This window comes from Herbaspirillum sp. 3R11, from assembly GCF_004563925.1.
GTDB lineage: Bacteria > Pseudomonadota > Gammaproteobacteria > Burkholderiales > Burkholderiaceae_D > Herbaspirillum.
The window spans coordinates 228,140-285,369 of record NZ_SPNJ01000006.1 but is presented as its reverse complement, the minus strand read 5'-3'; the positions used below and the strand labels follow the sequence as shown (position 1 = coordinate 285,369).

The window sequence follows — 57,230 nt, the reverse complement described above, 5'->3', positions numbered from 1 at the left end:
TTTATGCGATCAACTGTAGCATGCCTTCTGAGTGTCTTTAGTCACTAAAGACAATGAAGTCACGTAGATCACTATAAGTGCAAACCTTTAGTGACTAAAGGCTTTAGCAACTAAAGCTTTAGTCACTAAAGCTTTTCGATAATGCACAGAGCTTTTTTATAAATTTTACTGATTGCACAGTTTTTCTAGGCTACCCATGAGCACTCTATTTTCTACGGCTAGTTTTTTTCTCTGCTATTTCCAACTTCAGAAAATTAACGGTGCGGCGTTCATTCTCGAGAGCTATTTTTAACTCTGCGCAAGCATAAGTTAAAAACTGTATTTCCTTCTTTAGCCCGGAAATTTCATCACTCGCACTATTTTTGTTTTCGACATAGGTATGTTTTTTAATAAACGTATTTCCTCGCTCTGCGGTAAGTAGTGAAATCAGCTCCGGATAGTTTGCGTATAAATTTGCCCGATTTACTTCAGCCAGGCGGCATACTTTTGATACGGAGACCACTTCGTTTTGATCGCGTAGATAAGCCAATGCTGTCAATATTTTTTCTTTGGTAATCGACATGGTTTTCTATTTTTTTACTACGTTACTCTTTGATCTATTTAATTTTTCGAGCACATCTTGAGTATTACTTGCGCGATTTTTCACTACTGTAATCGTTTGAATACTTAACCCATCTTGTTTAATAAATTTTTCCTCTCGCACTGCACGCTCTTCCCACCAAGAACGATGTTTTTCGGTTACCGCAAAATTACCGCATGAAGCGCAGATATTCGGCTCTCTGTCGATCAAGCTCGGCCCGCGCTCATCTCCTCCGCATGCAGACAAATCCTGCGCATATACGCAATAGCCCCAATCGCATGGGGCAAGCGTAATTCCGTCACGAATCAATTTTTTAACGATTGAGTTAAGGGCTCTCTTTCCTCTGAATTTTTGCGAAACTTCGTTTCTTACTATCGATAGCATTTCTCCTGCTTTTCCTCCAAGACTTTTTGCAGTCAGTAGATCTGTCAGACCTCTAGTTAATTCTAGCTCTGACTCTTCATTAAGCAAATGATGCAAACTGATATCTGAACCTACATATGCGCCGTCGAGAATCGCTGTATATATATGGCCATAGTGAGGCGCTAATGCTTCCAATCCCCTCCTATCGCGAAGCACAACGAATTTCGCAAACGTCTTTCTTGCTTGGTGCGGATGGAGTCGCATATTTTTTTTAACTGGATGCAACCGAAAACCGGCACCTGCAAATAATTTAATAAGATCCGAGATTCCAGAAGACCAAAGTCGACGGACGGTTACATAAGGTGGCGGTAGAATTCCGTTGCCATTTGGAATAGCGAAGAGAAAAGAATTTTCTATTTCTGGTATTGCCGCAGCATGTAGTTTCTCTAGAAAACGTATTGCCTTCACGACAGGTAACGGAACAACCCACTCTTTTCTGATTCCGCCTTTTTTTGCGGCAATGCCCTCCATGTACCAATAGAGTTCTCCGTCCGAATGGCGACGCTCAGTACAACAATCTAGCTCGAGTGAAAGTAGTTCGCTGCAGCGCACTCCACTAAAGAAAAGAATTAGTATTGCCGCAGCACCAAGCGATATACGAACGGCTCTGCGTAGTAGTTCTTGAGAGTCAATTATTTCTGACTTGTTACTCAGTCGACGGTGAAGCGAAGAAAATTCCGGATTTTTCTGTATGGCGTTGTACGCAGCATTCGAGCGCGTCCTCATCTCCGCTTTAGTCAATCCTCGGAGATTGCCTCTTAAACAGTCATGATCCTTTATCAAGTTAATCGTATGCGGGGCGTCGTTCTCTATCCAATCGATAGCATCACGAAGCAATGAGACAGCTATTTCCTGAGGAACCGGAATCCACCGTTTGGCTTTGACCGAAAATCTCTGCAACGACCTGAGCTCGGAGATTGTGAACGGATTAATCTGCAAAGAAGCCGGGTAGAGAGACCTCAGCTCCCAGAGTTTTTCAAAAATCCGAATATGCGCCCGCAAGTATCCTTCTGTCAGAACATTTTTTTTACTATCAGGCCTATTTTTAACAAAGAGAATTAAATGGTGTGCCTCTAGCTCGCTAAAGCGATAGATATCGTTTTCAATCATCCACCGAACTAGCCGCCGTAGAAAGCGAGCTACATTTGCCATGGATAAGGGACTTGAAACTCCCGCCAAGGCTTCGGTTCTTTGATCTACCGCTCGAAGAAATTCCTGTGCGCTTTTTTTAAATGTCTGCCGATAGTATCGACTCTCTATTTTTTCAAATAGAAACGTTTCCCAGTCTATTGAGATAGAACGGCCTACGTACAAGGCATGATTCGAGAATTTCCATATTTGCCCGATTTCTTCAATCATTTCTCCTACTCCAAATAGGGAATCTGATTTTGGCTAACAATTTTCTGCGCAGATCTCAGCACCTGATGACTTACATGGGGCAAAAGTTCCTGCTCCAAGATTCGTTGAGTAGGCTCATAGAAAATCTTAAATCTTTCTAACCACCCCTCATTGATCGCCCGTGCATACGTATCCTTTAATTGCTCGAGTGTTTTCAAGAGCTTGGCAACTACTGCGATATCGTCAAGGGGGATGATTGCACCAGGGCACGTCGCACACGCAGTGAATTTCGTACAAAGAGAGCCTTTGGCAGAGCCTTTTGCGATGCCTTCCCAAGGATTTTTGCATATGAAACCAAAGACCGTCTCAATCGGCTTTTGCTTAGACGCCTCTATATTTTCAGCGTTGACACCACCGATAACTGATGAAGCCAATGAAGCTTGTGCTTCAGCAATAACCTTGTCGCTTGCTTCTCGATAATCGAGTTGGGATACATACAAAGAAGTAGTTTTTACCGACCTGTGGTTCAGTCGATTCTTTGCTGCCAATAGACTTCCAGCTGCATCTCGATGGAGTTCCGCACCGGCACGTCGGAGATCTCGAAGTTCGAATCTTGGCAAATTATGCCGTTCTATAAATCGATTAAGTTGATCGTGCATACCTTGCCAACTCGGCACATCGGCCTTACTCCCGCTATACGCCAGGAAAAGATATTTCTTTTCTTGAATAGAAGAAAGTGTGACTAACGGCTCGGTCATTCGCAGAACAATATCGACAAGATTGGGAGCACTCCTCTTGCGTCCCTCACTGAAATCCGCTTTTTGCTCATAGCCTGATCTTTTCTTTTCCCAAACGATACGACGACGATCACTTCTTATGGGATGCGCTTTTACACAATCTCTTTCTAAAAGGCGCATCGACATTGGATTTCCACTGCATTGACAAAGAATTGCCAAATAGAATGGAAAGATATCTCGTGCCCGAGGGTATAAGTAACTAGACAGAAGGATTGTTCCCCCTGCAGATACAGTTCTCTTGGCCAGAGAACTATTAGTTCTTAGTATTTTCTGTGACGGAAAAAAACCGTCTCCAAACTCCACGAGATCACTAATAAGTATCGCTAATGAACTATTTGACGAACCGCTGGCAATGTTTTTTATCTCCGCTCGCATCGAGTCAATTCGAGACACTATTTCATCGATCTCCGCGTATGCTGCTGCAAGCACAGCCTTGATTTTGTTCTCATCAAGCTTCGCTCTCTTTTCTATGTTTCTGTTTTCGTCTCGTACGTAAAAAGTATGGAGAGGATCTATATTTAACTTTTCATCAACGGCGTCAGGAAGATTCCGTGTACACCACACAATAAGGCGAGTGATATGCGTAAAAATCACATATTTGTGTCGATTAGAACGGTTGGATGACGAAAGATAATCTCGAAAAGTATTTAGAACTGTGGGTGGAAATGGGGTACTTCCGCTGATCTCTCTATCGCATAGATGTTGCGCGAAAATCTTTATGTCCCGCCACATTTGACTTTTTGTTTCGACTGTACAACCCGACAGAGATAGTTCAAAAGCCGTCTTAAGGGCGCGTGCACTTGCGATATTTAGTCCAAGAGTGTTGAAGTCAAAACTTCGAATCGACTTTCCGTCGTTTCCTACTGAAACCACTACCAGTGGGTCTTGGCTCATCGCATGCCTCCATCTACAGCGCTTCCATATAGGTAGTTCAGTACCTCTTCAACCGACTCCGAATGGATATCTAACGCGCGTAAATATATTTCGGTGCTCTCTATTGAAGAATGCCCCATCAAGACTTGTAGCGTCTTTAGTGGATTGATCGAGTCACCTTGTTCAGCACGACGTTGAAGCAGAGTCAACGTTAATACAGCGAATGTATGTCTCAGATGATGAAACGTCATGTCTTGGGAGAAGGTAGAGACATTTCTCTTAAACATCGAGGAAATATACTGACGATTAAATTGTTTGCCGTTTTTACCTAAGAAAACGTATTTCTCGTTGCCGTCTATAGGCTTGGGTCTATCTGCGATGAGATACCACCATGTTTCATCGACTAGGCTATCCGGCGCGTACACGGTTGCATCTTTTCCCCCTTTTCGCTGAATACGTATCTCTCGTAAATTGCGGGTCACTTCGCTGGAGCGAATAGGGAGATCGGCTACCGTTAAATTACAGATCTCAAATCGTCGAAGTCCAGTGACGACTGCCCATTTATAGATTAACGAAAAGGGCTTCGGACTCGTCCGAAACAACAGTTGTATTTCAGCGACAGTTAAAACTCGTGGGATACGCCTTTCCGCAAACGGTAAGAAACTGGTGATACCAGTATTTCTTCTTTGATTTCTGCCGTTAAAGAAATGTTGGCTTGGTTTGCTTTCCGTAACGATTCTTTTACCAAGGGGACTTGAGAATTGACCGCGTTCCTCACCCCATTGATGGAATCTAGACGCGGTAGACACTCTCAAATTTACTGTTCGAACTGATGGCGCTTTTTTATTGTTTGATAGTAAATAATTTCGATATTGATAAATTACGAGCTCTGTTACATCTTCAAGTGAAATATTTTTCTCACCGAGAAAATTCAAATATGAAATTAACGATTCTCCATATGTCCTTACTGTGTCTCCCGTTTGGCTATGTCCAAATAGGCAGTTCTCCAAGAGGTAGAAGGACGCGTTCCAGTGAACTACTTCATCTACAACTAAAGCGACTCCTGGGCTGTTGAATAACGCAAGCGGAGTATCCCGAAGGAAACCTTCAGCATCTAGAGTTCTAAATTCCGCCTCAGATTTGAACGTCTTCGAGGGGCTAAGTAAGCGCAGTCTGAAAGCCATATGTTAGTAATCACGTTCATTCCAAGCTAGCGTCCCCACTACTAAGAGCCAGCAAAACTCCAGCATACCCACGGTTGTGAGGGAAATCATATAGACAGACAATGTTGTACACCTAATTCCGGAATTCGATCGCAAGGTGTTGGAAGTATTGCGCGAGCCGCTCGAATCGGGTCAGATCACGATTTCACGGGCGGCGCGCCAGGCCGATTTCCCGGCGCGTTTTCAACTGATTGCCGCCATGAATCCCTGCCCCTGCGGCTACCTCGGCGCGCTGCATCGCGAATGCCGCTGCACGCCGGATCAGGTGGCGCGTTATCAGGGGAAAATTTCAGGTCCGCTGCTGGACCGCATTGACATGCAGATCCAGGTCGGCGCCGTCGCTCATGACGATTTGCGGCAACAAGCCGCCGGAGAAGCATCGGCGCACATCGCCGCGCGCGTGGCGCAAAGCTTCGAGGTGCAACAACAGCGCCAGCGCAAGAGCAATCATCTGCTGTCGACCGGCGAAATCGACCTGCACTGCAAACCAGACGCCGCCGGCGAAGACTTGCTGCGTACCGCGATGACGCGTCTGAACTGGTCGGCGCGCGCCTATCACCGTGTGCTCAAGGTGGCGCGCACGGTAGCCGACCTGGAGGCCGAACCGGTGATCGGCAAAGCCCATATCGCCGAGGCGATTCAATATCGGCGCGCACTGCGCGAACAATAACGCGCTTCGCTCTCCTCAGGCGGCCTTCAACAGCCTGCGTACGAACCACGCAATCACCAGCACGAACACCGCCAATCCCAGCCATTGCGCCGCCGGTGCAAAACCGGCGCCGACCAGCGCCAGCGGATTGTCGCGCCCGGTGGCGCCGATCACGGCCGCCAGGATCACGCCCATGAGGCTCTCGCCGACGATCAGCCCGGACGTCACGAGTACGCCGCGCCGCTCGATGCGCTCGGCCCCGGCCTTATCCATCTGGCCGGACGCCTTGCGTCTGGCCAGATGCAGCTGCAAACCCCAGGCGATCAGCGCGCCCGCCACCAGCGCCATGCCGACCGAGGGCGGCAAGTAGATGCCCAGGCCGACCGCCAGCGCCGGCACGCGCGTCTTGCTGCCGCGTTTTTCCAGGACGACGTCGATGATGATCAGCAGCGCGCCGATGGCTACGCCGATCAGGATCATGGTCCAGTTCAACTGATGCGTGAAGATGCCGTTGGCGATCGCCGTCATCAATGTCGCCTGCGGCGCTGCCAATGCGTGCGCAGCATCCATGCCGGGTCGCGGCAATGCGCCGACGAAACCATAGGCGTTGTAAAGCAGTTCGAGGATCGGTGAAATCACCGCAGCGCCGACCACGCTGCCGATCAGCAGCGCGATCTGCTGGCGGTAAGGCGTGGCGCCCACCAGCCAGCCGGTCTTGAGGTCTTGCAGATTGTCGTTGGCGATGGCCGCGATGGCGATGATGGCCGCAGTCACAAAGATCGCCAGCGCGATCGGCAGCTTGCTGGAACCGGGCGCATCGAGCAGATGATCCACGCTGCCCGAGGCCAGCAGCAACAGCGACACCAGGATCATCGCAATGATGCCGACGCCGGAAATCGGACTGCTGGACGAGCCCACCAGCCCGGCCATGTAACCGCAGGCCGCCGCCACCAGAAAACCGAATACGCACGAAAACACCAGGCTCATGGCCACCAGTCCGCACAACAGAGGCAACGACAGGGGCGCATCGATCAGGAACATCGCAAAGATCAGCGTCAACAAAGCCATCACGGCGATGCCGATCAGGGCAATCGCGCGCACCGGCAAATCACGGTCGGTCAGCGGCCGCTCGCTGCCGTCGTCGAGGGTACTGCGGCTGCGCAGCGATTCGCGCACACCGGCCACCATCGGCCGGAACAAGGTGATCAAGGTCCACACCGCCGCCACGCCGATGGTGCCGGCGCCCATGAAGCGCACCTGGCTGCTCCACAAACCGGTGGCATAGGTAGCGATGGCGGTGCCCTGAGGTGCGGGCGTCAGCAGGCTCAGAATCGGTACTGCGAACACCCAGCTGATGATCACGCCGATCAACACCGCCACGCCGGCGACGATGCCAATCAGATAACCGGCGCCGAGCAGGGCCAGAGAAAAACCCAACGGCAAGCGGAATATTGCGTTGCCGACGCCGGCCCAGACATTCAAGCTCTCCGACAGCAGGCGAAAGCCGCCGGTGACCAGCGCCACCGCCGCCGACACGATGCTGCCGGCCCAGATGTCGTTGAGCCCCTTGCGCACGTCATCGCCGCCGCCTGCCGTATCGGCGTTGCCGACGCGCAGAATTTCGGCAGCCGCCAGTCCTTCCGGATACGGCAGCTCGCTCTGCACCACCATCACCCGCCGCAACGGAATCGTGAACAGCACGCCGAGCATGCCGCCCGCGGCGCAGATGCCGAACGTCTGCCAGTACGGGAAACCTTGCCAGTGGCCGATCATCACCAGTCCGGGCAGGATGAAAATCACCGCCGACAGCGTGCCGGCCGCCGAGGCCTGGGTCTGCACCATATTGTTTTCGAGGATGCTGGCGGAGCCGAACAGGCGCAGCACCGCCATTGAAATCACCGCGGCCGGAATGGCCGAGGAAAAGGTCAGGCCGACCTTCAGGCCCAGGTAAACATTGGATGCGGTAAAGACGACGGTGATGAGTGCGCCGAGGATGATGCCGCGCAGCGTCAGTTCGGCCATGTTGTGGCTCGCGGGATTGGCAGGATGGAGAGGATCGGGATGGGGCATGGGAAAATATCTCCTTCTTGATGGACGTGGATGGTCTGGAATGATCTGTCGTCATTTTTTCCCCGTCTGCCGCTGCAGCGTCGTTTGCTATCATGAGGCTCTTCGTAAAGATCCCGCCGCCATGAATCAGCTCGTCCGCCTTGCCGTCGTTTCCCTGTTGCTGGCTTTGACCGGCGCCGCCGCATTCGGTGCCACGAATTCAACGAATGCGGACAGCAGTGCGATCGACAAGGCCATGAACCCCTTGCCGCCCGGCGCACAAAAAGGCCTCAACCTCGACCTCGGCAGCGCCGCCAAAGGCCTTGGCGACAAAGAGCCGCCGGTGACCTTGAGCCCACGCTGCCGCCAGTTGCGCGCGGATATCGACCGCGCCCGCCACGCGCCGCCCGAGGCACCGCGCGACACCTATCCGGAAGGACCGCGCCGCGACGGCAGGCGTGCGGCGCCGATGCCGCCGCCGTCACCGATGCCAGGCCTGCAGGTGCAGTCGTCCAACAGTTTGCCGGGCCGTCCGTCCGGCGATATCGAATACAGCCGGCGCGCCAAAGCGGAAGAACAGTTCCAGCGCGAATGCCAATAAAAGACCACACTTGCAGGTTTCGCCTGCGGGCTTATACCTGATCCTCCCATGCTTATCGGAATACTCTGCGCGCTGTGCGCCGGCCTGATGTGGGGCCTGGTTTTCGTCACGCCGTTGCTGCTCGGTGATTACCCCGGGGTAGTGCTGTCGCTGGGACGCTATGTCGCCTTCGGCCTGATCGCGCTGGTGCCGGCCTGGTTTGACCGTCGCCGCATCGGACTCCTGAGCCGGCAGGACTGGACCGTCGCCTTCAAACTTGCCCTGGTCGGCAACCTGCTTTACTACGCCATGCTGGCCACCGCGATCCAGCTAGCCGACGCGCCGTTGCCGACGATGTTGATCGGCACCCTGCCGATTGTGATTTCGGTGTGCGCCAACTGGCGTCCCGGTCACGTCTCGGAATCGGTCGCGTGGAGCCGGCTGGCGCCGTCGCTGGTGATCCTGTGCCTTGGCCTGACGCTGGTCAACGGCAGTGAGCTGGAACACCTGCGCAACACCATCGGCAACACGCGCTCCACCACCGACTATGCGCTGGGCTGCATCATCGCGGTCTGCGCCGTCGCTGCCTGGACCTGGTATCCGATCGTCAATTCGCGCTATCTGCGCGCGCATACGCATATCAACTCGGTCACGTGGGCTACCGCGCAGGGACTGGCCACCCTGCCGATGGCGCTGATCGGCTTTGCGCTGTTCGGGATTTTCGGCTACGCCGGCGGCAGCGAATACGCATTCCCGCTGGGACCGCGTCCCGGCGTCTTCGTCGCCATGATGCTGGTGATCGGACTGTCGGCGTCGTGGCTGGGCACGCTGCTGTGGAACAAGGCCAGCCAGCTGCTGCCGACCGCTTTGGTGGCGCAGCTGATCGTGTTCGAAACGCTGGCGGCCTTGCTGTATGCTTTCCTGCTGCGCGGCGTCGCCCCCGATCTGCGCGTGCTGGCCGGTGCGGTGCTGCTGTGCATCGGCGTGGTCTACGGCGTGCGGACGTTCTCGCGCCGGCCTGCGGTTTCGCATTCACCTTGATTTCATCTTGACTCTTCCATGACCATGCGCCAGGTATCCCCCGCCTTTTCCTTCGCTCGTTCCCTCACTCTGCTTGCACTCTTTACCTGCGTATTGACGGCTTGCTCGCCCAAATACAACTGGCGCGAAGCCCACGGCGAAAAGATCCAGTTCACCGTGCTGCTGCCGGCCAAACCGGCGTCCTTCACGCGCCAGATCGACCTGGACGGCCTGCCGGTGTCGATGACCATGACCGCCGCCGAGATCGACGGCGTCACCTTCGCCGTCGGCGCCGCCGAGCTGGCCGACGCCGCACAGACCCCGAAGGCGCTGGAGGCGATGCGCACCGCGCTGATCAACAACATCGGCGGCGCGCCGGTGGCGGCGACGCTTCCGGGCAAACCCGCCGCCGGCGACCGCACCGTCGACGTGGTTGCCGCCGGCGTGGCGCGCGGCCAGCCGATGCGGCTCATGGCGCGGCTGCTGGCGCGCGACAAGCGCATCTACCAGGTGCTGATCGTCGGCCCGGAGAAGTCCATCGAAGCCGAACACGCCGAAACCTTTTTCACCTCGTTTGCTCCAAACTGACACGCCTGAGGCGGCGGCGCAGATGACAAGGGCGGCGCGTCCGGGGTATTCTGTCGGTCTGCCGTAAACCATTAGGCAATAATCAAGACCAAAGTTAAGCAACAATGCGTTATCCGGAAGGAAACAGGCGGATACGCTTTCATTAACATCAATACCCTGAGGAAATATGCTGGTAACGTTCAAATCAAAAGCGGCTGCAGATGTTGTCATGTATGAATCCCATGCCAAGCCCATCCTCGACCTGCTGCACAAGGACATCAAGCGCGGCGTGATCACCGCAGCCGAAAGCGCCGACGCGGTCGCGCTGATCGAGAAGCAGATCGACAGCAGCAAGTCGCATGAAGCCGCCGAAGCCCTGGAACGCGATGTGCATGCGCATCACAACGCCAACGGCGACGACAACGGCCATGAAAAAATCGAGCCGGTGACATTTTCGGCGCGCGCCTATCCGCTGCTGGACATGCTGCGTGAAGCGAAAAAGGGAAATTACGACGTGCTGTGGGGCGTCTGAGTCAGGCGGACCCATTGCCGTAGGACCACACTGCAGGAGCCGATGGCTCCTGCAGTCGTTTCAGCGGGCTGAAAAAGAATTACTGAAAAGGATTAACGAAGAGAATTACTTCGCGCGCGTGCGCAGTTCCGTAAAGTAATACAGCAAAGCCAGCGCCGGGAATGCAAATCCCAGCCAGGTGGTGGCGCTCCAGCCGCCCTGCGCGTAAATCCATCCGCCCAGCGCCGAACCGAGCGCGCCGCCGCCGAAGAAGGTCGCCATGAACAGGCCGTTGAGGCGGCTGCGGATTTCACCGCCGAGCGCGTAGATGGCGCGCTGGCTCAGCACCAGATTGGCCGAGACGCCGAAGTCGAGCAGGATCGCCGAGGCCAGCAACACCGCCAGCGAGGACTCTCTCCCGCCGCTCCAGAAATGCGTCATCAGGAACGAGGCCGCCACCGACAACATGGCCACGCAAGTGGCCGGACGGCTCCAGCCGCGATCGGCCACGCGACCCGCGATCGGCGCCGCAATCACCCCGATCACACCGGCGAACGCGAACAGCGCAATACCCCTTTGCGACATGTTGAAGGTCGGACCGGCCAGGAACAGCGGCGACGTGGTCCAGTACAGGCTGAACGCCGCGAACATCATCGCGTGGTAAGCCGAGCGGCGACGCAGGATCGGCGTGGTCCGCACCAGATGCCACATCGACGCCAGCAGGGCGAAATAATGCATGCCGGCCGGGGGACGGCGCGCCGGCAGGTAGCGCGCCAGCACCAGGGCCAGCAAGGCAGTCACCACGGCCGAGATGCCGAAGATCGCGTGCCAGCCGAACAGGTCCGCCACCAGGCTCGACAGCGGTCGCGCCAGCAGTATCCCCATCAGCAAGCCGCTCATGACGTTGCCGACGGCGCGCCCGCGCGTTTCCGGCAGCGACATGTGGGCGGCGTACGGCACCAGCACCTGAGCGCCGACCGAACTGACGCCGATCACGAAGGCGGCCAGGAAGAATTGCGCGGCGCCCTGCGCATAGGCGGCGCCGACCAGTGCGACGCAGGTGATGGCCATCAGCACCAGCACCATCTTGCGGTTTTCGATCAGGTCGCCGGCCGGCACGATGAACAACAGTCCGAGGCCGTAGCCGATCTGCGCCAGGGTCACGATCAGTCCGGCGGCGCCCGGCGAGATGCCGGTGGCGACGGCGATCGGGCCGATCAGCGGCTGCGCGTAATAAAGATTGGCGACGATGATGCCGCAGGCCGCCGCCAGCAGCGTAATCATCCAGCCGGCGATATCCTGTTGCTTGCCTTGCAAAGCTGCTGCGGTGTCCATGAGGCGGGGCTTTCAGTCGAAAATGAGGAGCACACTGTAGCCGAATTGACAGGATCCTGCCGGAGGCGGCTTTTCGCGGGAGCCCGCATGAGCGCTGCGCATTTTTTTTGCCTCCCGGCCTGACTTTCTTGTCATGTCGACGTTCTGGAATAGCGCCACCGCCGTCGTGGCTGGTACACTGACGCTCCGCATGGGCGCCCGGGCATCGTCAAGTTCGCGTCTCAAAACATGGCTGGAACGCGTGATCGGCGTCGCTTTCATCGGCCTCCGCGTCAAACTGGCCCTTAGCAAGCAATAATGTGACCCATTTTTCCCTGAAAATCGATTCCCTGGCCCATGGCCTGCACGGCGCTGCGCGCGCCGTCGCCGACGTGCGCGCCGGCACCGCCCTGCCGCAAGCACTGGCGCGCCAGTTCGCCAGGTCCGACATGACGCCGCAGGCGCGCGGCGCGATCCAGGACCTGTCTTACCTGTCGATGCGTCGGCTCGGCGTGGCCGACGGTGTGCTGGCCCTGCTCGCCGACAAACCGCCGCAACCGGAAATCCTGCACGGCCTGCTGACCTGTGCGCTGAGCCTGCTGCTGGACGAAGAGAATCCCGCCTACGACGCCTTCACCGTGGTCAACCAGGCCGTCGAGGCGGCTGCCGCCGACGCCGAGATGAGCCATGCCAAGGGCGTGGTCAACGCCATCCTGCGGCGCTTCCTGCGCGAGCGCGCGGCGCTGCTGCCGCAAGTGGAAAAAACCCCGCCAGGCGCCTGGAATTACCCGACCTGGTGGATCGACCGCCTCAAGAGCGCTTATCCGGCCCAATGGCAGGACATCCTGCGCGCCGGCAACGCCGCTCCGCCGCTGACGCTGCGCGTCAACCGTCGCAAGTCCAACGTGCCAGATTACCTGCACCTGCTGGCCCTCAACGGCATTGGCGCACGCCAGGTCGGCGCCGACGCGGTGCGACTGGACAAGCCGCTGCCGGTAAGCCAGATCCCTGGCTTCGCCGACGGCCTGGCGTCTGTGCAGGACGCTGCCGCGCAAATGGCGGCGCCGCTGCTGGACGTGCAGGACGGCATGCGCGTACTGGATGCTTGTGCAGCGCCGGGTGGCAAGACCGGTCATCTGCTGGAATGCGCCGAACTTGATCTGGTGGCGCTCGACAATGACCCAAAGCGGCTGCGTCGCATCGAAGAGAACCTGCAACGCTTGCAACTCAAGGCGCAACTGGTGGCCGGCGACGCCCGTCATGGCAACCCGGATGGCCAGGGTTGGTGGGATGGCAAACAATTTGATCGCATCCTCGCCGATGTACCGTGCACGGCCTCGGGAATCGTCCGCCGCCATCCCGATATTCGCTGGCTGCGCCGCAAAAGCGACACGGCGCAACTCACAACACTTTCCGCCCAAATACTCGACAATCTTTGGCAGATGCTAAAGCCGGGTGGTAAATTGCTGCTGGTGACGTGCTCATTATGGCCGCAGGAATCGGAAGAACAGGCGGCTGCATTTGCTCACCGCCACCAACGTGGCGAAGGCAATCAGGGCGATCCGGGTTATCACGCCGTCCGACTGCCCGCTCCAGGTCAATTGCTGCCGACCGCCAGTGCAGAAACCGACCATGACGGCCTGTTTTATGCGCTGTTTCAAAAAACTGGACCATGAATTGACGCAATCGGCTCTTATTTCCACGCATCTGCCGTCATTCCGCCAACTTCCACCGGCGGCCCCGGCCGCATCCTTACATCCGTCCCGGTGGCTTCAGCGCATGTTGCTGGCCTTGGTATTGCTGTTCTGCCACGCCGGTCTCCAAGCTGCGGAAATCGACATCACCCAAGCTAGGCTGGAAGCCACCGACGACGGCTACCGGCTATCCGCATCATATGCCTTCGAGCTCAACCGCAGCCTGGAAGATGCCCTGGTGCGCGGCGTGCCGCTGTATTTCACCACTGACGTCCAGCTCACGCGGCGGCGCTGGTACTGGTTCGACGAGGTCTCCATCTCGGTGTCGCGCACGGTGCGCGTTTCGTATAACGTGCTGACGCGGCAATACCATGCGTCCACCAGCGGCCAGCTGCAGCAGAGTTTTTCCTCGCTGGAAGACGCCATGTCGCTGATCCGCCGGCCGCCGCGCTGGAACATCGCCGACAAGAACACGCTCAAGTCCGGCGATATCTACAACGTCGGCCTGCGCATGCGACTGGATGTCGCGCAATTGCCCAAACCGTTCCAGATCAACGCGCTCAACAATAGCGACTGGCGGCTCTCCTCCGACTGGAGAGAATTCACCTTCAAAGTCGAATGACCCGTACCTTGCGCTATTTGCTGGTGGTGGGCGGCGGCGTCATCAGCATCCTGCTGTTCCTGCTGGCCTCCGCCTCTGAAAACTCCGCCCTGTTCGACCAGCACTACCCGTGGCTGCTGGGCCTGAACGCACTGGCTGCCGTGGCTCTGTTGCTGCTGGTGATCCTGCTGCTGACACGGCTCTACAAACGCTACCGGCGCGGCAAATTCGGTTCCAAATTGCTGGCGCGGCTGGTGATGCTGTTCGCGCTGATCGGCATCCTGCCCGGCGCGGTGATTTATCTGGTATCGGTGCAGTTCGTGTCGCGCTCGATCGAATCATGGTTCGACGTGCGCATGGAGGCGGCGCTGGAGTCCGGCCTCAACCTCGGCCGCAACGCGCTCGACTCCTCCCTGACCGAGCTCGCCGCGCGCGGGCGCTCGATGGCGCAGGAGCTGTCCGACATGTCGGAATCCGAACAGGTCACCTATCTGTCGCGCCAACGCGACCAGAGCATGGAAATCACCGTGGTCAACGCCAACGGCCAGGTGCTCGCCGCCGTGGGCGGCCGCATCGGCGTGCTCACGCCCATCCTGCCAACCACGGCGATGATGCGCCAGGCCCGCCTCTCGCGCGGCTTCTCGGTGGTGGAAAGCGACGACTCGCGTCCGCTCAACGGCGAGTCGGACGCCGACGGCAACCTGCGCCTGCATGTGGTCATCGCGCTGCCGGCCTCGTCCAAAGCCATGGGGCTGCAGAACGACAATCGCTTCCTGCAGATCCTGCAGCCGGTGCCGGACTATCTCGCGACCAATGCCGAAACCTTGCGATTGGCTTACAGCGAATACCAGCAGCGCTCGGTGGCGCGCTCCGGCCTGCGCAAGATTTACATCGTCACGCTCACGCTGACGCTGCTGCTGGCCATCTTCGGCGCCATCGCCAGCGCCTTCCTGATCGCCAGCGACCTGGCCAAGCCGCTGCTGCTGCTGGCCGAAGGCACCAAGGCGGTGGCCGAAGGCAACCTCTCGCCGCGCCCCATCGTCAGCACTTCGGACGAACTCGGTACGCTGACGCAGTCGTTCAACACCATGACGCGGCAGTTGCTGGAAGCGCGTACCTCCGTCGAGAAGAACCGCGCCGAGCTGGAAAACGCCAAGGCCTACCTGGAATCCGTGCTGGCCAACATGTCGGCCGGCGTGATGGTGCTCGACAGCGAATTCAGCATCGTCAGCGTCAACGACTCGGTGCGTCGCATCCTCGGGTACGATTTCAGCGGCAGCACCGGCACGCCGTTGCACACCATCGACGGCCAGGCGCTGTTTGCCGAAGCCATCATCAAGGCCTTCTCGGAACAGCGCGCCCATCTCTCCGACAGCGCCGAAGACGGCCTGCACTGGCAACAACAGATCGAGCTGCCTCACCGTGGCAGCAGCAACGGCGCCGCCAATACCAGCGACGGCGCCGAAAGCAGCAAGGACGGCAGCAAGACCATCCTGCTGGCGCGCGGTTCGCATCTGCCGGTGCAAAGCGGGGTCGGCTACGTCGTCGTGTTCGATGACATCAGCAAGGTCATTTCGGCGCAGCGCTCGATCGCCTGGGGCGAAGTGGCGCGACGCCTGGCGCATGAAATCAAGAACCCCCTGACGCCAATCCAGCTGTCGGCCGAACGCCTGCAGATGCGCCTGGCCGACAAGCTGCTGCCGGCGGACGCCGCCATCCTGGACAAAAGCACCACCACCATCGTCAATCAGGTCAGCGCCATGAAGCGCATGGTCGACGACTTCCGCGAATATGCCAAGACGCCGCCGGCCAAGCCGTCGGCGCTCGACCTCAACGCGCTGACCGAAGAAATCCTGCACCTCTACCTGGCCGGCGACGGCCGCGACACCATCCACGCGCGGCTGGCGCCGGATCTGCCGAAGGTCATGGGCGACGCCACCCAGCTGCGCCAGGTCATCCACAATCTGCTGCAGAATGCTCAGGATGCGGTCACAGAGAACGGCGACATCACGCCGCATATCGACGTCGTCACCGAACTGGTCAAGTACCAGGGCTCCAACGGCGTCGCGCGCAGCGCGGTGCGGCTGTCCATCACCGATAACGGACCGGGCTTCAGCCAGAAAATTTTAGCCAGCGCGTTCGAACCTTATGTAACATCCAAACCTAAAGGGACGGGTTTGGGCTTGGCGATGGTCAAGAAAATCGTCGACGAACATGGGGGCCGCATCGATATCCAAAATCGTAGCGATACAAGAGGCGCAAAAATACTGATTTTGCTGTTAAAGTTAGCGTCCGATGCATAAGGATTAAGATTTTTCTCATTGCTGCCGTTGATACATGGGTCTTTACCAAGTAAGGTTGCGGAATTAGCCCGGCGTTGTTGTGTGTCTGCGTGCCGTACTCACGTACCGTTCCAGTCATACGCCCAGCCAGATTGATTTTTGCAGCAGAGCTGTAAAGAGTTCAGCGGTTGCACGGAAAATCTCAAAAATATCTAGTGAGGAAAGCAGGCACATGGCTAACATCCTGGTCGTCGATGACGAAATGGGTATCCGCGAGTTGCTCTCGGAAATTTTGGGCGATGAGGGACATGTCGTAGCAACCGCCGAGAACGCGCAACAAGCGCGCGAGTTGCGGTTGGGCAGCGTTCCGGATCTGGTGCTGCTGGATATCTGGATGCCCGACACCGACGGCGTCACCCTGTTGAAGGAGTGGCAGCGCGACGGCTTGCTGACCATGCCGGTGATCATGATGTCCGGCCACGCCACCATCGACACCGCGGTCGAAGCCACGCGCATCGGTGCACTCAATTTCCTCGAAAAACCGATCGCACTGCAAAAACTGCTCAAGGCAGTCCAGCAAGGCCTGTCGCACAGCCGCGAACCGGCACGTCCGGTGTCGTACATCCGACCGACCGTCGCCGCGAGCGCCGACAGCATCGATCATCACGCCAGCCCGCTGTCCTCCTATGCGCCGCCGAACGCGACCGACACGCTGCATCACGGCCACGGCCTGGCTGCTGCGCCGGCCTATGCGCCGATCGCCGACAACGCCTCCAATATCTCCTTCGATCTGCCATTGCGTGAAGCGCGCGACGCCTTCGAGCGCGCCTATTTCGAATACCACCTGGTGCGCGAAAACGGCAGCATGACGCGCGTAGCCGAGCGCACCGGTCTGGAACGCACCCACTTGTACCGCAAGCTCAAGCAACTCGGCGTCGAGCCGGGCAAACTGTCCAAGAAACACGTTTAAGCAGCCTGCGACCGACGGCGCAATGCCGTCGGACGTCCACCTACAGTTTCGCCGATACTTTCCTGCCGGCTCTGTTTCCCCCGCTTGCCTTCCCTTACCGTAGTTTTACTGCCGCCTCCGCGCCCGGCCTGATTGCCGGCAAGCTTGCTCTTGCCTCTGAGGAACCTTCTCGCGTCCATTCCATCCATTCCTGTAGGGCCTGTCGCTTTGGCCCTGAAGCTCGCCCGTTCTTCATGTCATTTTGTCATTCGGGCAAAAGTTATCGCCGATTGCGCCGTAACCATATTCAGGGGGACGCAACAGCGACGCCGTCCAGGGCGGCCGCCCGCCACCCTTGAAATACCCCGATATGACGCCACTTCCTTTCCAAAGCTTAAGCATTTGCACAAGGAGCCACTATGAACCTGATCTACAACAGTGAGCAATACAGCGTCGTTGAATTCGGTGCCGACCGCGACCACGAAGCCCTGCGTTTCGGCGGCTATGAAATCATGGACAAATCCGGCCAGCGCGAAATCTACATCGATGGCCCCGCCGCCGAACTGTTCCGCAAGGACGTACAGGACCTGATCGCGACGGAACCCTCGATGGAAGACATCGACACCTTCCTCAGCAAGTACGACCTGATGATGCGTCACCCGATGACGCTGCACTGAACCAAGCACGCTGCGACCTGCCGGAGACGGCAGCGTTGCGGCTTGCCCGGGTCCGCACGCGGCGCGGCCGGGGCCTTGCTTTCTCCCCACATTCTCCCTATATAATTTCAGGCTTGCGGCGCGTGCCGCGGCATCCTTCCGCCTGACATCCGCCTCAATGAATTCCTTGCCCATCACCAGCAGCCAGACCGGCATCCACGAGCACTTGCCGGCGCTGCTTACGCGCCATGCTGCTGCGCCGTTCCGCAAGCCGGTGACCGACTACAACCGGCGCGCATTCGAGGAGAGCATCGTCGCCTGGCATGCTGCCGGCGGCGCCCCCCTGATCCTCGACACCGGCTGCGGTGTCGGCCTGTCGACGCTGAACCTGGCGGTGCAATACCCCGATCACTTCGTCATCGGCATCGACCAGTCGGAAGATCGCCTCGGGCGCAATACGCAATGGGACGGGCCACAGCCGGACAACCTGTGCTTCATCCGCGCCGACCTGGTCGACTACTGGCGGCTGCTGCTGGAAGCAAAGATCTTCCCGGCGCGCCAGTACCTGCTGTATCCCAATCCCTGGCCCAAGATCGGCCACCTGGCGCGACGCTGGCATGGCCATGCAGTATTCCCGAGCATCGTCGCACTGGGCGGCGTCATCGAGTGCCGCAGCAACTGGCGGATCTACGTGGAAGAATTCGCCGCCGCGCTGACCCAACTGAGCGGGCAAGCGACGGCCTGCGAAGCCTACGCCACCGACGCACCCATCACGCCGTTCGAGCGCAAATACCTCGCTTCGGGGCATGCATTGTGGCGCTGCCGCACTGAGTTGCGGCCGCAGCACAGCGACGACGGCTGAGGGCAGGTTTGCGCCGGGCGCAGTATCATAGGGCCTTTTTTGCCGCCCTGATTTTCGCGTTCTTCATGCCTGCGCGCTTCTTCATGACCCACCCCACCGGATTGTCCGCATGAGCCTCGCCGTCGTCGCCCTGGTGCTCTGCGCCGCCCTGCTGCACGCTTCCTGGAATGCCTTGCTGAAAAGTAGCGGCGACCGCCTTGCCTCGCTGACCATCATGACCATCGGCGCCGGCATCGGCGCGATTCCGCTGGTGCTGTTCACGCCGCTGCCGCACGCGGGCGCGTGGCCCTACATCATCCTGTCGGCAATCCTGCACACCGGCTACAACCTGTTCCTGATCCGGGCCTACCGCATCGGCGATTTCAGCCAGTCCTATCCGATTGCGCGCGGCTCGTCGCCGATGCTGGTGTCGATCGGCGCGGCCATTTTCGTCGGCGAACAGATGAGCGTCTACACCTGGCTGGGCGTGGTGCTGGTGTCGATCGGCATCATCAGCCTGGCCAATATCAAGGATCGCAGCAACCTGTCCGGCCCGATCGCGGCCTTCACCACCGGCGCCTTCATCGCCGCCTACACCGTCACCGACGGCATCGGCGCACGCGCAGCCGGCAACGCCCTGGCGTATTCAGGCTGGCTGTTCGTGCTCGACAGCTTCCCGCTGGCGCTGATCTTCCTGTGGATGCACAGGCGCCTGCCGATGGCAGCCGAGCGCAAACAGAACTGGCTCAGCCTGGCGGGCGGCGTGATGTCTTTGGTGGCTTACGGGATTGTGATCTGGGCCGTGACGCTGGCGCCCATGGGAACGGTATCCGCCTTGCGCGAAACCTCGGTGCTGTTTGCGGCCCTGATCGGCACGCTGTTCCTGGGAGAGAAACTGACGATGCGGCGCATCTTCGCCTGCATCGTCATCACGCTCGGCGCTATCGTGCTGGGTTGGCACCGATAGCGCGAGCGTTTTTTAACATCCGTTAAATCTCGACCTTGGTCCCCAGCTCCACCACACGGTTGGCCGGGATGTGGAAGAAGTCCGACGGCTTGGCGCCGTTCTGGTACATCCACGCAAACAACTGTTCACGCCACAACGACATGCCCAGCAACTTGCTCGGCACCACCGTATCGCGCGCCAGGAAGAAGGACGTGTCCATCAGCTCGAACTCGATGCCGAATTGCGATGACGTCAGGTCCAGCACCTTGCTCACTTCCGGCGCTTCCTTGAAGCCGAAGGCCGCGCGCAGCAGGTAGACGTTGCCGCCCAGATCCTTGAGCGTCAGGCGTTCTTCGTCGGAGACGTAAGGCACGTCCCAGATGCTGATCTTGAGGAAGAACACGCGCTCGTGCAGGATGCGGTTGTGCTTGAGGTTATGCAGCAGCGCCACCGGCACGGTGTTGATGTTGCCGGTCATGAAGACTGCGGTGCCGCCGACGCGGTGCGGCGGATGCGCCAGCAAGCCTTCGACGAAGGGCTCCAGCGGAATGCCGTCATCCTTGATGCGCATGCGCAGCAACATGCGTCCCGAGTACCAGGTCATCAGCAGGAAGAACGCCGCGCCGCCCAGCAGCAGCGGGAACCAGCCACCATCCGCGATCTTCAGCAGATTGGCGGTGAAGAACGCCAGGTCGACCGTGATGAAAGCGCCGATCACCAGCGTCACCAACACCGGATGCCATTTCCATTCGGCGCGCATGACCACTCCCGCCAGCATCGTGGTGATCACCATCGTGGTCGTCACCGCAACGCCGTATGCCGCCGCCAGATTGTCCGATTTCTTGAACGCCAGCACCACCGCCACCACCAGCACCAGCAGCATCCAGTTGATCAGCGGAATATAGATCTGACCGCGCTCGTCTTCCGAGGTATGCAGGATGCGCATGCGCGGCACGAAGCCCAGCAGGATGGCCTGGCTTGTCAGCGAGAACGCGCCCGAGATCACCGCCTGCGACGCGATCACGGTGGCGAACGTGGCCAGCACCACCATCGGCACCAGGAACATGTCCGGCACCATCAGGTAAAACGGATTCTTGATCGCTTCAGGATTAGCCAGCAGGTTGGCGCCCTGGCCGAAGTAGTTGATCACCAGGCAAGGCATCACGGTATACAGCCACGCGAAGCGGATCGGCCGGATGCCGAAGTGACCCATGTCGGCGTACAGCGCTTCGGCGCCGGTCAGCACCAGCACCACCGATCCGAGCACGATGAAAGCCTGCAGCGAATGCTCGATCATGAAATGCACGGCGTAATACGGATTGATCGCCACCAGGATGTCCGGCGCCTTGAGGATGTGATACAGGCCCAGTGCGCCCAGCGAAATGAACCACACGAACATGATCGGTCCGAACAGCTTGCCCACCAGGTTGGTGCCGTGGCGCTGGATCAGGAACAGGCCGGTCAGGATCACCAGCGTCAGCGGGATCACGTAATGCGAAGTCCCCGGTGCCGCGATGTCCATGCCCTCCACCGCCGACAGCACCGAAATGGCCGGCGTGATCACCACGTCGCCATAGAACATGCAGGCGCCGAACACGCCCAGCATCATCAGCAGCTTGGCGCGCGGCGAACCGCTCACGGCCGTGCGCAGCGACAGCGCCATCAGCGCCAGCACGCCGCCTTCGCCGTTGTTGTCGGCGCGCATGACGAACAGCACGTACTTGAGCGAGACCACGATCGTGATCGACCAGAACAGCATGGAAATGATGCCCAACACGGCGTCGGGTGAAAACGCGATGCCGTGTTCCGGGCTGAAGCATTCCTTCAGCGCGTACAGCGGACTGGTGCCGATGTCGCCGAACACGACGCCGAGGGCTGCCAGGGTAATGATGTGGAGTTTTTGCGACCGGAAGGAATAATTTGGTCTGACCTGAGTTGAACTCATTGTTTTCCCGTATTTGATTTGATGCTCATGTCTGCAGCGAGCTTGTCGTCGTTTTTTCGTCGTGCTGACCTACAGCTTTGAATGCGCGTTACGCCGGTGAAACCGGATAGCGCGTACTTTATCGCACTATCCACCCGCCGGGATGCTGCGTTGCGCAAAGGCATCTACCTGACGCCGCGGCCTTGACATCGGCGCGCCGGCGAGCATCGCGGCCCGGCGGCGGCGCGCAAAATTCAGCGCAAAACACAAGTAGCGGCTATGGCTCCCAAAATGCAGCGAAAACCGCATAAAGATATGCGATAAACGCGTTTTTCATTCTGCGAGCGCCTTTATATACTCCTAGCTCATAAAGAACATCCTTTTCCACCCATGTTTGTTCTTAAGCCCTCGCCCACAAGAACGAGGTCCCCGCTTTTACCGGAGTATCCATGTTTGCCAAACGACTTCTCTCCGCCGCGCTGAGCCTCGGCCTGCTGACCGCCGGCCTCGCCGCCACCGCGCCCGCACGCGCCGAAGGCCAATTGCGTATCGCCGAACAATTCGGCGTCGTCTATTTACTCTTGAACGTCGCCCAGGACCAGAAACTGATCGAAAAGCACGGCAAGGCCCAGGGCGTCGACATCAAGGTCGACTGGGTCAAGCTGTCGGGCGGCTCGGCCGTGAACGACGCGCTGCTGTCGGGTGCGATCGACATCGCCGGCGCCGGCGTCGGCCCGCTGCTGACCATCTGGGATCGCACCCACGGTCGTCAGAACGTGCGCGGCGTGGCCTCGCTGGGCAACCTGCCCTACTACCTCGTGAGCAACAACCCCAACGTCAAGACCATCGCCGACTTTACCGACAAGGACCGCATCGCGCTGCCGGCCGTCGGCGTTTCGGTCCAATCGCGCGTGCTGCAGTTGGCCTCGGCCAAGCAATGGGGCGACGCCCAGTACAACAAGCTCGACAAGATCAGCGTGGCCGTACCGCATCCTGACGCCGCCGCCGCCATCATCAACGGCGGCACCGAGATCAGCGCCCACTTCGGCAACCCGCCGTTCCAAGATCAGGAACTGGCCGGCAACCCCAAGGCGCACATCGTGCTGAACTCCTACCAGGTGCTGGGCGGCCCGTCGTCGGCCACGGTGCTGTACGCCACCGAGAAATTCCGCAAGGAAAATCCCAAGACCTACAAGGCCTTCCTGGACGCGCTCGATGAAGCCGCCAAGTTCATCGCCGCCAATCCCGACAAGGCCGCCGATACCTACATCCGCGTCAGCAACGCCAAGATCGACCGCAACCTGCTGCTGAAGATCATCAAGAACCCCGAAGTGCAGTTCAAGATCGCGCCGCAGAATACCTACCCGCTGGCCGAATTCATGCACCGCGTCGGCGCCATCAAGAACAAGCCGGCATCGGTGAAGGATTACTTCTTCGACGACGCTCACATCAACGGAGGCAGCTGAAATGCGCGCCACGTCCTTCATCGCGGCGGCGGTCGTCGCATTCAGTGTTAACGTCGGCGCCCACGCCGAAGGCCAGATCCGCATCGCCCAGCAATTCGGCATCGGCTACCTGATCCTCGACGTCGTGCAAGACCAGAAACTCATCGAGAAATACGGCAAGCAGCAAGGCGTCGACATCAAGGTGGAATGGAACAGCATCTCGGGCGCCACCGCCATGAACGAAGCGCTGCTGGCCGGCGCGCTGGATGTGGTCTCGGCCGGCGTGCCGCCGATGCTGACGCTGTGGGACCGCACGCGCGGCCGCCAGAACGTCAAGGCGATCGCCTCGCTCGGCTCCATGCCCAACTATCTGCTGTCCAATAATCCCAAGGTGAAAACGCTGCAGGACCTCAGCGACAAGGACCGCATCGCGGTGCCGGCCGCCGGCGTCGGCTACCAGTCGCGCACCTTGCAGATCGAAACCGCGCGCGTGTTCGGCAAGGCCGACTACAAGCGCTTCGACAACATCTCGGTGAGCCTGTCGCATCCCGACGCCACGGTGGCGCTGATCTCCGGCGGCTCGGAGATCAACACGCATTTCTCCAGCCCGCCGTTCCAGTACCAGGCATTGGAAAACAAGAACGTCCACAAGATCATCAGCTCCTACGACATCCTCGGCGGACCGGCGACCTTCAACGTGCTCTACACCACGCAGAAATTCCACGACGACAATCCGAAGACCTATAAAGCCTTCTACAACGCCCTGGTCGAAGCGGCGCAATTCATCCGCGCCAACAAGGCCAAGGCGGCCGACACCTTCATCCGCGTGCAGAAGTCCAAGCTGGCGCCCGAGTTCGTGCGCAAGATCGTCGAAGATCCGGAAATCGATTTCACCATCTCACCGCAACGCAGCTACGTCTACGCCGACAAGCTGCACGATATCGGCGTACTGAAGAACCGCGCGGCGTCGTGGAAAGATTACTTTTTTGAAGAAGCCTATGCCCAGCCCGGCAGCTGACCTGCACACTCCGCACAATCCTGATGCGTCGATCCTGCACGCCGTCGGCGAACACACGCCGCTGCTGCAGGTCGACCGTGTCGGCCTGCAATACCGCAGCGCCACCGCCGTGGTGCAGGCCACGCACGACGTCAGTTTCGACGTCTACCCGGCCGATCGATTCGTGCTGCTGGGACCGTCCGGCTGCGGCAAGTCGAGCCTGCTGAAAGCCGTCGCCGGCTTCCTCAAACCTGCCGCGGGCGAGATCCGCCTGGATGGCGCCGCAATCCACCAGCCGGGTCCGGACCGCATCGTGGTGTTCCAGGAATTCGACCAGCTGCCGCCATGGAAAACCGTCAAGCAGAACGTCATGTTCCCGCTGCTGGCTTCACGCACGCTGGGCAAGCGCGAAGCGGCCGAACGCGCGCTGCATTATCTCGACAAGGTCGGCCTCGGCAAATTCGCCAACGCCTATCCGCACACGCTGTCGGGCGGCATGAAAGCGCGTGTCGCGATTGCCCGCGCGCTGGCCATGCAGCCCAAGATCCTCTTGATGGACGAGCCTTTCGCCGCGCTCGACGCATTGACCCGCCGCAAGATGCAGGAAGAACTGCTGATCCTGTGGGAAGAAGTGCGCTTCACGCTGCTGTTCGTCACCCACTCGATCGAAGAAGCACTGGTAGTCGGCAATCGCATCCTGCTGCTGTCGCCGCACCCGGGCCGCGTGCGCGCCGAAATCAACAGCCACCAATACGACCTGCAAAGCCTGGGCGGCGTCGGCTTCCAGGAAACCGCGCGGCGCATCCATCGCCTGCTGTTCAATGAAGGCCAGGAAGAACCGGCGCAGGTCAATTTCAAGGACGTGCGGTTTTCGTACTGAACGCTGATTGCGGTGATTGCAGCGATTTCCACCGATAGAAAAATCGAAATGCTATCCGGGTTCGCATATACCGCTTATCAACGGCGGCGCTGTACACGATGACGCTGTTCACGCATCATGGGCGACTTCAATCAGGAGTCCGCCCATGAATGCAACGACCGCAGCAACATCGTCCCCGCCAACCTTCAGCGCCGAACAAGCCGAAGTGCTGGTCCCCATCGACCAGTATTTCCTCGGCCATGCGCGCGACGACGCCGCTCACATGCGGCAAGCCTTCCTGCCGACCGCGCACATCGAATCGATACGCGAAGGCGTGTTCACCTCGTGGCCGCTGGAGGTCTACTGCGAGCGCTTCAAGGGCACCCCGGCCGCCGACGAAGCCGACCGTCGCCGTACGGTGGACTGGATCGACGTAGGCGGCCTCTCGGCCAGCGCCAAGATCACGCTGGTGCATGGTGCAATTACCTTCACCGATTATTTCGTGCTGCTGAAAACCGCCGACGGCTGGAAGATCGCCAACAAGGCTTTCCACGGCCGCCCGAGCTGAGCTGCCGTCCAACGTCCCTGTCCTGTTGTACCGTATTCTTCCCGCCGGTCGGCCATGCGCACGCATGGCGCCGGCGGTGATTGACGCCTGCCTTTCTCCCTACCGTTTTCACTCCTGCTGCCATAGACGAAATTCGCATTTGCTTGTGCGAAAGGATTCGTTTCCGGCATATCCGACTTCCGTTATGTTGGACAATTTTTAACAAGAGTCGACAACCGACAGGGTCGAAGCCATGCACCTCTCTCCCCCCATCCGCGACGAATACGAAATTGCGCTGACGCCGCTCGACGACGTCCCGCTGGAACGCACACTGTCGCTGCCGCAGCGCATCTGGCAACAGAGCTGGGTGCGCAAAGCAGTCATCCTGCTGGTGCTGGCGCTGATCTGGGAAATCATCGCGCGTATCCAGGACAACGATTTGCTGTTGCCGAGCTTCGTGCAGACTGCGCACGCCTTTGTTGACGGCGTCGTCACCGGCGAGCTGATCGGCAAGGTGTGGATTTCGCTCAAGGTGCTGGTCAAGGGTTACCTGATCGGCATCGCGCTGGCGTTCGGGCTGACCACGCTGGCGGTATCGACGCAACTCGGCCGTGATCTGCTGAGCACGCTGACGTCGATGTTCAATCCGCTGCCGGCGATTGCGATGTTGCCGCTGGCCTTGCTATGGTTCGGACTCGGCGAGAACAGCCTGATTTTTGTGCTGGTGCATTCGGTGTTGTGGGCCTTGGCGCTCAATACCTATGCGGGATTCTTAGGCGTCTCGGATACCTTGCGGATGGCAGGGCGCAATTATGGTTTGCGCGGTTTGCGGTTCGTGCTGTTCATGCTGGTGCCGGCGGCCTTGCCTTCGATTCTTGCCGGATTGCGGATTGGCTGGGCGTTTGCATGGCGTACGCTGATTGCTGCGGAGCTGGTGTTCGGGGCTTCCAGTGGCAAGGGTGGGCTGGGTTGGTATATCTTTCAGAATCGCAATGAGCTGTATACCGATAAGGTGTTTGCGGGGTTGGCTATGGTGATTTTGATTGGGTTGGTGGTGGAGAATTTTGGGTTTAATACTATTGAAAAGCTGACTGTTAAGCGGTGGGGGATGCAGAGGTAGGCGGTGTTGTTGTGTTTTGTTCCGACTAGCTGTGTGTTGTTGCTGATGCTGCTCTCTCTTCGATCAACCCTTCGCCGGGGGTAGCCCGGCAGCTACTCACTTTTCTTGTCTCGCCAAGAAAAGTAAGCAAAAGAAGCGACCGCTGGTTCGTAGCCCCCTGCGGGGGTTCCCGGCGTCGGCAGGCGCAAATCGGGAGGGAAAACAAACTCGCTGCGCTCAGACAAGTTTCCCCTCTTTATCCGATTTGCACCTGCCGCCACCGGCTACTCGCAAGCGGACTTCCAGACTGGCTCGCTGCGCATCGCCAGGGGACGGAGATGGAACGACGGTCGAAGTTCTTCGCCATCACTCAAAAAACGAAAGAATGAGAATCACGATGCCGCAGGCGAGCCACCCAAGGCAATGCGAAGCGAGCCGAAAAAGGAATTCCGCTTATGAGTCGCCGTTGGTGACGTGCTCAAATCGGATAAAGAAGGGAAACTTGTCTGAGCGCAGCGAGTTTGTTTCCCTTCCCGATTTGAGTGCGGCGCCAACGGGAACCCCGAAGGGGCGGCGAATCGCGGTCGCCTTTCTTTGCTTACTTTCTTTGGCGAAGCAAAGAAAGTGAGCGGCTGCCGGGCCGCCCCCGGCAACCACGGTCGTCCGAAGAAAGAAAAACATTAACTACCGACCAAGCCTGTATCACCAAGCCGCCAAAATCCCGCCTTTAAATTCCGTATCAATAAACTTCTTCACCTCATCCGACTGATAAGCCTTCACCAGCTTAGGCAACCAAACCTGATCCTTATCCTTCTCACGCACAGCAATCAGGCAAGCATAGGGACTATCCCCGTTCTCCACCACGAGACTGTCGCGCACCGGATGCAACCCAGCCTTGGCCGCATAATCCGCATTCACCGCCGACGCATCCAGGTCATCCAAAGTCCGCGGCAACTGCGCCGCATCAATTTCAATAAATTTCCACTTCTTAGGATTCTCGACAATATCGATCGGCGTCGCACTCACGCCGGTCAGCGGATCAATACCGGTACGCAACTTGATCACCCCATGCTTCTGCAGCAGCAGCAAAACGCGACTCTCGTTGGCAGGATCATTCGGAATCCCGATCTTGGCCCCGGCCGGAATGTCACTCAAGCTGCGATATTTCTTGGAATAAATCGCCATCGGTCCGATGAACGTGCGCCCGGTGCCGAACAACTTGTAGCCGCGCGTCTTGATCTGCGCATTGAGGAAAGGACGATGCTGAAAACTGTTGGCGTCAAGTTCGCCCGCATCGAGCGCGGCGTCCGGCTGGATGTAGTCGTTGAACTCGACGATCTGGATCTTGTAGCCTGGATTGCTGCGCTCGAAGACGCGCTTGACCACTTCAAAAATCTGCGCGTGCGGACCGCTGGTGACGCCGACCTTCAAGGTTTTATCCTGCGCTACCGCAGAGGTAGAAAGAACCGCAGCAACACTAGTTAACAACAATCCCGTCAGCAAACGGGTAAAAAATCGCGCCATGAATCTTCCTCAAATAGCGCTAATTTATCTGCCGCCCGCCACGAACAAAACGAATCTTTTGGCGCTTGAATATGCGCTTTCCAATCGCGCAGAAATAGAGGCAAAAAATCAGGCGATCAACAACTCGCGCGGCTCTTCCTGCACCTGCCTGCGCGTAGCGGCAGAAGGCACGGCGGCAATCAATGACCGCGTGTAGTCGTGCCGCGGCGACTGCCAGATGCTGTTGTGGTCGCCCGATTCGACGATGCGTCCGCCGTTCATCACCAGCACCTTGTCGGCGATGTAGCGCACCACCGAGAGATCATGCGAGATGAACAGATACGACAGGCCGAATTCACGCTTGAGGTCGACCAGCAGATTCAGGATCTGCGCCTGCACCGAGACGTCAAGCGCCGATACCGGCTCGTCGCAGATCACCAGCGCCGGCTTCAGCACCAGCGCACGGGCGATGCCGATGCGCTGGCGCTGGCCGCCGGAGAACTGGTGCGGATAACTGCGCAAGGCGCGCTGCGGCAAGCCGACCATGTCGACGATCTGCTCGATGCGGCGGCGACGCTCGGTCTTGTCCTTGACGTCGTGGATCACCAGCGCGGCATCGAGGATTTCGGCCACCGTATGACGCGGATTGAGCGAGGCATATGGGTCCTGGAAAATCATCTGCACGCGGCGGCGATACGGACGCAGGCGCGCACCGTCGAGCTGCGCAATGTCGTCGCCGTCGAGCAGGATCTTGCCGGCGCTGGCATCGACCAGCCGCACGATGGTTTTCGACAGCGTGGATTTGCCGCATCCGGATTCGCCGACCAGGCCCACCGATTCACCTGCGGCGATATCGAAGGACACGCCTTTGACCGCATGCACCACGCCGTTGCGCGAGCGGTAGTGGGTGTGCACATCCTGCAGCGACAGCAAGGCTTTCGCATCCGGATCCAAAGGCTGGAGCGGCTGCGCATGCGCACGTTCGGTCAGCGTGAAGATGCGTTCGCCGTCTTCGATCCCGGTGCGGATTTCCGGCAGGCGGCCATCGCGGTAATGATAATCCTGCTCCATCTGCAAGGACGCGCCGAGCAGGCCGCGCGTGTAAGGATGTTGCGGCCGGTCGAACAGGATGGCACTGCTCGCCTCCTCCACTTTGCGGCCGCCGTACATGACGGCGACGCGATCGGCCCATTGCTCGACCACGGCCAGATCGTGCGTGATCAGCAGCACCGCCATCGACAAGTCGCGGCGCAGTTGGCCCAGTAACTCAAGAATCTGCGCCTGGATGGTGACGTCCAGCGCGGTGGTCGGCTCATCCGCGACAAGCAGGCGCGGATGGCAGGACACCGCCATGGCGATCATCACGCGCTGGCGCTGGCCGCCCGACAGGTTGTGCGGATAGTCGTTGAAACGCCGCTGCGGTTCGGGAATACGCACCAGCTCCAGCAACTCGATCGCGCGCGCCTTCGCGGCCTGCGGCGACAGCGGCTGATGCAGGCGGATCGCCTCGACCACTTGCTGGCCGATGGTCAGTACCGGATTGAGCGAGGTCATCGGCTCCTGGAAGATCATCGAAATCGCATTGCCGCGCAGCGCGCAGATCTCTTCCTCCGGCAGCGCCTGCAGGTCGCGTCCTTCGAACACGATGTTGCCCGACACCTGCGCACTCGCCGGCAGCAGGCGCAGCAAGGACAAGGCGGTGGTCGACTTGCCGCAACCGGACTCACCGACCAGCGCCAGCGTCTCGCCGGCGGCGATGCCGAAGCTGAGATCCTTCACGGCGTCGTGGCCGGGGAAGGACACGTTGAGGTTGCGGATGTCGAGGAGCTGGCTCATGGGGTTCTTTCTGTGGTGATGCTGATGCTTGTTCTTATGCCGGCACGTCGGTACGTTTGCTTGTGCGATACGTTGCACCGGTGTGCTGCTGCGGGAGGCGCGCGCCGCCCGTGAACAATTTCTCGCGCAAGGTGCCCGGCGCATAATCGTGCTTGTAGGAACCGCGCGTCTGCAGCTCCGGAATCACCAGGTCGACGAAGGCTTCGAAGCTCTCCGGCGTGACCGTGCGCGTGAGGTTGAAACCGTCGATGTCGGTCTCGCGTATCCATGCCTCCAGTTCGTCCGCCACCTGCTGCGGCGAGCCGACGATGGTGGCGTAACGGCCGCCCAGTTCCAGCTGTTCCAGCAGCTTGCGCTTGGTCCAGTTGAGCTCGGGATTGGTCACGGTCTTGACCAGCGACTCGATGGAATTGGTCTTGACCTGGCGGATCGGCTCGTCCAGTTCGTACTGCGAAAAATCGATCCCGGTGCCGCTGGAGAAATGCGCGAGGCCGGCTTCCGGGCTGGCGTAGCGTGCGTACTCGGCGTACTTGTCGCGTGCTTCCTTTTCCGTCGGCGCGACCACCACGGTCAGGCCCATGAAGATCTTGACGTCATCCGCCTGGCGCCCTTCACGCACTGCGCCTTCGCGAATGCCGGCGACCAGCTTGCGCACCGCCTCCTTGCTCTGGCCGGAAACGAACACGCATTCCGCATGGCGCGCGCCGAAGGCCTGGCCGCGGCCGGACGAACCGGCCTGGTACAGCACCGGCGTGCGCTGGCGCGACGGTTCGCTGAGGTGGTAGCCCTCGACCTTGTAGTAGTCGCCGCTGTGGTGGATCTTGTGTACCTTGCCAGGCTGCGCGTAGATGCGGTTCTGGCGATCGCGGATGACGGCGTCGTCTTCCCAGCTGCCTTCCCACAACTTGTAGACCACTTCCATGAACTCGTCGGCGCGGTCGTAGCGCTGATCGTGTTCCAGCTGTTCCGACAGGCCCATCGCGCGCGCGGCACTGTCGAGATAGCCGGTGACGATGTTCCAGCCGACCCGGCCCTTGGTCAGGTGGTCCAGCGTGGACATGCGCCGGGCAAACAGGAACGGCGCCTCGTAGGTCAGGTTGGCGGTGATGCCGAAGCCGAGATGTTCAGTGACGAAGCCCATCGCCGAAATCAGCAGCAGCGGATCGTTGACCGGCAACTGGATCGACTCGCGCAGCGTGATGTCGACCGAGTTCTGGTAGACGTCGTAGACGCCGACAATGTCGGCCAGGAACAGGCCGTCGAACTTGCCGCGTTCAAGCAGCTTGGCGAGGTCGGTCCAGTATTCGATGTCGGTATAGTCCTGCGAGCGATCGCGCGGATGTGTCCACAAGCCGTGATTGATGTGGTTCACGCAATTCATGTTGAATGCGTTGAGGCGGATTTCTTTTTTGCTCATGCTGCGTCCGCAGTCACGTATTCGGGTTCGAGCTGGACGTCGAGCGCTTCGTTGAAGCGCGCGAAGAAGGCGCACAGCGCGGCACGCAAGGTCAGTTCGACGATCTGCGATTCCGAGAAATGTTCGCGCAGGCGCGTCACCAGGCTGTCGCCGACGCGTTGGCGCGTGACCGCCAGCGCATAGTCGCGCACCAGCAATTCAACCGGACCGAGGCCGGGCACGTCGGCGTCGAGGATGCGTTCGACGGTTTCCGCCGACACGTGCTGCGCGACCAGCTTGGGCGCGTGGTGCGAGACGCAATAGCTGCACTCGTTGGCCTTGGAGGCGGTGACCAGCACAATCTCCAGGTGCAGCTTGGAGATGTTTCCTTCGGCGGCGAACTGCAACAGCAGGCCGTAGATGTGCTCGATCGACGCCGGGCGGTGCGCCAGCACGCCGAGCATGTTGCCGAAGGCGCCGTATTCGTTTTCGACCTTCTCGAAGATCGTGCGGGCCGGGCCTTGCGGCAGCTGGTTGGAAAGCAGAGTGGATACGCGTGCCATGGTGTTTCTCCTATTTTCTGTCGCGCGGATCGAGCACGTCGGCCAGTCCGTCGCCTAATAAATTCAATGCCAGCACCGTGATCACAATCGCGATGCCGGGAATCGTCGTGATGTACCAGTCGGTGCGGATCACTTCGCGACCCGAGCCGACCATGTTGCCCCAGCTCACCGCATTGGGGTCGCCCAGACCGAGGAAGGCCAGACTGGATTCGGTGAGGATGGCGGTGGCCACCATCAGCGAAGTCGATACCAGGATCGGCGTCAAGGTATTGGGCAAGATGTCTCGCAGCATGATGCGCAGATCGGTGGCGCCGAGGGCGGCGCTGGCCTGCACCATTTCGCTGTGGCGCAGCTTGAGCACTTCGGCGCGCACCAGCCGCGCCAGGCTCGGCCAGGCGGTCACGCCGATGGCCAGCGCAATCGTCACCAGAGTCGGCTGCACCACCGCCACGATCGCCAGTGCGAACAGGAAGGACGGAATGGTCTGGAAGAATTCCGTCACGCGCATCAGCAACGCATCGGCCAGGCCGCCGTAGTAACCGGCCAGCAAGCCGCCGCTGATGCCCAGCACCAGCGCAAGCAGAGTCGACACCACCGCAATCAGCAGCGACACCCGTGCACCGTGGAAGATGCCGCTCAGCAGATCGCGACCAAGCATGTCGCTGCCGAGCAAATGCGCAGCGTCGACGCCGGGATGCAGGAAAGGCTCCGCCACCATGTCCAGCGGATCGCCCGGGAACAGCAAGGGCGAGGACAGCGCCATCAGCACCACCAGCAACAACAGCACACCGCCGATCAGCGCCGACGGCGAGCGCAGCAGGCGCGCGAACCAGCCGCGCGTGGTCGGTGCGGCGATCAGGCTGGCCGGCGAATCGACCGCTGCCTCGGCAGAGGCAATCGCCAGCGTGGAAACAAGTTCGCTCATTGCAGATTCACTTTCAGCTTAGTCAAACTACTTACGCAAAACGAATGCGCGGATCGAGACGGGTATAGACGAAGTCGACCACCCAGTTCACCACGATCACGACGATGGAGCTGCACAGCAGGATGCCGAGCAGCAGATTGAAGTCGCGCTGGAACAGGGCCTCGAACGCCAGCCGTCCGAGACCCGGCCACGAAAACACGGTTTCCACCAGCACCGCGCCGCCGATGATGGAGCTGACCTGCACGCCCAGCATCGTGACCAGCGGCAGCAAGGCGTTCCTCAGCACGTGCGCGAACAGCACGCGCGGCGGCCGTGCGCCCTTGGCGACGGCGGTGCGCACGAAATCCTGGCGCCGCACTTCGACCATGGTGGCGCGCATCAGGCGCGTGTAGACCGCCATGTAGAACAGTCCCAGCGTCACCGCCGGCAATATCAGATGACGGGCGATGTCGAGGATGTATTTCCAACCGGTGTAGCCGGCCTCGATCGTAAACATGCCGCCGACCGGCAACCAGTCGAGCCAGACCGAGAACACCACCACCAGCATCAGGCCGATCCAGAACAGCGGCGTGGCGAAGAACACCAGCGCCAGCGTCGAGATCACCACATCGGCAATGCGCCCGGCGCGATAGGCGGCGATCGCGCCGAGCGTGGCGCCGGCCACGACCGCAAACAGAATGCTTGCACCCATCAGCAGCAAGGTCGCCGGCACGCGCTCGCCGATCAGTTGCGCCACCGGCATGCCGTGGCGGAACGAATAGCCGAGATTGAAGTGCGCGAGGTTGAGTATGTATTTCCAGAATTGCACCAGCAGCGGCTGGTCGAGGCCGAACTGCGCGCGCAGGGCGGCCATGTATTCCGGCGTCGCTGCCCCGGCCTCCCCTGCCAGCACCTGGGCGGCGTCGCCCGGCGCCAGTTGCAGCAGGAAGAAGTTGATGATGGTTACGCCGAGCGCCACGCTGACCAGTTGCAGCAGGCGGCGCACGACGATGTTCCTGATCTTCATTTGGCGGCCTGTGGTGCAGTGACCTGTGCCGCGTTGGCGACCTTCGGCGCGCTGTCGAACCAGGCGTTCTTGAGCGAGCTGTAGATCTGGTCGACGCCGGCGACGGTGTCCTTCAGATTGGCAGCCTGGATGGTGAAGAAGTGCAGCTCAAGCAGCGGGATCGACGGCAGGTCGGTCTGCACGCGTTGCTGCAATTTCTTGAACAGCGCGACGCGTTCGCTCTGGCTGGCCGAGGACTGGGCCTGTTCGATCAGCTTGTCGGCTTCGGCGTTGCGGTAGCCCGAGCCATTGCTCCACGGGATGTTCTTGCCGACCGAATCGCTCCAGTAAGCGCGCGTCACGCCCACCAGCGGATCGGCAAAGCCGGCGAACCACACCACCGACAAGTCGTAGTCGCGGTCGCCGTAGACGCGCTTGGTGTAGGTCGGCGTGTCTTGCGCACGGACGTTGACGTCGATGCCGATGCGTTTGAGCGCTTGCTTGATGTATTCGCCGCTGCGCTTGTAGTCGTCGCCGTAAGGCAGGTAGTCGAGGTTGATGCGCAGGCGGGTGCCGTCGGCGCCGCGCTTGAGACCGGCTTCATCGAGCAGGGCTTCGGCCTTCTTCGGATCGTAGCCGTACTTCGGCACGTCGTCGGTGTGGAACTGCTTGAGCGTCGACACCACCGGGCTGACCGCCGGTTTGCCGAAGCCGTACCAGACCACCTTGTTGAAGGCGTTCAGGTCGATTGCGTAAGCCAGCGCCTGGCGCACGCGCGCATCCTTGAAGTAAGGACGATCGACGTTGACGTCGAGGAACAGCCACGGCGAGATCCAGTCGTAGCCGCGTGTTTCCAGCTTGAGGCCGGGCAGCTTGGCGAGGCGCTCGGCGTCCTTCAGCGGCACCGGCGAGAACGGCGCATATTGCGCTTCGCCCTTTTCCAGCGCAGCGGCGCGGGCGCCGGCGTCAGGCACGACCTTGAAGATGATCTTGTCGAGGTAAGGCTTGCTCACGCCCTTGGACTTGTCCCAGTAGTTGGGATTGCGTTCCAGCGTGATGTAGTTGCCCTTGCTCCATTCCTTGAACACGAACGGGCCGGTGCCGACCGGCTTGTTGTTGTAGGGATTGTTGAGGATGTCGGTGCCTTCGTACAGATGCTTGGGCAGCACTTGCGCGCCGTTGCTGTTGAGCGAGCTCAGAATAGCCAGCGACGGTTCGCTGAAGCGGATGATGACGGTGTAGTCGTCCGGCGTGTCAACGCCGGTGACGGTGCCGTAGATGATCTGGTTGCGCGGGTGGAATTTTTTCCAGACGTTTTCCAGGGTCCACTTGACGTCGGCCGACGTGAACGGCTTGCCGTCATGCCATTTCACGCCCTTGCGCAGATGGAAGGTCAGCGTCTTGCTGTCCTTGGAGACGTCCCAGCTCTCCGCCAGCGCGGGCCGCAGCTTGAAGTCGTTGTCGTATTCCACCAGGCCGTCGAACACGTTGGCGCTGAAGAAACCGGTCGGCGCCGCGGTGTTCAATGCCGAGGTCAGGATCACCGGCTCGGGCTGGATGATCGCGGTCAGGGTGCCGCCGCGCGTCTGGGCAAACGCGTTCGCGCTGAAGGCCAATGTGATGGCCGTGGCCGCCAGCAGCTTGAATACAGTCTTGTTCATGTTCTGTTTTCCCTCGTTGTTTTGTCGTTGCTTTATTTGTTATTGCGCGGCCTTGGCCGGTTCCAGCCAGGCGTTTTTCAGCGAACCCTGCGACTGGTCGCCGTCCTGCGTGATGCCCTTGAGACGCGGCGAATGCACGGTGAAGAAGTGCAGCTCGATCAACGGCAGGGTCGGCAATTCGGTCTGCGTGATCTGCTGGAATTTCTTGAACAGCGCAATGCGTTCGGCTTGCGTGGCGGCGCCCTGCGCTTGTTCGATCAGGCGATCAACTTCCGGATTGTTGTAGCCGGAGCTGTTGGTCCACGGAATGTTCTTGCCGACCCAGCCCGACCAGTACATGCGCGTCAGGCCGATCTGCGGATCGGGGAAGGACGCGTTCCATGTGATCGCGGTGTCGAAGTCGCGGTCGCCGTAGACGCGCTTGGTGAAGGCGGCGGTGTCCTGGCTGCGGATGTTGACTTCGATGCCGACGCGCTTGAGGGATTGTTTGAGATATTCAGCGGTGCGGCGATAGTCATCGCCGTACGGCAGGTAGTCGTTGCTGATGGTGAAGCGCACGCCGTCGGCGCCGCGCGGGAAGCCGGCTTCATCGAGCAGCACTTCGGCCTTCTTGGTGTCGTACGGATAGCGCGGCACGGTGTTGTCGAAGAACTGCGACAGCGTGGTCGGCACGATGCTCACCGACGGTTTGCCGTAGCCGTACCAGACTACCTTGTTGAGGCCTTCCAGATTTGCCGCGTGGGCGATGGCGCGGCGTACGCGTACGTCCTTGAGATATTTGTTGCTGAGGTTGTAGTCGAGGTAGAGCACCGGCGACGACCATTGGTAACCGTTGGTTTCGACCTTGACCTTGCCGGAGTCGGCCAGGCGCTGCGCTTCCTTCGGCGGCACCGGGCTGAAGACGGCGTATTGCGCGTCGCCGTTTTCCAGCGTGGCGGCGCGCGCGCCGGCGTCAGGCACGACCTTGAAGATGATCTTGTCCAGATAAGGTTTTCCCTTCTCCCAGTAATTCGGATTGCGCTCCAGCGTGATGTAGTTGCCGCGACTCCATTCCTTGAACACGAACGGGCCGGTGCCGACCGGCTTGTTGTTGTTCGGATTGTTGAGCACGTCGGTGCCTTCATACAGATGCTTCGGCAACACCGGCGCGCCCCAGGAATTGAGTGTCGACAGCAGCGCCAACGAAGGCTTGGTGAAACGGAAGATGGCGGTATTGGCGTCAGGCGCATCGACCTGGGTCAGGTTGGCCAGGATGGCCTTGTTGCGTGGGTGGATGGTTTTCCAGACGTTCTCCACCGACCATTTGACGTCGGCCGAAGTGAACGGTTTACCGTCGTGCCATTTGACGCCTTTGCGCAGGTGGAAGGTGATGGCGAGGCCGTCCTTGGAGACTTCCCAGCTTTCGGCCAGCTGGCCGTGCGGCTTGAGGTCGTTGTCGTAGGACAGCAGGCCGTCGTAAACGTTGGTGGCGATCAGCGAGGTCGGCTGCGCGGTGTTGACCGCGCCGGTCAGCGTGACCGGTTCGGGCTGGACGATGGCGACCAGGGTGCCGCCGGATTTTGGCGTTTGCGCGGCAGTTTGTGCCGTCGCCAGCAACGGCAAGGCTGCCAACAGCAAACCCGGAATCAGGGAAACGATGAAGCGATTGCGCATGGAAGTCTTTTCTTGTTGTGTGGACGAAGTATTCAAAATCAAAACGTTCAGAGCGCGCCGTGACGCGGCGGCTTCTTGTCGTTGAGGTAGTAGTTGCCGATGGCGTGGTACTTCCAGCGCACCGGATCGTGCAGCGTGTGGGTGCGCGCGTTGCGCCAGTGACGGTCGAGGTTGTTCTCGGCCAGCGTCGACTGCGTGCCGGCCAGCTCGAACAGCTTGCTGCCGGCGGCCAGCGAGACGTTGTTGGTGAGCACGCGCGATTCGGCCACGGCGATCGACGCAGCGGCGACGGTGTCGGCGTTGGAATCGGCGGCAGCGATGTCGACCTTGGCGCCGGCGCGATCCACCAGCGCTTCGGCCGCATGCAATTGCACGGTGAGGTCGCCGACTTCACGGATGGTCAGCGGATCGTCGCCGGCGCGCTCGACGCCGCTGTCGATCCATGGGCGCGAACGCGTCGAGACGAAGCTGATCAGGTCGGCGTAGGCGGCGCGCGCGATGCCGAGATCGATGGCCGCGTGCAGCAATTGCGCCAGCGGGCCGACCGTGGTCGGACGATCGAACGAGGCCTGGAATCCCAGCACCGCGCCGCCGTCCACGCGGACGTTGTCGAAGATCGCCGAACCGCTGCCGGTGGTGCGCTGGCCGAAGCCGGACCAGTCGTCGACGATGCTCAACCCCTGCGCATTGCGCGGCACCAGCGCCAGTTGCTGCACACCGTCGTCGTCGATGGCCGAGGTCGGCACCCAGTCGGCGTACAGCGCACCGGTGGCGTAGAACTTGTGGCCGTTGATGCGGTAGTCGGCGCCGTCCTTGGTCAGGCGCGTCTTGCGCTCGGCGGAATTCTTGGTGCCGATCTCCGCCAGCGCGTTGCCGAAGCGGTCGCCCTGCAGCACGCGCTCGAAGTAGAAACGCTTCTGCGCGTCGCTGCCGTTGACGCGGATGATTTCGACGGCATAGAAATGGTTTTGCGGAATCTGGCCGAGCGAGCCGTCGGCTTCGGCAATGATGGCCGTGACCTGGGCCAGCGTGACGTAGGAGACACCGGCGCCGCCGTATTCCTTCGGCACCGAGATGCCCCACAGGCCGGAGCGCACGTAGCGGTCCAGCTCCGCCCACGGCAGGCGGCGTTCGCGGTCGCGTTGCGAGGCTTCGCGCGCCAGTTCGACGGCGAGCTTGCGGGCGACGGCCAAGGCTTCGGCGTCATCGCGGATGCGCGCGACGATGCGCGGCTCGGTGGAGATTGCTGCTGCAGTAGCGGTAGCGGATTGGCTCATGGCGATGCTTTCGGAGAAATATTCTGAGGACGAATCAGGACCGGTTATGACCAGTTGTGACGCGGCGGCGGCGCGTCGTTGAGGTAGTAGTTGCCGACGGCGTGATACTTCCAGCGCACCGGATCGTGCAGCGTGTGCACGCGCGCATTGCGCCAGTGACGGTCGAGGTCGTGCGCGGACAGCGTGGATTGCGTGCCGGCCAGTTCAAACAGCTTTTCGCTGGCGTGCAGCGCAATTTCTGTCGTCAGCACTTTGGCTTCCGCTACCGCGACCGAGGCCTGCGCCATCTGCTCGTAGCTGATCGGCAGCGGCGAGTTGTCGAGCGTGCGTGCGGCGCGTTCGAGCAAGGCCTCGGCGGCGTGCAGGCGGATCTTGAGGTCGCCGATCTGGTTGATCGTCAAGGGATCGTCGCCGGCGCGCTCGACGCCGCTGTCGGCCCACGGACGCGAACGCTGACGGATGAAGGCGACCGCATCATCCACCGCCGCCTGCGCGATGCCGGCATCAATGGCAGCCTGGATCAGCTGCGCCACCGGACCGATGTTGTTGGCTTGTTCGGCCAACTGGTGCAAGGGCACGACGTGTCCTGCGGCCACGCGCACGTTGTCGAAAATCACGGTGCCGCTGGCGGTAGTGCGCTGGCCGAAGCCGGACCAGTCGTCGACCACGCTCAGGCCCGGCGCATGACGTTCGGCGAATACAAACACGCTCTTGCCGTCGTCGTCGAGCGCACGCGTCGGCACCCAGTCGGCATACAGCGCGCCGGTGGAATAGAAGCGCGTACCGTTGAGCAGATAATCGGGGCTGCCGGGATCCTTGGTAATGCGGGTACGGATGTCGAGCACGTTCTTGCTGGTGCGTTCCGGCCCGGCGTTGCCGAAGCGCGCGCCGTTCAGGACTTCACCGTAGAAGTAATGCTTCTGGCTTTCGGTGGCGGTTTGCGCCAGCACGTTGAGGATGCCGAAATGGTTTTGCGGAATCTGACCGATGGACGGATCGGCGGCGGAGATGATCCTGACCACTTCGGCCAGCGTCACCCAAGAGGCGCCGATGCCGCCGTAAGCCTTGGGCACGGTGATGGCCCACAGTCCGCTGGAAGAGAAGCGCTCGATCTCCGCATGCGGCAGGCGCCGTTGCTGGTCGCGTTCTGCGGCCTCGACGACGAATTCCTGCGCCAGCTTGCGCGCGGTCTCGATGGCTTCTGTTTCACTGAGTATGCGGTGCGCCGGCACACGGGAAGTAGAGACGGCTGCGCCCGCGATCGACTGTTCGATGACCGCTGACATGATGGAATGGCTCCGCGAGATTGACCGCGCCGCAGGAAATTACGTAGAACGCGGCGAGCGCAGACAAGATTAATGATGGGCCATTAAATCAAAATCCGTGTTTTTGCAGAACGAAGCATTTCGTATTTCTTAGTTCGGAAATTGCATGAACAGGCGCGTCATCATGCTGATTTGACCGACCGAGTGGTCAGCTTTCGTGCCCTTATGTCTCTGCCCAGAGCCGTAGCAGGTTGTGATAGTGCCCAGCGAGCACCACGGTTTCATCGCTGTCGCCATGCCTCAGCCGCAAGGCGTGAATGGCCTGGTCGAGTTCATACAGCATGCCGCGGCGCTGGTCGTCGCGGATCATGCTCTGAGTCCAGAAAAAGGCGCTCACGCGGCAGCCGCGCGTGACGGCGGTGACTTCGTGGCGGCTGCTTGATGGATACAGGATCAGGTCGCCGGCCGGCAGTTTTACTTCGTGCGCGCCGTAGGTGTCGTGCACCACCAGTTCGCCGCCGTCGTAGTCTTCGGGTTCGCTCAGGAACAGCGTCGATGAAACATCGGTGCGCAATTGATAGTCGGCGCCGGGCGCAGTGCCCGCCATGTTACCCGCTACGTTGCGCACGGCGCCGTCGATGTGCACGCCGTACTGCTCACCGCCCTCATAGCGATTGAACAGCGGCGGCATGGTGCGCGCCGGCAAGGCGGCGGCGAAGAAAGTCGGATGAGCGGCCAGCGCCGCCATGACGATGCGCGCCAATTCCCTGCCGACGGCGGATTGTTCGGGCAACTGCCGATTGCGCTTGACGCGCGCGCCCTGCGAACCGACTGTGGCGCGCCCGTCGCTCCAGTCGGCGGCATCGAGTTGCTTGCGGATCAACGCGACCTGATCGGCGCTGAGGACTTGCGGGATGTGCAGCAGCACGGTGTGCTCCTTTTATCGTGATTGAAGAAGAGGCGTTTGAATGACAAACCCCGCCGTTGCCGGCGGGGCTGTTGTTCTTGAAACGGATCGACAAATCAATACGCCAGGTTCAGGCTGAGTTTGGCCGAGCGCTCCGTTCCGGGGATGTAGCGCGCACCACTGTTGTTGATGGAAGCTGCATAACGCTGGTTGGCCAGGTTGTACAGATTCAGCTGCACCGTGGCGTTCTTGCTGAACTGATACGCGGCCATGGCGTCGGCCACCCAGTAGCTTTGTGCATACGGCGTGTTCGTGGCGCCGCTGATGGTCGTGCTGGCGGTGCGCGCGATGGTGTCGACGTAGCGCACGCCGCCGCCGATAGTGACGCCGGACGGCAGTTGGTAGGTGCTCCACAGCGCCAGAGTCGTTTTCGGCGAGAAACTCATGGCGGCGTTGTTCTGATTTGAGGTCGCCGCCGCATTGGTGGTGCCATCCGTGATCTTGGCGTTCATCAGCGCAGCGCTGGCATTGACCGACCAGGCGCGGGTGATTTCACCAGAGGCCGAGAGTTCGATGCCGTCGACGCGCTTCTTGCCGGTTTGCGTGTAGAGCGTCGTGGTGACCGGATCCTGTTTGATTTCATTGCTGACTTCCGTGCGGAACACGGCCGCCGCGAGCAATAGTTTCTTGTTCAGCACTTCCCATTTAGTGCCGATTTCCGTGGTGCTGGTTTTTTGTGGCGCGAAGTTGGGATTGTCGGCGCTGGCGCCGCTGCTGCTCAATGCAAATGCAGCGCCGCCGGGAGGTTGCTGCGAGGTCGCATAGCCAATGTAAATGCTGCCGTTGGGTGCCGGCTTATATAGTGCACCGACTTTCCAGTTGAGCAGGGTGTCGGATTTGCTCAGCGTAGTCGGCACCAGCGTGCCGACCGGCAGGCCAGGATTGGCCGCGAGCGTGGACAACGCAATGCTGCTGTAGTCCGTGCTGTAACGATCCAGCCGGATGCCGGCATTGAGCTGGAATGCAGGATTGATCTCCAACGTGTCGAACAGGTACACACCGATGGTGTTGGTGCTGCCATCGACGCGCGTACCGTTCGATACCGGATTACCCCTGGCCGGCGCATTGGGATTGGGTGCATAAAGATTGGATGCCGCGACTGCATTCAGACCGGTGCCGCCGTAACCGATACTGGTCTGTTTTTCACGCATGAATTCGATCCCGGTGGTGACTGCGTGCTTAACTTTCCCGGTCTCGAATTTGATCACCGCGTTGGTCTGGTTAGTCAGGATTTCGTTTTCCCGATCGACGATTTGCAGGATGCGCGACACCGTCCAGTTGGCGGGATTGACGTTGCTGCCGTCGACGATGTAGGGCGCAGCCATCAGCGCGTTCTGCTTCGTCTTGCCGTAGCGGGTGGTGTTGCGAATGGTCAGGTTGGCGTTGACGTCATGTTCGATGCGGGCGGTAAACATGTCGCTGGTGCTCTTGTCGTAATCCGACGCCAGGCCGTAGTAATTGCTGCGCGCGACCGGCCGCGCATTCTTGCCGGCCGTGGTGGCGTTGAAGAAACCCGGCGTGCCGATGGTCGGCAAACCCGTGTCGGGCACATTGTCACGGTCCAGGTGGAGATAGCTGAACACGATCCGCGTCGGCGTGCCAAGTCCAAATGCGAACGACGGCGCGATGCCCCAGCGATTGTTTTGCACACGGTCGCGTCCCGGCACGCCACTGTCCTGCTTGAGCAAATTGAGCCGGAACGCCGCGCCGTTGAGTCCTTCAATATGGCGATTGAGATCGGCGGTGATGCGCTTCTGATCGCCGGTGCCGTAGGTCGCGGTTCCGGAATAGGCGTTCTCCAGCATCGGCTGCTTGGTCACCATGTTGATGTAACCGGTCGGTGCACCGCGACCGTTGTCGGCGCCTGCCGGGCCCTTGACCACTTCGACCTGCTCGATGTTGAACAGGTCGCGCGAGACGCCGCCGAGGTCGCGGATGTTGTCGACGAAGATGCTGTTGGCGGTGTTGAAGCCGCGCATGAAGATGGTGTCGCCGGTGTTGGTGCTGCCGTTCTCGCCGGTGCTGAAAGTGCCGACGCCGGCGCTGTTTTGCAGTGCTTCGGTGAGCGTGGTCGCCAGTTGCGATTGCAGCAGTTCCTTCTTGATGACGGTGATGGTCTGCGTGGTATCGACCAGCGGCTGCGTGAATTTCGGCGAGCTGACGCGCTCGGCCTTGTAGGATTCGTTGCGCTCGTTGACATTGACCTCGGGCAGGCTTTCTGCGGCGACGTTGAATGGTGCGGCCAGCGCCAGCGTCGACACCGCCAATGACGAACGTAAAGTGACCAGACGGCCGGCGGCGCCGTGTTTCTTGCTCTTGATGTAGATAGACATGGAAATCCCAGTAGTGAGTGACGATCAGGACCGACCACGCCGGAACGATGGCGCGCTGCGCGAAACTGACTGGCTGTCTGGATAGAGGGGCGGGCTGCTGCGGACGGGAACATCGCGATGCGGTGATCGGCGCTGCGAATATAGTTTTGCGGCATGGTGCGAGGCAATGCTTTCGGGCCGGATTGTGCAGATATTCCGCTTTCCTTGACGGATGCCAAGCGACCGCTCGAAAGTCATCGGCATGGACCGCGACGAGTCTCGGGATATTTATCGTTTGCTAAAAATCGGGGCGTCCGGCGACGGCCGAATCCTTGCGCTAAACTGTCGAAATTATTTTAATAACAGATAGCCGAGAGACGACATCATGTTCCATTCCGAGCGCGCGCCCGATTTCAAAACCGTCTTGCTTGCCAGCGGCCTGGTGCTGACGCTGGCCATGGGCGTACGTCACGGCCTCGGCTTCTGGTTGCAACCGATTTCGCAGGCGCACGGCTGGACGCGCGAAACCTTCTCGCTGGCGATCGCCCTGCAGAATCTGATGTGGGGCGTGTTCGGTCCGTTCGCCGGCATGGCGGCGGATCGCTACGGCACCGCGCGCGTGATCATCCTCGGCGCGCTGCTGTACATGGCCGGCTTGCTGTGGATGGCGCTGGTGGATCAGCCGACGTTGTTCGCGGTTGGCTCCGGCGTGCTGATTGGCGCGGCGTTGTCATGCACCGCTTTCGGCGCGATCAGCGGCATCGTCGGTCGCAGCGCGCCGCCGGAAAAGCGCTCGCTGGCCTTCGGGATTTCATCGGCGGCCGGCTCCTTCGGCCAGTTCGTGATGATGCCGGTCGAGCAACAATTGATTTCAGTGACAGGCTGGCAACAGGCGTTCTACTGGTTGTCCGCGCTGGTGGTGGCGGTGATGGTGCCGATGGCGTTCCGCCTGCGCGAGCCGAAGCTGGTGCACAGCGGCAAGCACGAACAAAGCATCTGGGAAGCCACCCGCGAAGCCTTCGCTTACCGGCCGTTCCAGTTCCTGATCGCGGGCTATTTCGTGTGCGGCTTCCAGGTGGTGTTCATCGGCGCGCATCTGCCGTCCTATCTCAAGGACAAGGGCCTGATGGATCCCAATATCGCGGTGGCGGCGCTGGCGCTGATCGGCCTGTTCAATATCTTCGGTTCGTATTACGCCGGCAAGCTGGGCGGCTTCCTGCCCAAGCGCTATCTGCTGTCGACCATCTATTTTTCGCGCACCATCGCCATCAGCCTGTTCCTGCTGGCGCCGCTGTCGTCGTGGTCGGTGTATATCTTCTCGGCGGCGATGGGCTTGCTGTGGCTGTCGACGGTGCCGCTGACCAACGGCATCATCGCCGGCATTTTCGGACTCAAGCATCTGTCGATGCTGTCGGGCTTCGTGTTCCTGTCGCATCAGGTCGGCAGCTTCCTGGGGGTCTGGTTGGGCGGTTATCTGTTCACCCGCGAAGGCAGCTACAACACGGTCTGGATGATCACCATCGGGCTCGGCCTGTTCGCCACGGTGATGAATTTGCCGGTCAACGAAAAGGCCATCCGGCGCGCGCCGCTGGCCGCTTCGTAGTATCGCTCATCATGAATTTTCGCCCGTCTCCGCGCCTCAAGCGAATCGCCATCCTGGCATCGCTGGGCGTGGTGCTGGGCGCGACCTTCCTGGCGTATCTGCGGCCGGATTTCATCTTCGACGTCGCCAACCGCATCGTGCTGTGTTTTTGATCCCGATGGCGGCGGGCGTACAATGAACGGCATGAGCGAACCCACTATTTCCCTGACGGAACTGGAAGAAGCAATCAACTACTGGCGCATCCAGCGTCCCGCCACCGGCGAGGAATGCGCGCTGTCGCCTGAAGTCAATGCGCTGGCCGACGTCTACGCGGTAATGATCATCGAGCATCTGCACAGCATCGCCGCCGAGGTCATCGGCCAGGAGCCGCGCCAGCTGCTTGACGCCTGGCGCCAGGCGCGGGCCGGCCAGGGCGCCTGATCCCCCACCCTGCATCCGCAACGCGCCCGTCGCATTTGTGGCGTATGATTTTTGCATGACGCGCTGCGGAACGATCTTTCCGGCGCGCAGTCTCTCCGTACTCTCACCGCAAGGATCCCGATGCGACGCAAACCCGACGCCAGTAGTCTCCCTTCTCCGCGTTCTTCTTCGCGTTCCTCTTCCGCACCCAAGCCGCGTATTGCGCTGGTGCTGCAAGGCGGTGGTGCGCTGGGCGCCTACCAGGCCGGCGTCTACCAGGCCATGCATGAACACGACCTGACGCCCGATTGGGTGGTCGGCACCTCGATCGGCGCCATCAACGCCGCCATCATCGCCGGCAACCGCCGCGAAGACCGCATCCCTCGCCTGCGTGCGTTCTGGGAAAGCGTGTCGCACGACGACGCCATCGACATGCGTGCCGTGCCCGACGCCACCCGCCAGCTGATGACCTGGGCCACCACCATGGACACGTTCGTCCGCGGCGTCCCGGGCTTTTTCACGCCGCGCCAGTTCAGTCCTTTCGCCATCGGCCTGGGGGTGCCGCCTGAGGAGGCCAGCTTCTACAACACCGAAGACCTGCGCACCACGCTCAACAAGTACGTCGACTTCGATTATCTGAATGACAAGTCCGATGGCGTCCGCCTGACCGTCAGCGCGGTCAAGGTGACCTGCGGCTCGCTGGTCAGCTTCGACTCCTCGCTGCAGACGCTGGGCGCCGAGCACGTGATGGCCAGCGGTGCATTGCCGCCGGGCTTCCCGCCGGTGCGGGTGGACGGCGACCTGTACTGGGACGGCGGCCTGTATTCGAACACGCCGCTGGAAGCGGTGCTCAGCGACGAGCCGCGCCAGGACACATTGTGCATGATGGTCGACCTGTGGCATGCGGACGGCCCCGAGCCGCGCACCTATGAAGAAGTGCAGACGCGCCAGAAGGACGTCACCTTCGCTTCGCGCTCGCAGCGCCACATCGACGCCTACCTGAAGCAGCACCAGCTGCGCAAGATGGCGCGCGAGCTGTATGAACGCATGCCGGCGGACCTGCGCAAGCCGTCCGACCGCAAACAATTGGCCGAGCTGGGCGCCGACACCACCATCCATATCGTGCGCCTGCCCTATGCCGGGCGCGACTGGAACATGGCATCCAAGGACGTCAATTTCTCGCGCGGTTCGATCGAATGGCGCTGGGAACAAGGCTATCAGGACGCCCTGCGCGGCATTGAAGTCAGCCAGGGCTGTCCGTTCAAGGTATCTGACACCGGTGTGGTGGTGCACGAATTGCCGCCCGTGGTGGAGGTTGCGACGGGCTGACGCCACCGTTGCGGATGGGAAACAATTGGTGCTGTGCAATAACAAATTATGTTGTTAAAATTGCAATTCTCCGACATTTTGTGCGCCGCACAAAAAGTTCTTGACCTCACCAAATAAGTGCGTAAAATAGTAATTGTTGCGGCGCACAAAAATAGTAATTCGAGACGTAAGCCGCCAGTCCATCACTGTTTTTGAAACCAAAGGAGAAGTCCATGTTTTCGTACCAAGATCAATTTTCCGCCGCAACCAAGACCCACTTCCAAGCTCAACTGGATCTGATCAACACCATCACTACCAAGACTTTCGAAGGTCTGGAAAAGATTGTTGAACTGAACCTGAGCGCCGCCAAGGCATCGCTGGAAGAGTCCGCCGCTACTGCACAGCAATTCGCATCCATCAAGGATCCGCAAGAACTGCTGGCCCTGGCGCAAGCACAAGCCCAACCGACAGCTGAAAAGGCTGCCGCTTACGGTCGTCACCTGGCCAGCATCGTGTCGGCTACCCAAGCTGAACTGACCAAGGCAACTGAAGCGCAAGTCGCTGAAACCAGCCGCAAGGTGACCGCTCTGGTCGAAGAAATCGCCAAGAACGCACCAGCCGGTTCGGAAAACGCAGTCGCCCTGTTGAAGTCGGCCATCGGCAACGCCAACGCCAGCTACGAGCAACTGACCAAGAACACCAAGCAAGCCGTGGAAACACTGGAAGGCCACCTGAGCAACGCTGCCAAGCAGTTCACTCAAGTCGCTGAAAAGACCACCGGCCGCAAGAAGTAATCAGCAGTACCAGTAGTACCAGCAGCAAGCATTCACGGACCGCCATGCGGTCCGTTTTTTATTGGCCGGCCGGTTTCAGGATGTGCCCGCAGTTGGACTAAACCGCGGACACTACCCTCACGCTGTCCCGTCCTCCGCGCTTGGATTCGTACAGCGCCGCATCCCCGCGTTCCAGCAAGGCCGCCAGATCCGCCGGCGGCTGGTCGAACAGCGTCGCGCCCACACTCAGCGTCACCGCCGACGGCGTCGCAAACGTCTCCCGCGCGATCCGCCCGAACACCTCGCGCAAGCCATTGCCCAACGCCACCACGCCGTCGCCGGAAGCCTCCCGCAGCAGGATCACAAACTCATCTCCGCCCAGCCGCGCCGCCAGCGAGCCGTGCGGCAGCGCGTCGCGGATCATTTCGCTCAACGCCACCAGCAATCTGTCGCCGGCGCTGTGGCCGTGCAGGTCGTTGACCTGCTTGAAATTGTCGATATCGATCAGCAGCAAGGCGCCGGGATTTGTCGGCGTGGCCTGCGCCAGCAAGGCCGGTGCACGCATGTCGAGCGCGCGACGGTTGTACAGCGCAGTGAGCGGGTCGCGCGCGGCCAGTTGTTCGATGCGCTCTTCGCGGCGGTGGCGTTCGGTCCCGGTCATGGACAAGGCGATCAGCATGATCGCCATGGCGCCCTCCACCAGCGAGATCTGGATCACTTCGCCGCGGAAGGCCGCCAGGTCGACGAACGCGCCCAGCGCCACGGTGGAACCGGCCTTGGCGACATAGAACAGACCGTGCGCCAGCAGGACATAGCGCAACTGCACCGCGCCCACGCTCAGCGACACGCCATGCGGACGCAGCAGGAAACTCGCGCGCAGCGTGACGCCGGCGATCAGCAACGATTGAATGCACAGCATCACCCTGGACCACCAGGGCTCGGCCGGCACCAGCAACATCGCCAGCCAGACCATGCCGATCAGCCACCAGCCGCGCGACAGCCGGGTGTTGGTAAAGCGGGAGACGCCTGCAAGAAACAACCAATGCGCGACGATCAGCAGGCCGTTGGCAAACCAGATGCCGATCAGCAAGAAGCCGCTGGAGCGCAGCAGCGCCAGCGCCGAACCCGCGGTGATGACCGTAAAGCCGGCGCTCCAGAACAGCAGCGATTTTTCGCGCACGCTGCCCCACTCCACGGTCAGGTAAAGGGCCGCCGCCGCAGACAGGGCGGTGGTAAGAATGAGGATGCTGGAGGGATCGAGTGCCATGGATAACGGGGGTGCTTAAGCTTGCCCAAAGAGACTTGGTGAAAAGGGGCCCGGCTATTTTAACGCCGCTCACCGCACCCGGCTTGCAGGGCGGCAGTATCCCTGCCCGTCGGATTGCCAATCAGCGCTTGACTATCTACCTACTAAAAGGTAGGCTACGCTCATGACTGATTCCTCCAACACTGCCGACAGCATCCTGCGTTGCGCGCAAACCCTGATCATCGCCGGCGGCTACAACGGCTTCAGCTATGCCGACATCGCCAAGGTCATCGGCATCCGCAACGCCAGCATTCATCACCACTTCCCCGGCAAGGCGGTGCTGGTTCGCACGCTGGTGGCGCGATATCGCGAGGAAATGCAGGCGGGCGTCGCCAAGCTGGAGCAGCACGTCTCCGATCCGTTGGAACAGCTGCGCGCCTATGCCGGATTCTGGGAGGGTTGCATCGCCGACGCGGCGTCTTCATTTTGCGTCTGCGCCCTGCTGGCAAGTGAGATGCCGATTCTTCCCGAGGAAATCGCGCTTGAAGTGCGCGCGCATTTCAAGGCGCTGGCAGCCTGGCTGACCGGCGTCTTCGCACGCGGCGCAGAGCAAGGCCGCCTTGCGCTGACCGGATCGGCCGAAGCAGAGGCGGACATCTTCATGGCCACCGTCCACGGCGCCATGCTGTCGGCGCGGGCTTATGGGGATGCAAAAATGTTCGGCGCCATCGTCAATCCGGTGCTGGCGCGCGTCGCACATCAGGCCTGATGGTTGAAGGCCGGATGAATCAAACTTGATGGACAGAGTTTAAGAAGCGCATTGATTGTTTCAACGTTCGGTCATTTTACCTACCGATTAGTAGGTAGTTTATTTGCAGGGATTGCACTTCCGGAACAAGGTCGATGCACTCCTCCACTCTTTTGATAAAGGATAGCTCCATGTTTGGAATTTCTCATCTCGGCTGGGTGCACACCCTCGGCAGCCTGCCGGCCATTCCGGCTGCGGTGTACATGTTTGCGCGCCATGGCCGCATCGTGCCGCGTTCGACTGCCGGCGGCATCTATTTCGTGTCGATGCTGATCGGCGCCGTCAGCGTTTTCCTGGTCGCGCATCAGGCGGTCAGTTACGGCATCGCCGTGGCCACGCTGGTCTTTCTCCTTGCCGGCTACGGTGTGGGGAGATTGCCGGTGGGCCGCAGCGCGGCGGTCTATGCAGAAACCATCTTCCTGAGCATGACTGCATTCCTGCTGATGGTGCCGACCGTCTCGGAAACGCTGCGCCGGGTGCCGGACGGCCATCCGTTCGTGACCGACCTGAAGTCGCCATTGCTGCTTGGCTTCCAGGGCGCCCTGTTCGCCATGCTGATAGTCGGACTGATCATACAGATCGTGTATTTGCGCAGGCAAGGCAAGGCCGCACGCATACGAGCATAATCAAGCTGACGCCATGCGGCGTCGGTTTTGCCTGAGGAGAAACAGATGGCACGCAATCCCGTAACACCGGTTCAGCCCGTCGACGCGGTTGGCGCGACCAGACGCGTCGACAGCGGCTCCACCTATTTTCGTCATCTGGATCAGTGGCGCCTCGCCTCCGAGGTCCAGGCCGCCGAACGGCGCGCAAAGAAACAGCAGCAGATGTCACAAGAGCCGCAGGCCGGAGACGGCGAATTCTCCCGCGCGCTGTCGGATGCGGCAAATGCCGACGCGCCGGATCGAAAACGCTAAAGCCATCCTCAAAGCCGGCGCCAATTGCCGGCTTTTTCCATGGCGGGATACCGAAGAGACTCCTTGATATAGTGGCGTGGCAGTATTTTCCACAACCAACCTGGAAGGATCGACATGGACTTGCAATTGAAGGGCAAGACGGCGCTGGTAAGCGGCAGTACCGCCGGCATCGGTTACGCGATCGCGCACACGCTGGCCCAAGAAGGCGCGAACGTGATCGTCAACGGCAGAAAGCAGGCCAGCGTCGACGAGGCGGTGGAGCGCATCCGTTCGGAAACCGGCGGCACGGTCCAGGGTTATGCCGGCGACCTGAGCAAGGCCGAAGCCGCCAATGAAGTCATCCAGCGTCATCCCGGCATCAACATCCTCGTCAATAACCTCGGCATCTTCGAGCCCAAGGCCTTTGAAGATATCCCCGACGAAGACTGGCTGCGCTTCTTCGACGTCAATGTCCTCAGCGGCGTGCGTCTGGCGCGCCTGGTGCTGCCCGAAATGAAGCGGGCCAACTGGGGCCGTATCATCTTCATCTCCAGTGAAAGCGCGGTGCAGATCCCCACCGAAATGATCCACTACGGCATGACCAAGACCGCGCAACTCGCGGTATCGCGCGGGCTGGCGGAATCCGTCGCCGGCACCGGCATCACGGTCAACAGCATCCTGCCCGGCCCGACCAAATCGCGTGGCGTGGGCGACTTCGTCGAAGACATGGCGCGCGCCAGCGACAAGACCTTCGAGCAAGTCGAGGCGGAGTTCTTCGACCACGTCCGGCCGACATCGCTGATCAAGCGCTTCGGCACGCCGCAGGAAGTAGCCTCGCTGGTGGCCTACGTGGTGAGCCCGCTGGCCTCCGCCACCACCGGCGCGGCGCTGCGTGTCGACGGCGGGGTGATCAAGAGCGCATTCTGACGAAAGCACGACCTGCGAAGCATGCAACAGCATCAAAGAAGCCGGCATTTTTGCCGGCTTTTTCCATTCCCCCTCCCCTCTACAGCGATCTTTTTCCAGTAAAGCTGCGATGAATTTCTCATTCCCTTGGGAAATTTCCTGCTTTTGAGGCGAATGAACACGCCAAGCCCTCTTCCCAGATTTACAATTAAATTCCCGCTTTGTGAGAATTCAATTTCTGAATATGAGAAAAATGAGGAATCATCCGGCCATGAACTCTCCCGCCCCTGCTCATCTGGCCCAGCCCGCCGTCGCCACCAGCGAACGTTCGCTGATGGTGTTGTCGGTGATTGCGCGTTACGGCAAGCCGATCGCCGTGCGCAAGCTGAAGGAGCTGACCGGCTTGCCGCAAAGTACGCTGTACCGCCATCTGCTGCCGCTGAAGAAATGGGGCTTGGTGCAGGAGCAGGACAATTTCTACGCGCCCGGCCCGCTCAGCGTGCAGCTAGCCTGGGGCTTCGACCATACCTCTTACCTGGTCAGCAACGCCCAGCCCGAAATGCTGCAACTGGCCAAGAAATGCGGTGAGAGCGTCGGCCTGATGGTCGCGGTCAACGACCAGGTCACCTGCCTCGACATGGTCGACAGCGAGCAATCGCTGCGTTGTTCGTTTTCCAAGGGCCGCTCGCATCCGCTGTCGCGCGGCGCCTCGGCCAAGGCGGTGCTGGCGCATCTGCCGCAAGCCATGGCCGAGAACATCGTCGAGCGCCAGCTGCACGGCAAGGATGACGACATCGCGCGCCTGCACGGCGAACTCGCCGCCATCCGCAGCCAGGGTTATGCGGTCAGCGAAGGCGAAGTCGACTGGGGCGTCTGGGGCGTGAGCGCCCCGGTGTTTTACAAGCCCGGCCAGGCGGCCGGCGCGATTACCCTGATGGCGCCGGCGATCCGGGCCGAAGAGCGGCAGCGCGAGCTAATTGCCGCCACGGTCCAGGCCGCCGCGACCATCAGCGAACGTCTTGCCTTGTTTTAATCAGTTCACCAGAAGTCCGTTGCAGGTCCATTACAAGTTGTCCATTAAGTCGTCCATAAGTTGTCCATCCGAGGGAGAAACCATGAACCACCGCCGCCGCCTCATCCGCATGCTCGCCGCCGTCAGTCTCGCCGCCGGCTTTACCGTCGCCCCGGCGCTGGCCTGTGCGCAGACCGTTGACGTCATCCGCGTCGCCACCGATGCCACCTTCCCGCCGTTCGAGTTCTTCAAGGACGGCAAGCGCACCGGCTTCGACATCGAACTGATCGAACTGCTGGGCAAGACCATGGGCAAGAAGGTCGAATGGACCGACATCGATTTCAAGGGCCTGATCCCCGGCCTGGTGTCGCGTCGCTTCGACGTCGCCTCGTCGGCCATCTACATCACCGAAGAACGCCGCCGCGTGGTCAACTTCACCGACCCGTACTATCCGGGCGGCCTGGTGGTCCTGACCAAGGCCAGCAACAACGCGATCAAGCAGCCGTCCGATCTGGCCGGCAAAAAGGTCTCGGTGCAGGTCGGCACCAAGTCGGCGAACTACCTGAAAGAGTATTACCCGCAAGCCGAGCGCATCGAAGTCGAGAAGAACCAGGAAATGTTCAACCTGGTTGAAATCGGCCGCGCCGATGCCGCCGTCACCGGCAAACCGGCCGCCATCGAATACGCCAAGACCCGTCCCGGCATGAAGGTGCTCGACAAGCAGGTCAGCATCGAGTTGTACGGCTACGCCGTGCGCAAGGACCTGCCGCAGCTGACCGAAGAGATGAACGCCGCGCTCAAGAAGGTCAAGCTCGACGGCAGCTACGACAAGCTGGTGCAGAAGTGGTTGTCGTCGTCGGCCAAGTAATTAACGAAAAGCAAGAACCTGTTTGCGATCCGTAGCGAGAGGCCATCAGCCGGTGGCGGACGGAGCGGAGAAACCGGAGTGTGCTTGAGCACATGAGGATTCCGAGCACCGCCCGACGCCGGATCATGGCCTCGCAGTAGGATCGCGAGCAGGTTATAGACGTAAGGAGATCAGATGAGTTTAGATTTTGTGCCCGTATTCGAGGGCTGGCCGGACCTGTTGCATGGCGCCATCGTGACGGTGGAAATCACCGCCATCTCGCTGGTGCTCGGTTGTTTCCTCGGCCTGCTGGTCGGCCTCGGCCGGCTGGATCGCAGCAAGCGCCTGGTCTACGGCATCTGTACTGCTTACGTCACCTTCATCCGCGGCACGCCGCTGCTGGTGCAGTTGTTCCTGCTGTTCTTCGGCTTGCCGCAATTCGACATCCTGCTGCCGGCTTTCCTGTGCGGCGTGCTGGGCCTGGGCATCTATTCCGGCGCCTACGTGTCGGAAATCGTGCGCGGCGCCATCCAGTCGATCGACAAGGGCCAGATGGAAGCGGCGCGTTCGCTCGGCATGTCGTCCGGCAAGGCGATGCGCACCATCATCCTGCCGCAAGCCGTCGTGCGCATGATTCCGCCGCTGGGCAATGAGTTCATCGCGCTGATCAAGAACTCGGCGCTGGTGTCGTTGCTGACCATCGCCGACCTGATGCACGAAGGCCAGAAAATCATCAGCGTGTCCTACCGTTCGCTGGAAGTCTATATCGCCGTCGCGCTGGTCTACCTGGTGCTGACCAGCCTCACCAGCATGGCCCTGCAGCGGGTCGAGAAACACCTGCGCGCAGGAGGAGCCGTCTGATGTCATCGTCCTCATCGTCATCAACAACCACGCCCATGATCAAGGTCTCCAAACTCGGCAAATCCTTCTCCGGCCATCGCATCCTGCACGGCATCGACCTTGAGGTCGCGACCTCGCAGGTGGTCGTCATCATCGGCCCCAGCGGCTCCGGCAAGAGCACGCTGCTGCGCTGCTGCAACGGTCTCGAAGTGGCGGAAGAAGGCAGCATCTCGATCTGCAACCAGGACCTGCTGGTGAACGGCAAGATGATCGCCGACCACGCCCTGAACGAGCTGCGCACGCAGGTCGGCATGGTGTTCCAGTCGTTCAACCTGTTCCCGCATCTGTCGGTGCTGGACAACGTTACTGTCGGTCCGCGCAAGATCCGCGGCACCCCCAAGGACGAAGCCGACACGCTGGCGCGTGCGCTGCTGGCCAAGGTCGGCCTCGCCGCCAAGGCCGACGCCATGCCCGCCACCCTGTCGGGCGGCCAGAAGCAGCGCGTCGCCATCGCCCGCGCATTGGCGATGCAACCGAAGGTCATGCTGTTCGACGAACCGACGTCGGCGCTCGACCCGGAGCTGGTCGGCGAGGTCTTGCAAGTCATGAAGGCGTTGGCCAACGAAGGCATGACCATGATCGTGGTCACGCATGAAATGGGCTTCGCGCGCGAGGTCGCCGACGTCGTCGTGGTGATGGACCAGGGCCGCATCGTCGAGGCCGGCAAACCCGAACAGATTTTCGTCAATCCGGTGCAGGAACGCACCCGCAGCTTCTTGCAGGCGGTATTGACCCGCAACAACTCATCAGCAGCATAGGATTTATCTGAGCATGGATCACACTCTCTGGAACGGCCGCATCGATCATGACAGCGCCGGCGACACCCGCCGCCTGCATCAACTGGTGGTGCCGTTCAGCAATGACGTCAAGGGCGGCGGCGCGCTGATCGGCTTCGCCAGCGATGAAGGCGTGCGCCGCAACCACGGCCGCGTCGGCGCCGCGCAAGGTCCGGACGCGATCCGCCGCATGCTGGCGAACCTGCCGGCGCACCGCATCACGCAACTGGCCGACGCCGGCAACATCGACTGCCACGACGGCGACCTCGAACAGGCGCAGCAACGGCTGGCCGGCAAGATCGCCGACGTCATGGCGCAAGGCGTGTTTCCGCTGGTGCTGGGCGGCGGCCATGAAGTGGCGTACGGCAGCTTCCTCGGCATCATGCGCCACCTCGGCCGTTCGATGCCGCAGCGCAAGCTGCTGATCATCAACTTCGACGCCCATTTCGATTTGCGCGAAGCCGAACGCTCGACCTCGGGCACGCCGTTCAAGCAGATCGCCGAATGGTGCGAATGGGCCGACGTCGGTTTCCACTATATGTGCTTCGGCATCAGCCAGCTCGGCAACACGCCGGCGCTGTTCACGCGCGCGCAGCAACTGGGCGTGGAATACGTCAGCGACACCGACGTCGCCACCCGCAGCCTGGCCGAACTCGACGCGCAATTGCGCCTGCGCCTGGAAGACGTCACCGACGTCTACCTGACCATCGACCTCGACGTCTTGCCCGGTGAAAAGGCGCCCGGCGTGTCGGCCCCGGCCGCCTTCGGCATGGCGCTGGAGAAGGTCGAAAAGCTGGTCTCCTCCATCCGCGCCAGCGGCAAACTGATCGCCGCCGACATTGCCGAATGCAATCCGGTCTATGACCGCGACGGCATGACCGCCAAGGTCGCCGCGCGTCTGGCGCACCTGATCCTGCAACCGGCATAGAATAGAGCGTGCTGCGCGCCTTACGGCCGCAGCACCCCTGTTCCACTTATCGCCCACACTCTCCTTAACCGGCCTCTCCCATGTCCGTCCTGATCCCGCAATCGCAACAACGCCTGATGCGCTGGAAAAACGGCGGCGGCATGACATGCGAGATCCAGCGCTTTCCGCAGGACAGCTCGCTCGACTCCTTCGACTGGCGCATCAGCGTCGCCACGGTGCAGCAGGCCAATGAGTTTTCGCTGTTCCCGGGCGTGGATCGTTCGCTGGCGATCCTGGAAGGCAAAGGCATCCTGCTCGACGTTGCCGGCGAGCTTGGGATCGAGCAACGTGAATTAACGCCGCGCGATCCGGTCTACCGCTTCGACGGCGAGACCGCGATCCACTGTACGCTGATCGGCGGCGGCATCGTCGACTTCAACGTCATGACGCGCCGCGCCGCCTTCACCCACACGCTGGAACAACTGACCATCACCCGGCCCACGGTACTGTCGGCGGCCGGCGACACCGCGCTGGTGTACGTCGTCAACGGCAATTGCCAACTGGCCAACGAGACCAAGGTTCATGCCGGCGACGCCGTGCTGTTCCGCGATGCGGACGAAGAACGCCTGCTGATTTCGGATGCGGCGGAACTGATGCTGGTGCAGTTGTACCGGCAGCCGCGCTAAGGCGCTCCGTCTCCTGTCGCTGCCGGTCCCGGCGGTGCGTATTCAAGCATTCATTACACTGTGTATTAACTCAATTGCATTGCCCCGTATTTATCAATGCGGAGGGCATCGGTATAGTCCATCGTGAAGCAGACGTTCCCCATCACCTCACGATCCAAGGAGTTTCACCATGCCCTACGTCAACATCCGCGTTACCCGCGAAGGCGTCATCACCGCCGCACAGAAACTGGAACTGATCCAGGGCACCGCCGAGCTGCTCCAGCGCGTCCTCAACAAGCATCCCTCCTCCACCTTCGTCGTCATTGATGAAGTCGACACCGACAACTGGGGCGTCGGCATGGAAAACGTGACTGGCTTGCGCCAGCGCCAGGCGGCCGAAAAAGCAGCAAAGTCCATCGAAAGTCAGGACAAGAAATGAAGCTCGTTTATGTAGGCGACCCCATGTGCTCATGGTGCTACGGCTTCGGCAAGGAACTCACCGAACTGACTGAACGCCATCCCGATCTGCCGGTGGAAATCGTGGTGGGCGGCTTACGCGCCGGCGCCACCGATGTGCTCGACGACGCCGGCAAGCAGTTCCGTTTGACGCATTGGGCGCGCGTGGAAGCGGCCAGCGGGTTGCCGTTCAATCGCGAAGGCCTGATGGCGCGTGAGAATTTCGTGTACGACACCGAGCCGATCTGCCGCGCAGTGGTCGCCGCCCGCATCCTTGCGCCCGAGGCGGATCTGTTGGCGATATTCCGCGCGTTGCAGCATGGCTTTTATGTGGAAGCGGTGGATACCACCGATGGCCGCATCCTGAGCCGGCTGGCGACGGATGCATTGGCGCTGGCCGGTCATGCGATCGATGCCGACATGTTCTATCGGGTGTGGTCGAAGGAAAACACCATCGCCGCTGCGCACAGCGATTTCCGCCGGGCCCGTGCGCTGGGCGTGCAAAGTTTTCCGACGCTGTTCCTGGAGAAGGACGGCGAGCTGATGAACCTCAGTCCGGGTTATGTCTCCGTCAATGAACTCGACGCAAATCTGCGGTCGATTCTGCAATCGGCGTTGCAC

General features: G+C 60.4%; 53 protein-coding genes and 1 pseudogene (1 of these 54 cut by a window edge). 34 read left to right on the top strand and 20 right to left on the bottom strand.

Annotated features, from left to right (window positions below):
• Positions 1-205: 205 nt before the first annotated feature.
• Genes E4P32_RS23350 through E4P32_RS23335 form a run of 4 tightly spaced genes read right to left on the bottom strand, consistent with a single transcriptional unit; the run spans position 206 to position 5,195 of the window.
• Positions 206-562, bottom strand: coding sequence for a hypothetical protein (locus tag E4P32_RS23350; RefSeq protein ID WP_135008789.1), 357 nt, complete (start codon positions 560-562; stop codon positions 206-208).
• 6 nt (positions 563-568) lie between these two features.
• Entirely contained in the window at positions 569-2,362 is a 1,794-nt protein-coding gene (locus E4P32_RS23345; RefSeq protein ID WP_135008788.1) for a site-specific integrase, read from the bottom strand.
• Positions 2,363-2,367: 5 nt separating this feature from the next.
• Positions 2,368-4,032 carry a hypothetical protein gene (locus tag E4P32_RS23340; RefSeq protein WP_135008787.1) on the bottom strand — a complete coding sequence of 555 codons (1,665 nt, stop codon included), beginning with the start codon at positions 4,030-4,032 and terminating at the stop codon, positions 2,368-2,370.
• Entirely contained in the window at positions 4,029-5,195 is a 1,167-nt protein-coding gene (locus E4P32_RS23335) for a tyrosine-type recombinase/integrase (RefSeq protein ID WP_116436291.1), read from the bottom strand. The genes E4P32_RS23340 and E4P32_RS23335 overlap by 4 nt, the downstream gene beginning before the upstream one ends.
• A gap of 115 nt (positions 5,196-5,310) precedes the next feature.
• Between E4P32_RS23335 and E4P32_RS23330 the strand changes: the two are divergent.
• Positions 5,311-5,904 (top strand): annotated as a pseudogene (locus E4P32_RS23330) (ATP-binding protein); the annotation flags it as partial.
• A gap of 15 nt (positions 5,905-5,919) precedes the next feature.
• Here E4P32_RS23330 and E4P32_RS23325 read toward each other — a convergent pair.
• Complete coding sequence (locus E4P32_RS23325; RefSeq protein ID WP_199525688.1) at positions 5,920-7,953, bottom strand: oligopeptide transporter, OPT family; 2,034 nt, start codon at positions 7,951-7,953, stop codon at positions 5,920-5,922.
• Between the two features lie 121 nt (positions 7,954-8,074).
• Between E4P32_RS23325 and E4P32_RS23320 the strand changes: the two genes are divergently transcribed.
• The 4 genes from E4P32_RS23320 to E4P32_RS23305 all read left to right on the top strand — a co-directional run bounded on the left by E4P32_RS23320 (position 8,075) and on the right by E4P32_RS23305 (position 10,631).
• Positions 8,075-8,533, top strand: a complete 459-nt coding sequence (locus E4P32_RS23320) for a hypothetical protein (protein WP_116436290.1) — start codon at positions 8,075-8,077, stop codon at positions 8,531-8,533.
• A 48-nt stretch (positions 8,534-8,581) separates the two neighbouring features.
• A complete protein-coding gene (locus E4P32_RS23315; protein WP_116436289.1) occupies positions 8,582-9,553 on the top strand; it encodes a DMT family transporter in 972 nt (323 codons plus the stop codon).
• 18 nt (positions 9,554-9,571) lie between these two features.
• On the top strand, positions 9,572-10,120 hold the full coding sequence (locus E4P32_RS23310) for a hypothetical protein (protein ID WP_116436288.1): 549 nt from the start codon (positions 9,572-9,574) through the stop codon (positions 10,118-10,120).
• A 166-nt stretch (positions 10,121-10,286) separates the two neighbouring features.
• Complete coding sequence (locus E4P32_RS23305; RefSeq protein ID WP_116436287.1) at positions 10,287-10,631, top strand: DUF1840 domain-containing protein; 345 nt, start codon at positions 10,287-10,289, stop codon at positions 10,629-10,631.
• A 105-nt stretch (positions 10,632-10,736) separates the two neighbouring features.
• On the opposite strand, the gene E4P32_RS23300 is transcribed toward E4P32_RS23305, so the two are convergent.
• On the bottom strand, positions 10,737-11,945 hold the full coding sequence (locus E4P32_RS23300; RefSeq protein WP_116436286.1) for an MFS transporter: 1,209 nt from the start codon (positions 11,943-11,945) through the stop codon (positions 10,737-10,739).
• Positions 11,946-12,244: 299 nt separating this feature from the next.
• On the opposite strand from E4P32_RS23300, the gene rsmB reads away from it, so the two are divergent.
• The 7 genes from rsmB to E4P32_RS23265 all read left to right on the top strand — a co-directional run bounded on the left by rsmB (position 12,245) and on the right by E4P32_RS23265 (position 19,914).
• Positions 12,245-13,600 carry a 16S rRNA (cytosine(967)-C(5))-methyltransferase RsmB gene (gene rsmB, locus E4P32_RS23295; protein ID WP_199525687.1) on the top strand — a complete coding sequence of 452 codons (1,356 nt, stop codon included), beginning with the start codon at positions 12,245-12,247 and terminating at the stop codon, positions 13,598-13,600.
• Between the two features lie 103 nt (positions 13,601-13,703).
• The gene (locus E4P32_RS23290; protein ID WP_116436285.1) at positions 13,704-14,240 is read left to right on the top strand and encodes a DUF4390 domain-containing protein; all 537 of its coding nucleotides are present in this window, start codon (positions 13,704-13,706) and stop codon (positions 14,238-14,240) included.
• A complete protein-coding gene (locus tag E4P32_RS23285; RefSeq protein WP_116436284.1) occupies positions 14,237-16,522 on the top strand; it encodes an ATP-binding protein in 2,286 nt (761 codons plus the stop codon). Before E4P32_RS23290 ends, E4P32_RS23285 begins: the two co-directional genes overlap by 4 nt.
• A 211-nt stretch (positions 16,523-16,733) precedes the next feature.
• Positions 16,734-17,471, top strand: a complete 738-nt coding sequence (locus E4P32_RS23280) for a response regulator (RefSeq protein WP_116436283.1) — start codon at positions 16,734-16,736, stop codon at positions 17,469-17,471.
• A gap of 398 nt (positions 17,472-17,869) precedes the next feature.
• Positions 17,870-18,127: a DUF3567 domain-containing protein gene (locus E4P32_RS23275; protein WP_016836074.1), complete on the top strand. Its 258-nt coding sequence runs from the start codon at positions 17,870-17,872 to the stop codon at positions 18,125-18,127.
• Between the two features lie 157 nt (positions 18,128-18,284).
• Complete coding sequence (locus E4P32_RS23270; RefSeq protein WP_116436282.1) at positions 18,285-18,968, top strand: SAM-dependent methyltransferase; 684 nt, start codon at positions 18,285-18,287, stop codon at positions 18,966-18,968.
• Positions 18,969-19,077: 109 nt separating this feature from the next.
• Positions 19,078-19,914 (top strand): DMT family transporter, encoded by an 837-nt coding sequence (locus E4P32_RS23265; RefSeq protein WP_116436281.1) that lies wholly within the window; start codon positions 19,078-19,080, stop codon positions 19,912-19,914.
• A gap of 22 nt (positions 19,915-19,936) precedes the next feature.
• Here E4P32_RS23265 and E4P32_RS23260 read toward each other — a convergent pair whose 3' ends face one another.
• Positions 19,937-21,838 carry a potassium transporter Kup gene (locus E4P32_RS23260; protein ID WP_116436280.1) on the bottom strand — a complete coding sequence of 634 codons (1,902 nt, stop codon included), beginning with the start codon at positions 21,836-21,838 and terminating at the stop codon, positions 19,937-19,939.
• A 428-nt stretch (positions 21,839-22,266) separates the two neighbouring features.
• On the opposite strand from E4P32_RS23260, the gene E4P32_RS23255 reads away from it, so the two are divergent.
• From E4P32_RS23255 to E4P32_RS23235, 5 genes are all read left to right on the top strand, one after another.
• Complete coding sequence (locus tag E4P32_RS23255) at positions 22,267-23,283, top strand: ABC transporter substrate-binding protein (protein ID WP_116436279.1); 1,017 nt, start codon at positions 22,267-22,269, stop codon at positions 23,281-23,283.
• A 1-nt stretch (position 23,284) separates the two neighbouring features.
• Positions 23,285-24,280, top strand: coding sequence for an ABC transporter substrate-binding protein (locus E4P32_RS23250; protein WP_116436278.1), 996 nt, complete (start codon positions 23,285-23,287; stop codon positions 24,278-24,280).
• Positions 24,261-25,139, top strand: coding sequence for an ABC transporter ATP-binding protein (locus tag E4P32_RS23245; RefSeq protein ID WP_233526757.1), 879 nt, complete (start codon positions 24,261-24,263; stop codon positions 25,137-25,139). The genes E4P32_RS23250 and E4P32_RS23245 overlap by 20 nt, the downstream gene beginning before the upstream one ends.
• Before the next feature lie 145 nt (positions 25,140-25,284).
• Complete coding sequence (locus E4P32_RS23240) at positions 25,285-25,686, top strand: nuclear transport factor 2 family protein (protein ID WP_116436277.1); 402 nt, start codon at positions 25,285-25,287, stop codon at positions 25,684-25,686.
• A 232-nt stretch (positions 25,687-25,918) separates the two neighbouring features.
• The gene (locus E4P32_RS23235; protein ID WP_116436276.1) at positions 25,919-26,785 is read left to right on the top strand and encodes an ABC transporter permease; all 867 of its coding nucleotides are present in this window, start codon (positions 25,919-25,921) and stop codon (positions 26,783-26,785) included.
• A gap of 681 nt (positions 26,786-27,466) precedes the next feature.
• Here E4P32_RS23235 and E4P32_RS23230 read toward each other — a convergent pair.
• From E4P32_RS23230 to E4P32_RS23175, 12 genes are all read right to left on the bottom strand, one after another.
• A complete protein-coding gene (locus tag E4P32_RS23230) occupies positions 27,467-28,288 on the bottom strand; it encodes a MetQ/NlpA family ABC transporter substrate-binding protein (protein WP_116436274.1) in 822 nt (273 codons plus the stop codon).
• A 108-nt stretch (positions 28,289-28,396) separates the two neighbouring features.
• Positions 28,397-30,103 (bottom strand): ABC transporter ATP-binding protein, encoded by a 1,707-nt coding sequence (locus E4P32_RS23225; protein WP_116436273.1) that lies wholly within the window; start codon positions 30,101-30,103, stop codon positions 28,397-28,399.
• Between the two features lie 34 nt (positions 30,104-30,137).
• A complete protein-coding gene (locus E4P32_RS23220; RefSeq protein WP_116436272.1) occupies positions 30,138-31,520 on the bottom strand; it encodes an LLM class flavin-dependent oxidoreductase in 1,383 nt (460 codons plus the stop codon).
• Positions 31,517-32,062: a carboxymuconolactone decarboxylase family protein gene (locus E4P32_RS23215; RefSeq protein WP_116436271.1), complete on the bottom strand. Its 546-nt coding sequence runs from the start codon at positions 32,060-32,062 to the stop codon at positions 31,517-31,519. Before E4P32_RS23215 ends, E4P32_RS23220 begins: the two co-directional genes overlap by 4 nt.
• A 10-nt stretch (positions 32,063-32,072) precedes the next feature.
• Complete coding sequence (locus E4P32_RS23210; RefSeq protein WP_116436270.1) at positions 32,073-32,987, bottom strand: ABC transporter permease; 915 nt, start codon at positions 32,985-32,987, stop codon at positions 32,073-32,075.
• A 31-nt stretch (positions 32,988-33,018) separates the two neighbouring features.
• The gene (locus E4P32_RS23205) at positions 33,019-33,993 is read right to left on the bottom strand and encodes an ABC transporter permease (RefSeq protein ID WP_116436269.1); all 975 of its coding nucleotides are present in this window, start codon (positions 33,991-33,993) and stop codon (positions 33,019-33,021) included.
• Entirely contained in the window at positions 33,990-35,633 is a 1,644-nt protein-coding gene (locus tag E4P32_RS23200) for an ABC transporter substrate-binding protein (protein WP_116436268.1), read from the bottom strand. Before E4P32_RS23200 ends, E4P32_RS23205 begins: the two co-directional genes overlap by 4 nt.
• A 39-nt stretch (positions 35,634-35,672) precedes the next feature.
• Entirely contained in the window at positions 35,673-37,286 is a 1,614-nt protein-coding gene (locus E4P32_RS23195; protein ID WP_116436267.1) for an ABC transporter substrate-binding protein, read from the bottom strand.
• A gap of 47 nt (positions 37,287-37,333) precedes the next feature.
• Entirely contained in the window at positions 37,334-38,563 is a 1,230-nt protein-coding gene (locus tag E4P32_RS23190) for an SfnB family sulfur acquisition oxidoreductase (protein ID WP_116436266.1), read from the bottom strand.
• Positions 38,564-38,607: 44 nt separating this feature from the next.
• A complete protein-coding gene (locus E4P32_RS23185; protein ID WP_116436265.1) occupies positions 38,608-39,849 on the bottom strand; it encodes an SfnB family sulfur acquisition oxidoreductase in 1,242 nt (413 codons plus the stop codon).
• A gap of 202 nt (positions 39,850-40,051) precedes the next feature.
• On the bottom strand, positions 40,052-40,756 hold the full coding sequence (locus tag E4P32_RS23180; RefSeq protein ID WP_116436264.1) for a Fe2+-dependent dioxygenase: 705 nt from the start codon (positions 40,754-40,756) through the stop codon (positions 40,052-40,054).
• Between the two features lie 95 nt (positions 40,757-40,851).
• Entirely contained in the window at positions 40,852-43,128 is a 2,277-nt protein-coding gene (locus tag E4P32_RS23175; RefSeq protein WP_116436263.1) for a catecholate siderophore receptor Fiu, read from the bottom strand.
• A gap of 364 nt (positions 43,129-43,492) precedes the next feature.
• Between E4P32_RS23175 and E4P32_RS23170 the strand changes: the two genes are divergently transcribed.
• The 5 genes from E4P32_RS23170 to phaP all read left to right on the top strand — a co-directional run bounded on the left by E4P32_RS23170 (position 43,493) and on the right by phaP (position 47,211).
• A complete protein-coding gene (locus tag E4P32_RS23170) occupies positions 43,493-44,710 on the top strand; it encodes an MFS transporter (protein WP_116436262.1) in 1,218 nt (405 codons plus the stop codon).
• An 11-nt stretch (positions 44,711-44,721) separates the two neighbouring features.
• Entirely contained in the window at positions 44,722-44,862 is a 141-nt protein-coding gene (locus tag E4P32_RS24190) for a hypothetical protein (protein WP_167735754.1), read from the top strand.
• A gap of 22 nt (positions 44,863-44,884) precedes the next feature.
• Positions 44,885-45,130, top strand: a complete 246-nt coding sequence (locus E4P32_RS23165) for a DUF3717 domain-containing protein (protein WP_116436261.1) — start codon at positions 44,885-44,887, stop codon at positions 45,128-45,130.
• Positions 45,131-45,250: 120 nt separating this feature from the next.
• The gene (locus E4P32_RS23160) at positions 45,251-46,438 is read left to right on the top strand and encodes a patatin-like phospholipase family protein (protein WP_116436260.1); all 1,188 of its coding nucleotides are present in this window, start codon (positions 45,251-45,253) and stop codon (positions 46,436-46,438) included.
• A gap of 212 nt (positions 46,439-46,650) precedes the next feature.
• Positions 46,651-47,211, top strand: coding sequence for a TIGR01841 family phasin (gene phaP, locus E4P32_RS23155; protein ID WP_116436259.1), 561 nt, complete (start codon positions 46,651-46,653; stop codon positions 47,209-47,211).
• 97 nt (positions 47,212-47,308) lie between these two features.
• On the opposite strand, the gene E4P32_RS23150 is transcribed toward phaP, so the two are convergent.
• Entirely contained in the window at positions 47,309-48,457 is a 1,149-nt protein-coding gene (locus tag E4P32_RS23150) for a GGDEF domain-containing protein (RefSeq protein ID WP_116436258.1), read from the bottom strand.
• A 163-nt stretch (positions 48,458-48,620) separates the two neighbouring features.
• Here E4P32_RS23150 and E4P32_RS23145 point away from each other — a divergent pair, with 163 nt between their 5' ends.
• The 12 genes from E4P32_RS23145 to E4P32_RS23090 all read left to right on the top strand — a co-directional run.
• Positions 48,621-49,205: a TetR/AcrR family transcriptional regulator gene (locus E4P32_RS23145; RefSeq protein ID WP_116436257.1), complete on the top strand. Its 585-nt coding sequence runs from the start codon at positions 48,621-48,623 to the stop codon at positions 49,203-49,205.
• A gap of 170 nt (positions 49,206-49,375) precedes the next feature.
• Positions 49,376-49,870 (top strand): hypothetical protein, encoded by a 495-nt coding sequence (locus tag E4P32_RS23140; protein ID WP_116436256.1) that lies wholly within the window; start codon positions 49,376-49,378, stop codon positions 49,868-49,870.
• Between the two features lie 45 nt (positions 49,871-49,915).
• Positions 49,916-50,161, top strand: a complete 246-nt coding sequence (locus E4P32_RS23135; protein ID WP_116436255.1) for a hypothetical protein — start codon at positions 49,916-49,918, stop codon at positions 50,159-50,161.
• A 114-nt stretch (positions 50,162-50,275) separates the two neighbouring features.
• Complete coding sequence (locus E4P32_RS23130) at positions 50,276-51,067, top strand: SDR family oxidoreductase (RefSeq protein ID WP_116436254.1); 792 nt, start codon at positions 50,276-50,278, stop codon at positions 51,065-51,067.
• Positions 51,068-51,317: 250 nt separating this feature from the next.
• Positions 51,318-52,079: an IclR family transcriptional regulator gene (locus E4P32_RS23125; protein ID WP_233526756.1), complete on the top strand. Its 762-nt coding sequence runs from the start codon at positions 51,318-51,320 to the stop codon at positions 52,077-52,079.
• A gap of 82 nt (positions 52,080-52,161) precedes the next feature.
• Complete coding sequence (locus tag E4P32_RS23120; RefSeq protein WP_116436252.1) at positions 52,162-52,926, top strand: transporter substrate-binding domain-containing protein; 765 nt, start codon at positions 52,162-52,164, stop codon at positions 52,924-52,926.
• A 174-nt stretch (positions 52,927-53,100) separates the two neighbouring features.
• Positions 53,101-53,766 (top strand): amino acid ABC transporter permease, encoded by a 666-nt coding sequence (locus E4P32_RS23115; RefSeq protein ID WP_116436251.1) that lies wholly within the window; start codon positions 53,101-53,103, stop codon positions 53,764-53,766.
• Positions 53,766-54,563: an amino acid ABC transporter ATP-binding protein gene (locus E4P32_RS23110; RefSeq protein ID WP_116436250.1), complete on the top strand. Its 798-nt coding sequence runs from the start codon at positions 53,766-53,768 to the stop codon at positions 54,561-54,563. Before E4P32_RS23115 ends, E4P32_RS23110 begins: the two co-directional genes overlap by 1 nt.
• A 13-nt stretch (positions 54,564-54,576) precedes the next feature.
• Entirely contained in the window at positions 54,577-55,509 is a 933-nt protein-coding gene (gene hutG / locus E4P32_RS23105; protein ID WP_233526755.1) for a formimidoylglutamase, read from the top strand.
• An 80-nt stretch (positions 55,510-55,589) separates the two neighbouring features.
• Positions 55,590-56,174 carry a HutD family protein gene (locus tag E4P32_RS23100; protein ID WP_116436248.1) on the top strand — a complete coding sequence of 195 codons (585 nt, stop codon included), beginning with the start codon at positions 55,590-55,592 and terminating at the stop codon, positions 56,172-56,174.
• 169 nt (positions 56,175-56,343) lie between these two features.
• Complete coding sequence (locus tag E4P32_RS23095) at positions 56,344-56,592, top strand: 4-oxalocrotonate tautomerase family protein (protein ID WP_116436247.1); 249 nt, start codon at positions 56,344-56,346, stop codon at positions 56,590-56,592.
• On the top strand, positions 56,589-57,230 hold the 5' portion of the coding sequence (locus tag E4P32_RS23090) for a DsbA family protein (RefSeq protein WP_116436246.1). The gene runs 3 nt beyond the window's last position; only the first 642 of its 645 coding nucleotides appear in the window; it begins with the start codon at positions 56,589-56,591; its stop codon lies beyond the right edge, outside the window. Before E4P32_RS23095 ends, E4P32_RS23090 begins: the two co-directional genes overlap by 4 nt.

Bases quoted from the DNA above. Each gene is read 5' to 3' on its own strand.
- E4P32_RS23265 (WP_116436281.1), top strand. From the start codon at position 19,078: ATGAGCCTCGCCGTCGTCGCCCTGGTGCTCTGCGCCGCCCTGCTGCAC.
- E4P32_RS23100 (WP_116436248.1), top strand. From the start codon at position 55,590: ATGTCCGTCCTGATCCCGCAATCGCAACAACGCCTGATGCGCTGGAAA.
- E4P32_RS23170 (WP_116436262.1), top strand. From the start codon at position 43,493: ATGTTCCATTCCGAGCGCGCGCCCGATTTCAAAACCGTCTTGCTTGCC.
- E4P32_RS23345 (WP_135008788.1), bottom strand. From the start codon at position 2,362: ATGATTGAAGAAATCGGGCAAATATGGAAATTCTCGAATCATGCCTTG.
- E4P32_RS23350 (WP_135008789.1), bottom strand. From the start codon at position 562: ATGTCGATTACCAAAGAAAAAATATTGACAGCATTGGCTTATCTACGC.
- E4P32_RS23250 (WP_116436278.1), top strand. From the start codon at position 23,285: ATGCGCGCCACGTCCTTCATCGCGGCGGCGGTCGTCGCATTCAGTGTT.
- E4P32_RS23340 (WP_135008787.1), bottom strand. From the start codon at position 4,032: ATGAGCCAAGACCCACTGGTAGTGGTTTCAGTAGGAAACGACGGAAAG.
- E4P32_RS23255 (WP_116436279.1), top strand. From the start codon at position 22,267: ATGTTTGCCAAACGACTTCTCTCCGCCGCGCTGAGCCTCGGCCTGCTG.
- E4P32_RS23305 (WP_116436287.1), top strand. From the start codon at position 10,287: ATGCTGGTAACGTTCAAATCAAAAGCGGCTGCAGATGTTGTCATGTAT.
- E4P32_RS23230 (WP_116436274.1), bottom strand. From the start codon at position 28,288: ATGGCGCGATTTTTTACCCGTTTGCTGACGGGATTGTTGTTAACTAGT.
- E4P32_RS23225 (WP_116436273.1), bottom strand. From the start codon at position 30,103: ATGAGCCAGCTCCTCGACATCCGCAACCTCAACGTGTCCTTCCCCGGC.
- hutG (WP_233526755.1), top strand. From the start codon at position 54,577: ATGGATCACACTCTCTGGAACGGCCGCATCGATCATGACAGCGCCGGC.
- E4P32_RS23215 (WP_116436271.1), bottom strand. From the start codon at position 32,062: ATGGCACGCGTATCCACTCTGCTTTCCAACCAGCTGCCGCAAGGCCCG.
- E4P32_RS23190 (WP_116436266.1), bottom strand. From the start codon at position 38,563: ATGAGCCAATCCGCTACCGCTACTGCAGCAGCAATCTCCACCGAGCCG.
- E4P32_RS23280 (WP_116436283.1), top strand. From the start codon at position 16,734: ATGGCTAACATCCTGGTCGTCGATGACGAAATGGGTATCCGCGAGTTG.
- phaP (WP_116436259.1), top strand. From the start codon at position 46,651: ATGTTTTCGTACCAAGATCAATTTTCCGCCGCAACCAAGACCCACTTC.
- E4P32_RS23200 (WP_116436268.1), bottom strand. From the start codon at position 35,633: ATGAACAAGACTGTATTCAAGCTGCTGGCGGCCACGGCCATCACATTG.
- E4P32_RS23160 (WP_116436260.1), top strand. From the start codon at position 45,251: ATGCGACGCAAACCCGACGCCAGTAGTCTCCCTTCTCCGCGTTCTTCT.
- E4P32_RS23260 (WP_116436280.1), bottom strand. From the start codon at position 21,838: ATGAGTTCAACTCAGGTCAGACCAAATTATTCCTTCCGGTCGCAAAAA.
- E4P32_RS23335 (WP_116436291.1), bottom strand. From the start codon at position 5,195: ATGGCTTTCAGACTGCGCTTACTTAGCCCCTCGAAGACGTTCAAATCT.
- E4P32_RS23120 (WP_116436252.1), top strand. From the start codon at position 52,162: ATGAACCACCGCCGCCGCCTCATCCGCATGCTCGCCGCCGTCAGTCTC.
- E4P32_RS23320 (WP_116436290.1), top strand. From the start codon at position 8,075: ATGAATCAGCTCGTCCGCCTTGCCGTCGTTTCCCTGTTGCTGGCTTTG.
- E4P32_RS23095 (WP_116436247.1), top strand. From the start codon at position 56,344: ATGCCCTACGTCAACATCCGCGTTACCCGCGAAGGCGTCATCACCGCC.
- E4P32_RS23165 (WP_116436261.1), top strand. From the start codon at position 44,885: ATGAACGGCATGAGCGAACCCACTATTTCCCTGACGGAACTGGAAGAA.
- E4P32_RS23150 (WP_116436258.1), bottom strand. From the start codon at position 48,457: ATGGCACTCGATCCCTCCAGCATCCTCATTCTTACCACCGCCCTGTCT.
- E4P32_RS23310 (WP_116436288.1), top strand. From the start codon at position 9,572: ATGACCATGCGCCAGGTATCCCCCGCCTTTTCCTTCGCTCGTTCCCTC.
- E4P32_RS23235 (WP_116436276.1), top strand. From the start codon at position 25,919: ATGCACCTCTCTCCCCCCATCCGCGACGAATACGAAATTGCGCTGACG.
- E4P32_RS23290 (WP_116436285.1), top strand. From the start codon at position 13,704: ATGTTGCTGGCCTTGGTATTGCTGTTCTGCCACGCCGGTCTCCAAGCT.
- E4P32_RS23300 (WP_116436286.1), bottom strand. From the start codon at position 11,945: ATGGACACCGCAGCAGCTTTGCAAGGCAAGCAACAGGATATCGCCGGC.
- E4P32_RS23220 (WP_116436272.1), bottom strand. From the start codon at position 31,520: ATGAGCAAAAAAGAAATCCGCCTCAACGCATTCAACATGAATTGCGTG.
- E4P32_RS23145 (WP_116436257.1), top strand. From the start codon at position 48,621: ATGACTGATTCCTCCAACACTGCCGACAGCATCCTGCGTTGCGCGCAA.
- E4P32_RS23140 (WP_116436256.1), top strand. From the start codon at position 49,376: ATGTTTGGAATTTCTCATCTCGGCTGGGTGCACACCCTCGGCAGCCTG.
- E4P32_RS23245 (WP_233526757.1), top strand. From the start codon at position 24,261: ATGCCCAGCCCGGCAGCTGACCTGCACACTCCGCACAATCCTGATGCG.
- E4P32_RS23325 (WP_199525688.1), bottom strand. From the start codon at position 7,953: ATGCCCCATCCCGATCCTCTCCATCCTGCCAATCCCGCGAGCCACAAC.
- E4P32_RS23210 (WP_116436270.1), bottom strand. From the start codon at position 32,987: ATGAGCGAACTTGTTTCCACGCTGGCGATTGCCTCTGCCGAGGCAGCG.
- E4P32_RS23185 (WP_116436265.1), bottom strand. From the start codon at position 39,849: ATGTCAGCGGTCATCGAACAGTCGATCGCGGGCGCAGCCGTCTCTACT.
- E4P32_RS23130 (WP_116436254.1), top strand. From the start codon at position 50,276: ATGGACTTGCAATTGAAGGGCAAGACGGCGCTGGTAAGCGGCAGTACC.
- E4P32_RS23315 (WP_116436289.1), top strand. From the start codon at position 8,582: ATGCTTATCGGAATACTCTGCGCGCTGTGCGCCGGCCTGATGTGGGGC.
- E4P32_RS23125 (WP_233526756.1), top strand. From the start codon at position 51,318: ATGAACTCTCCCGCCCCTGCTCATCTGGCCCAGCCCGCCGTCGCCACC.
- E4P32_RS23285 (WP_116436284.1), top strand. From the start codon at position 14,237: ATGACCCGTACCTTGCGCTATTTGCTGGTGGTGGGCGGCGGCGTCATC.
- E4P32_RS23135 (WP_116436255.1), top strand. From the start codon at position 49,916: ATGGCACGCAATCCCGTAACACCGGTTCAGCCCGTCGACGCGGTTGGC.
- E4P32_RS23110 (WP_116436250.1), top strand. From the start codon at position 53,766: ATGTCATCGTCCTCATCGTCATCAACAACCACGCCCATGATCAAGGTC.
- E4P32_RS24190 (WP_167735754.1), top strand. From the start codon at position 44,722: ATGAATTTTCGCCCGTCTCCGCGCCTCAAGCGAATCGCCATCCTGGCA.
- E4P32_RS23275 (WP_016836074.1), top strand. From the start codon at position 17,870: ATGAACCTGATCTACAACAGTGAGCAATACAGCGTCGTTGAATTCGGT.
- E4P32_RS23240 (WP_116436277.1), top strand. From the start codon at position 25,285: ATGAATGCAACGACCGCAGCAACATCGTCCCCGCCAACCTTCAGCGCC.
- E4P32_RS23205 (WP_116436269.1), bottom strand. From the start codon at position 33,993: ATGAAGATCAGGAACATCGTCGTGCGCCGCCTGCTGCAACTGGTCAGC.
- E4P32_RS23270 (WP_116436282.1), top strand. From the start codon at position 18,285: ATGAATTCCTTGCCCATCACCAGCAGCCAGACCGGCATCCACGAGCAC.
- E4P32_RS23115 (WP_116436251.1), top strand. From the start codon at position 53,101: ATGAGTTTAGATTTTGTGCCCGTATTCGAGGGCTGGCCGGACCTGTTG.
- E4P32_RS23175 (WP_116436263.1), bottom strand. From the start codon at position 43,128: ATGTCTATCTACATCAAGAGCAAGAAACACGGCGCCGCCGGCCGTCTG.
- E4P32_RS23195 (WP_116436267.1), bottom strand. From the start codon at position 37,286: ATGCGCAATCGCTTCATCGTTTCCCTGATTCCGGGTTTGCTGTTGGCA.